This is a genomic window from Streptomyces sp. NPDC005408 (assembly GCF_040606445.1).
Lineage (GTDB): Bacteria > Actinomycetota > Actinomycetes > Streptomycetales > Streptomycetaceae > Streptomyces.
The window spans coordinates 1-55969 of the sequence record NZ_JBEXEX010000004.1 but is presented as its reverse complement, the minus strand read 5'-3'; the positions used below and the strand labels follow the sequence as shown (position 1 = coordinate 55969).

The 55969-nt window shown below is 69.9% G+C and carries 54 protein-coding genes and 1 pseudogene (1 of these 55 cut by a window edge); 31 read left to right on the top strand and 24 right to left on the bottom strand.

Annotation, left to right across the window (positions count from 1 at the left end):
• Positions 1 to 340: the 3' portion of an ABC transporter substrate-binding protein gene (locus tag ABZS64_RS05640; RefSeq protein ID WP_355823561.1), read on the top strand. 1214 nt of this gene lie to the left of the window's left edge; only the last 340 of its 1554 coding nucleotides appear in the window; its start codon lies off the left edge, out of view; it ends in the stop codon at positions 338 to 340.
• Positions 341 to 344: 4 nt separating this feature from the next.
• On the opposite strand, the gene ABZS64_RS05635 is transcribed toward ABZS64_RS05640, so the two are convergent.
• On the bottom strand, positions 345 to 1874 hold the full coding sequence (locus tag ABZS64_RS05635; RefSeq protein WP_355823559.1) for a HAMP domain-containing sensor histidine kinase: 1530 nt from the start codon (positions 1872 to 1874) through the stop codon (positions 345 to 347).
• Positions 1871 to 2557, bottom strand: coding sequence for a response regulator transcription factor (locus tag ABZS64_RS05630; RefSeq protein ID WP_355823556.1), 687 nt, complete (start codon positions 2555 to 2557; stop codon positions 1871 to 1873). Before ABZS64_RS05630 ends, ABZS64_RS05635 begins: the two co-directional genes overlap by 4 nt.
• 160 nt (positions 2558 to 2717) lie before the next feature.
• Here ABZS64_RS05630 and ABZS64_RS05625 point away from each other — a divergent pair, with 160 nt between their 5' ends.
• On the top strand, positions 2718 to 5159 hold the full coding sequence (locus tag ABZS64_RS05625) for an MMPL family transporter (RefSeq protein ID WP_355824105.1): 2442 nt from the start codon (positions 2718 to 2720) through the stop codon (positions 5157 to 5159).
• An 18-nt stretch (positions 5160 to 5177) separates the two neighbouring features.
• Here the strand turns inward: ABZS64_RS05625 and ABZS64_RS05620 are convergent, their stop codons facing one another.
• The 5 genes from ABZS64_RS05620 to ABZS64_RS05600 form a co-directional block, all read right to left on the bottom strand.
• Positions 5178 to 5879, bottom strand: a complete 702-nt coding sequence (locus tag ABZS64_RS05620; protein ID WP_355823554.1) for a TetR family transcriptional regulator — start codon at positions 5877 to 5879, stop codon at positions 5178 to 5180.
• A gap of 11 nt (positions 5880 to 5890) precedes the next feature.
• Positions 5891 to 6298: a DCC1-like thiol-disulfide oxidoreductase family protein gene (locus tag ABZS64_RS05615; RefSeq protein WP_355824103.1), complete on the bottom strand. Its 408-nt coding sequence runs from the start codon at positions 6296 to 6298 to the stop codon at positions 5891 to 5893.
• Between the two features lie 5 nt (positions 6299 to 6303).
• Positions 6304 to 6747, bottom strand: coding sequence for a hypothetical protein (locus tag ABZS64_RS05610; RefSeq protein ID WP_355823552.1), 444 nt, complete (start codon positions 6745 to 6747; stop codon positions 6304 to 6306).
• Positions 6748 to 6861: 114 nt separating this feature from the next.
• Positions 6862 to 9375, bottom strand: a complete 2514-nt coding sequence (locus tag ABZS64_RS05605; RefSeq protein ID WP_355823550.1) for a DUF4132 domain-containing protein — start codon at positions 9373 to 9375, stop codon at positions 6862 to 6864.
• Entirely contained in the window at positions 9372 to 10628 is a 1257-nt protein-coding gene (locus ABZS64_RS05600) for an MFS transporter (protein ID WP_355823548.1), read from the bottom strand. Before ABZS64_RS05600 ends, ABZS64_RS05605 begins: the two co-directional genes overlap by 4 nt.
• Positions 10629 to 10706: 78 nt before the next feature.
• On the opposite strand from ABZS64_RS05600, the gene ABZS64_RS05595 reads away from it, so the two are divergent.
• Positions 10707 to 11261 (top strand): MarR family transcriptional regulator, encoded by a 555-nt coding sequence (locus ABZS64_RS05595; protein WP_355823545.1) that lies wholly within the window; start codon positions 10707 to 10709, stop codon positions 11259 to 11261.
• Here the strand turns inward: ABZS64_RS05595 and ABZS64_RS05590 are convergent.
• A complete protein-coding gene (locus tag ABZS64_RS05590; protein WP_355823542.1) occupies positions 11173 to 12120 on the bottom strand; it encodes an SMP-30/gluconolactonase/LRE family protein in 948 nt (315 codons plus the stop codon). The genes ABZS64_RS05595 and ABZS64_RS05590 overlap by 89 nt on opposite strands.
• A 77-nt stretch (positions 12121 to 12197) precedes the next feature.
• Between ABZS64_RS05590 and ABZS64_RS05585 the strand changes: the two genes are divergently transcribed.
• Positions 12198 to 12641 (top strand): Lrp/AsnC family transcriptional regulator, encoded by a 444-nt coding sequence (locus tag ABZS64_RS05585; RefSeq protein ID WP_355823539.1) that lies wholly within the window; start codon positions 12198 to 12200, stop codon positions 12639 to 12641.
• A 48-nt stretch (positions 12642 to 12689) separates the two neighbouring features.
• Positions 12690 to 12989, top strand: a complete 300-nt coding sequence (locus ABZS64_RS05580; protein ID WP_355823536.1) for a hypothetical protein — start codon at positions 12690 to 12692, stop codon at positions 12987 to 12989.
• A gap of 86 nt (positions 12990 to 13075) precedes the next feature.
• On the opposite strand, the gene ABZS64_RS05575 is transcribed toward ABZS64_RS05580, so the two are convergent.
• The 6 genes from ABZS64_RS05575 to ABZS64_RS05550 form a co-directional block, all read right to left on the bottom strand.
• A complete protein-coding gene (locus ABZS64_RS05575) occupies positions 13076 to 13618 on the bottom strand; it encodes a hypothetical protein (RefSeq protein WP_355823533.1) in 543 nt (180 codons plus the stop codon).
• Between the two features lie 174 nt (positions 13619 to 13792).
• Positions 13793 to 14551 carry a succinate dehydrogenase iron-sulfur subunit gene (locus ABZS64_RS05570; protein WP_355823531.1) on the bottom strand — a complete coding sequence of 253 codons (759 nt, stop codon included), beginning with the start codon at positions 14549 to 14551 and terminating at the stop codon, positions 13793 to 13795.
• On the bottom strand, positions 14551 to 16305 hold the full coding sequence (sdhA, locus tag ABZS64_RS05565; RefSeq protein WP_355823528.1) for a succinate dehydrogenase flavoprotein subunit: 1755 nt from the start codon (positions 16303 to 16305) through the stop codon (positions 14551 to 14553). The genes ABZS64_RS05570 and sdhA overlap by 1 nt, the downstream gene beginning before the upstream one ends.
• Positions 16306 to 16325: 20 nt before the next feature.
• Complete coding sequence (locus ABZS64_RS05560; RefSeq protein WP_355823525.1) at positions 16326 to 16802, bottom strand: succinate dehydrogenase hydrophobic membrane anchor subunit; 477 nt, start codon at positions 16800 to 16802, stop codon at positions 16326 to 16328.
• 8 nt (positions 16803 to 16810) lie between these two features.
• The gene (gene sdhC, locus ABZS64_RS05555; protein WP_355823522.1) at positions 16811 to 17191 is read right to left on the bottom strand and encodes a succinate dehydrogenase, cytochrome b556 subunit; all 381 of its coding nucleotides are present in this window, start codon (positions 17189 to 17191) and stop codon (positions 16811 to 16813) included.
• A gap of 167 nt (positions 17192 to 17358) precedes the next feature.
• On the bottom strand, positions 17359 to 17871 hold the full coding sequence (locus tag ABZS64_RS05550) for a 2-oxo-4-hydroxy-4-carboxy-5-ureidoimidazoline decarboxylase (protein WP_355824101.1): 513 nt from the start codon (positions 17869 to 17871) through the stop codon (positions 17359 to 17361).
• 362 nt (positions 17872 to 18233) lie between these two features.
• Here ABZS64_RS05550 and ABZS64_RS05545 point away from each other — a divergent pair, with 362 nt between their 5' ends.
• From ABZS64_RS05545 to ABZS64_RS05535, 3 genes are all read left to right on the top strand, one after another.
• Positions 18234 to 19775, top strand: a complete 1542-nt coding sequence (locus tag ABZS64_RS05545) for a glycoside hydrolase family 20 protein (protein ID WP_355824099.1) — start codon at positions 18234 to 18236, stop codon at positions 19773 to 19775.
• A gap of 294 nt (positions 19776 to 20069) precedes the next feature.
• A complete protein-coding gene (locus tag ABZS64_RS05540) occupies positions 20070 to 20699 on the top strand; it encodes a DUF4328 domain-containing protein (protein WP_355823520.1) in 630 nt (209 codons plus the stop codon).
• Between the two features lie 358 nt (positions 20700 to 21057).
• Positions 21058 to 21642 carry a hypothetical protein gene (locus tag ABZS64_RS05535; RefSeq protein ID WP_355823518.1) on the top strand — a complete coding sequence of 195 codons (585 nt, stop codon included), beginning with the start codon at positions 21058 to 21060 and terminating at the stop codon, positions 21640 to 21642.
• 27 nt (positions 21643 to 21669) lie between these two features.
• On the opposite strand, the gene ABZS64_RS05530 is transcribed toward ABZS64_RS05535, so the two are convergent.
• The gene (locus ABZS64_RS05530) at positions 21670 to 21864 is read right to left on the bottom strand and encodes a hypothetical protein (protein ID WP_355824136.1); all 195 of its coding nucleotides are present in this window, start codon (positions 21862 to 21864) and stop codon (positions 21670 to 21672) included.
• On the opposite strand from ABZS64_RS05530, the pseudogene ABZS64_RS05525 reads away from it, so the two are divergent.
• From ABZS64_RS05525 to ABZS64_RS05515, 3 genes and pseudogenes are all read left to right on the top strand, one after another.
• A pseudogene (locus ABZS64_RS05525) lies at positions 21802 to 22026 on the top strand (RNA polymerase sigma factor); the annotation flags it as partial. The gene ABZS64_RS05530 and the pseudogene ABZS64_RS05525 overlap by 63 nt on opposite strands.
• A gap of 443 nt (positions 22027 to 22469) precedes the next feature.
• On the top strand, positions 22470 to 23252 hold the full coding sequence (locus tag ABZS64_RS05520; RefSeq protein WP_355823516.1) for an RNA polymerase sigma factor: 783 nt from the start codon (positions 22470 to 22472) through the stop codon (positions 23250 to 23252).
• Complete coding sequence (locus ABZS64_RS05515; RefSeq protein ID WP_355823514.1) at positions 23252 to 24271, top strand: hypothetical protein; 1020 nt, start codon at positions 23252 to 23254, stop codon at positions 24269 to 24271. Before ABZS64_RS05520 ends, ABZS64_RS05515 begins: the two co-directional genes overlap by 1 nt.
• A 230-nt stretch (positions 24272 to 24501) precedes the next feature.
• On the opposite strand, the gene ABZS64_RS05510 is transcribed toward ABZS64_RS05515, so the two are convergent.
• Positions 24502 to 25350 (bottom strand): L,D-transpeptidase family protein, encoded by an 849-nt coding sequence (locus ABZS64_RS05510; protein ID WP_355823512.1) that lies wholly within the window; start codon positions 25348 to 25350, stop codon positions 24502 to 24504.
• 203 nt (positions 25351 to 25553) lie between these two features.
• Here ABZS64_RS05510 and ABZS64_RS05505 point away from each other — a divergent pair, with 203 nt between their 5' ends.
• Positions 25554 to 27134, top strand: coding sequence for a methylmalonyl-CoA mutase family protein (locus tag ABZS64_RS05505; RefSeq protein WP_355823511.1), 1581 nt, complete (start codon positions 25554 to 25556; stop codon positions 27132 to 27134).
• A 100-nt stretch (positions 27135 to 27234) separates the two neighbouring features.
• Positions 27235 to 27888, top strand: a complete 654-nt coding sequence (gene leuE / locus ABZS64_RS05500; protein ID WP_355823510.1) for a leucine efflux protein LeuE — start codon at positions 27235 to 27237, stop codon at positions 27886 to 27888.
• On the opposite strand, the gene ABZS64_RS05495 is transcribed toward leuE, so the two are convergent.
• Complete coding sequence (locus ABZS64_RS05495) at positions 27875 to 29257, bottom strand: FAD-dependent monooxygenase (protein WP_355824097.1); 1383 nt, start codon at positions 29255 to 29257, stop codon at positions 27875 to 27877. The two genes, leuE and ABZS64_RS05495, sit on opposite strands and share 14 nt — an antisense overlap.
• Between ABZS64_RS05495 and ABZS64_RS05490 the strand changes: the two genes are divergently transcribed.
• Positions 29236 to 29430: a hypothetical protein gene (locus ABZS64_RS05490; RefSeq protein WP_355823508.1), complete on the top strand. Its 195-nt coding sequence runs from the start codon at positions 29236 to 29238 to the stop codon at positions 29428 to 29430. The genes ABZS64_RS05495 and ABZS64_RS05490 overlap by 22 nt on opposite strands.
• A 296-nt stretch (positions 29431 to 29726) precedes the next feature.
• On the opposite strand, the gene ABZS64_RS05485 is transcribed toward ABZS64_RS05490, so the two are convergent.
• Together ABZS64_RS05485 and ABZS64_RS05480 are read right to left on the bottom strand one after the other, a co-directional pair.
• Positions 29727 to 31052: a polysialyltransferase family glycosyltransferase gene (locus tag ABZS64_RS05485; RefSeq protein WP_355823506.1), complete on the bottom strand. Its 1326-nt coding sequence runs from the start codon at positions 31050 to 31052 to the stop codon at positions 29727 to 29729.
• Positions 31052 to 32032 (bottom strand): glycosyltransferase family 2 protein, encoded by a 981-nt coding sequence (locus tag ABZS64_RS05480; protein WP_355823503.1) that lies wholly within the window; start codon positions 32030 to 32032, stop codon positions 31052 to 31054. Before ABZS64_RS05480 ends, ABZS64_RS05485 begins: the two co-directional genes overlap by 1 nt.
• A 187-nt stretch (positions 32033 to 32219) precedes the next feature.
• Here ABZS64_RS05480 and ABZS64_RS05475 point away from each other — a divergent pair, with 187 nt between their 5' ends.
• The 11 genes from ABZS64_RS05475 to ABZS64_RS05425 all read left to right on the top strand — a co-directional run bounded on the left by ABZS64_RS05475 (position 32220) and on the right by ABZS64_RS05425 (position 45642).
• Positions 32220 to 33545, top strand: coding sequence for a DUF6716 putative glycosyltransferase (locus tag ABZS64_RS05475; protein ID WP_355823500.1), 1326 nt, complete (start codon positions 32220 to 32222; stop codon positions 33543 to 33545).
• Between the two features lie 50 nt (positions 33546 to 33595).
• Positions 33596 to 34897 carry an N-acylneuraminate cytidylyltransferase gene (locus tag ABZS64_RS05470; protein ID WP_355823498.1) on the top strand — a complete coding sequence of 434 codons (1302 nt, stop codon included), beginning with the start codon at positions 33596 to 33598 and terminating at the stop codon, positions 34895 to 34897.
• 13 nt (positions 34898 to 34910) lie between these two features.
• On the top strand, positions 34911 to 35834 hold the full coding sequence (locus tag ABZS64_RS05465; protein ID WP_355823495.1) for an N-acetylneuraminate synthase family protein: 924 nt from the start codon (positions 34911 to 34913) through the stop codon (positions 35832 to 35834).
• Between the two features lie 57 nt (positions 35835 to 35891).
• The gene (locus ABZS64_RS05460; RefSeq protein ID WP_355823492.1) at positions 35892 to 36974 is read left to right on the top strand and encodes a hypothetical protein; all 1083 of its coding nucleotides are present in this window, start codon (positions 35892 to 35894) and stop codon (positions 36972 to 36974) included.
• 174 nt (positions 36975 to 37148) lie between these two features.
• Positions 37149 to 38372: an amidohydrolase gene (locus tag ABZS64_RS05455; RefSeq protein ID WP_355824094.1), complete on the top strand. Its 1224-nt coding sequence runs from the start codon at positions 37149 to 37151 to the stop codon at positions 38370 to 38372.
• 267 nt (positions 38373 to 38639) lie between these two features.
• Complete coding sequence (locus ABZS64_RS05450; protein ID WP_355823489.1) at positions 38640 to 39686, top strand: BMP family ABC transporter substrate-binding protein; 1047 nt, start codon at positions 38640 to 38642, stop codon at positions 39684 to 39686.
• A gap of 219 nt (positions 39687 to 39905) precedes the next feature.
• On the top strand, positions 39906 to 41477 hold the full coding sequence (locus tag ABZS64_RS05445) for an ABC transporter ATP-binding protein (protein ID WP_355824091.1): 1572 nt from the start codon (positions 39906 to 39908) through the stop codon (positions 41475 to 41477).
• Entirely contained in the window at positions 41474 to 42580 is a 1107-nt protein-coding gene (locus ABZS64_RS05440; RefSeq protein ID WP_355823486.1) for an ABC transporter permease, read from the top strand. The genes ABZS64_RS05445 and ABZS64_RS05440 overlap by 4 nt, the downstream gene beginning before the upstream one ends.
• Entirely contained in the window at positions 42577 to 43848 is a 1272-nt protein-coding gene (locus tag ABZS64_RS05435) for an ABC transporter permease (protein WP_355823484.1), read from the top strand. The genes ABZS64_RS05440 and ABZS64_RS05435 overlap by 4 nt, the downstream gene beginning before the upstream one ends.
• Entirely contained in the window at positions 43845 to 44252 is a 408-nt protein-coding gene (locus ABZS64_RS05430) for a cytidine deaminase (protein WP_355823481.1), read from the top strand. Before ABZS64_RS05435 ends, ABZS64_RS05430 begins: the two co-directional genes overlap by 4 nt.
• A 112-nt stretch (positions 44253 to 44364) precedes the next feature.
• Positions 44365 to 45642: a thymidine phosphorylase gene (locus ABZS64_RS05425; protein ID WP_355823478.1), complete on the top strand. Its 1278-nt coding sequence runs from the start codon at positions 44365 to 44367 to the stop codon at positions 45640 to 45642.
• 76 nt (positions 45643 to 45718) lie between these two features.
• Here the strand turns inward: ABZS64_RS05425 and sigJ are convergent, their stop codons facing one another.
• Positions 45719 to 46606: an RNA polymerase sigma factor SigJ gene (gene sigJ / locus ABZS64_RS05420; protein WP_355823475.1), complete on the bottom strand. Its 888-nt coding sequence runs from the start codon at positions 46604 to 46606 to the stop codon at positions 45719 to 45721.
• Between the two features lie 92 nt (positions 46607 to 46698).
• On the opposite strand from sigJ, the gene ABZS64_RS05415 reads away from it, so the two are divergent.
• The 3 genes from ABZS64_RS05415 to ABZS64_RS05405 all read left to right on the top strand — a co-directional run bounded on the left by ABZS64_RS05415 (position 46699) and on the right by ABZS64_RS05405 (position 49058).
• Positions 46699 to 47157, top strand: coding sequence for a carboxymuconolactone decarboxylase family protein (locus tag ABZS64_RS05415; protein WP_355823472.1), 459 nt, complete (start codon positions 46699 to 46701; stop codon positions 47155 to 47157).
• The gene (locus tag ABZS64_RS05410; protein WP_355823469.1) at positions 47154 to 48617 is read left to right on the top strand and encodes an MFS transporter; all 1464 of its coding nucleotides are present in this window, start codon (positions 47154 to 47156) and stop codon (positions 48615 to 48617) included. Before ABZS64_RS05415 ends, ABZS64_RS05410 begins: the two co-directional genes overlap by 4 nt.
• A 156-nt stretch (positions 48618 to 48773) precedes the next feature.
• Positions 48774 to 49058 (top strand): STAS domain-containing protein, encoded by a 285-nt coding sequence (locus ABZS64_RS05405; RefSeq protein WP_355823466.1) that lies wholly within the window; start codon positions 48774 to 48776, stop codon positions 49056 to 49058.
• Here ABZS64_RS05405 and ABZS64_RS05400 read toward each other — a convergent pair.
• From ABZS64_RS05400 to ABZS64_RS05390, 3 genes are all read right to left on the bottom strand, one after another.
• Positions 49055 to 50053: a sigma-70 family RNA polymerase sigma factor gene (locus ABZS64_RS05400; RefSeq protein WP_355823463.1), complete on the bottom strand. Its 999-nt coding sequence runs from the start codon at positions 50051 to 50053 to the stop codon at positions 49055 to 49057. The genes ABZS64_RS05405 and ABZS64_RS05400 overlap by 4 nt on opposite strands.
• Positions 50054 to 50121: 68 nt before the next feature.
• A complete protein-coding gene (locus ABZS64_RS05395) occupies positions 50122 to 50811 on the bottom strand; it encodes a L,D-transpeptidase family protein (protein ID WP_355824088.1) in 690 nt (229 codons plus the stop codon).
• Between the two features lie 96 nt (positions 50812 to 50907).
• A complete protein-coding gene (locus tag ABZS64_RS05390) occupies positions 50908 to 52176 on the bottom strand; it encodes an MFS transporter (RefSeq protein ID WP_355823460.1) in 1269 nt (422 codons plus the stop codon).
• Between the two features lie 62 nt (positions 52177 to 52238).
• Between ABZS64_RS05390 and ABZS64_RS05385 the strand changes: the two genes are divergently transcribed.
• Entirely contained in the window at positions 52239 to 53192 is a 954-nt protein-coding gene (locus ABZS64_RS05385; protein WP_355823458.1) for a LysR family transcriptional regulator, read from the top strand.
• A gap of 17 nt (positions 53193 to 53209) precedes the next feature.
• Here the strand turns inward: ABZS64_RS05385 and ABZS64_RS05380 are convergent, their stop codons facing one another.
• Positions 53210 to 53890: an alpha/beta hydrolase gene (locus tag ABZS64_RS05380; RefSeq protein WP_355824085.1), complete on the bottom strand. Its 681-nt coding sequence runs from the start codon at positions 53888 to 53890 to the stop codon at positions 53210 to 53212.
• A gap of 262 nt (positions 53891 to 54152) precedes the next feature.
• Between ABZS64_RS05380 and ABZS64_RS05375 the strand changes: the two genes are divergently transcribed.
• Positions 54153 to 55307: an adenosine deaminase gene (locus ABZS64_RS05375; RefSeq protein ID WP_355823455.1), complete on the top strand. Its 1155-nt coding sequence runs from the start codon at positions 54153 to 54155 to the stop codon at positions 55305 to 55307.
• 124 nt (positions 55308 to 55431) lie between these two features.
• Positions 55432 to 55836 (top strand): ATP-binding protein, encoded by a 405-nt coding sequence (locus ABZS64_RS05370; protein WP_355823452.1) that lies wholly within the window; start codon positions 55432 to 55434, stop codon positions 55834 to 55836.
• Positions 55837 to 55969: the final 133 nt, after the last annotated feature.

Sequence of the window (55969 nt, the reverse complement as noted above, 5' to 3'; positions counted from 1 at the left end):
CGGGGCCGGCAAGTACGACGCGTACACCATCGGCTGGATCCCGGACTTCCCGGACCCCGACAACTTCAGCCAGCCGCTCGTCGGCAAGGACTCGACCCTCCACAGCGGCTATGAGAGCGCGACCGTCGACAAGCTGATCGCCTCCACCCAGCAGTACGGCGAACGCCCCCGCGCCACGGACGACTTCAAGTCGCTGCAACGGGAGGTCGCCAAGGATGTGCCGCTCGTGCCGCTGTGGCAGAAGAAGGACTACGTACTGAGCAGCGAGAACGTCAGCGGCGCGCAGTATCTGTCGGACGGCACCGGAGTCTGGAGGCTGTGGGAACTCGGCTGGATCTGAGCGGCTAGGACACCGCCTCGGCCTGTGCTGTACGGGCTGCCGCCGGGAGCGCGACCGTCACCGCGAGGCCCTCGCCCGGCGCGGTCCGGATCGTCACCTCGCCCCCGTGCGAGGCGACCACGGCCTGCACGATCGCCATGCCGAGTCCGCTGCCTGCCGGCCCGCTGCCTTCGCCGCCGGCGCGGAAGAAGCGGTCGAAGATACGGTCGGCGTCCTCGCGGGCCATGCCGGGACCCTCGTCCGCCACCCGCAGCAGTACCGCGCCGGGACCGTGACCGTCGCCGTCCGCACGCTCCAGCTCCACGCGTACCGGCGCGTGAGCCGGAGTGTGGGCGCGGACATTGGCCAGCAGATTGCCGACGACCTGCCGCAGCCCCGACTCGTCGCCCCGCACGATCATCGCGCCCTCGGCCGCGACGGCGACCGGGCGCTGCGGCTGCTGGGCCCGCAGATCGTCCGCCGCGTCGCGCACCAGACGGCTCAGGTCGACCGCGCTCACCCTCAGTTGGGGCTGCTGGTCGAGGCGGGCCAGCGTCAGCAGCTCCTCGACGAGCCGTCCCATCCGGTCGGCCTCAGCCGTCATCCGTGCCAGCGCCCGGGTCCGTTCGGCGGGCTCGCGCAGCATCCCCTTGTCGTACAGCTGGAGATAGCCGCGGATCGCGGACAGCGGTGTACGCAGCTCGTGCGAGGCGTCCGCGACGAACCGGCGCAGCTGGGCGGCGCTGTGCTCGCGGGTCTCGAAGGCCGACTCGACCTGGTGGAGCATGGAGTTGAGGGCGTTTCGCAGCTGCTCGATCTCGGTGACCGGATCACGTCCGGCGGGCACACGCCGGGTCAGATCGCCCTCGGCGATGGCGGACGCCGTCTCCACCATGTCCTCCAGCGGCCGCAGCCGGTGCTGGGCGCCGAGCATGGTGAGCAGGGCCAGCAGCGCCAACAGGACGGTGCCGAAGGCGAGATCGAGTTTTAGGGCCTTCTTCAGCGAGGAGTGCACGGAGCCGGTGTCGGTCGCCAGAACGACCACAGTGCCGTCGCCGAGCCGGGTGGAGACCGTGCGGTACGGATCTCCTCCCACGCTCACGTCCCGGGGCTCGGCGGAGTCGGCCGGCTTGCCCGGATCGCCGACCGCGGCGGCGAGTTCGCGCTGCCGGTCGGTGGGGGCGATGCCCGCGAAGGAGATCGGCTCGCGCTTCGCGTCGACGGCCACCATGATCGTGTCGGAGCGCGGCAGGCCGCCCGCCCCCGATTCACTGAACTGGGCTCCCAGTTCACCGATGGCGCTGATCGTCTCGATCTCCTTCTGCGTGAATCCCGTCCGCTGCAGCGCTGTGCGGCTGCCGATCAGCTCGGTGTCCACGCGGTCCAGCAGATAGTGCCGCATGCCCATCAGGCTGACCGCGGTGGCCGCGACGATGCCGAGGGTCAGCACGCACACGTTGACCAGGGTGAGTTTGGCGCGCAGGGAGTGGATTCCGCGGTGGTGGCGCCGCGCGCGGGCCCGTATCCAGCGCCTCGGACCAGGCGGGCGCCTCATGCGAGTCCGTATCCGAAGCCCCGCCGGGTGGTGATCAGCGGTGGCCCCAGGGGGTCGAGCTTGCGCCGCAGATAGCTGATGTAGGTCTCGACGACGGTCGACTCGGGCTGGTGCTCGTACTGCCAGACGTGGCGCAGCAGTTGCTCCTTGGGGACGATGCGGCCGCCGTTGCGCACGAGAAAGCGCAGCAGCGCGTACTCGGTGGGGGTGAGCTGCACCGAGCGGCCCGCGCGCCGCGCCGCGTAGGTCGCGTCGTCCAGCTCCAGATCGCCGTAGCGCAGCGGCGGGCGTACGGGCAGCACATCGGCGGGCCGGGTGCGGCGCAGTACGGCCCTGATGCGGGCCACCACCTCGTCGACGTTGAACGGCTTGGTGATGTAGTCGTCGCCGAAGCCGAGCGCGCCCACGATCTCGGCGGGCGCATCGCGCGCGGTGAGGAAGACGACGGCCGTCCCGGGGTGCGCGTCCCGCAGTTCACGCCCCAGCACCCGCCCGTCGCCGTCCGGAAGCATCACATCCAGCAGCGCCACATCGGGGCGCGTCTGCCCGGCCAGCTGCCGTCCCTGCCGTACGCTTCCCGCCGTAATCACCTCAAAACGGTGATAGCGCAGTGCGATGGCGAGGACGTCGGCGATGCTCGGCTCGTCCTCGACGACCAGCACGGTCGCTCCCTCGTGGTCCATGTCCTCAGTATCGGCGTGATCCCTGCGCGGAGGGCCGGTCACTGTCTTGGAGTTCCTTGAGAGTCATGGCCGCGCCACGCCACGGACCGCGTCCGCAGCCGATTCTGAAGACCGGCCCGGGGGAGACCGATCGACGAAGGGGGCAGGAATCGTGGCGGCATTGGCACGCTGGTGCTATCGGCATCGGCTGGTGGTCCTGGTGCTGTGGGTGGGGGCGCTGTTCGGCCTGGGGGCCGCGGGCAGTTCGGCGGGCACCAACTACTCGAACAGCTTCAGCCTTCCGGACACCGACTCCACACACGCGTACGACCTGATGCTCAAGGCATTCCCGGAGAGCTCGGGCGACACCGACACAGTGGTGTGGCGGGTCACCGAAGGATCCGCGCGCGATGCGGCGGTACGGGAACGGATCGAGCTCGCGCTCAAGGAGATCGCGGGCATGAAGGGCGTCGGCGACGTCGCGAGCCCGTACGCCCCGGCAGGCGCGGCTCAGATCAGCAAGGACGGGCGGATCGCCTACGCCCAGGTCACCTTTGCCGAACAGGCCAACGGTGTGCCGAAGAAGCTGGTCGAGGACGTCGTCGACACCGCACAGGACGCCGAGCGGGCGGGCCTTGATGTCGAGCTCGGCGGACAGGCGATCACGCGTATCCAGGAACCGCCGACCGGCACCGCCGAGATGGTCGGCATCGCCGCCGCGGCAGTCGTCCTCTTCCTGGCCTTCGGCTCGCTCTTCGCGATGGTGCTGCCGCTGGTGATCGCCATCTTCGGGGTCGGCACCGGAATGCTGTCGACAACGCTGCTCAGCCATGTGACGGACGTGCCCGAAGTGGCCCCGCTGCTCGGCTCGTTGATCGGTCTCGGCGTCGGCATCGACTATGCGCTGTTCATCGTCACGCGCCATCGCAAGGGCATTCTGCGGGGCCTGGCGCCCGAGGACTCGGCGGTCACCGCGCTGAACACCTCCGGGCGCGCGGTGCTCTTCGCGGGTGGCACGGTGTGCATCGCGCTCGCCGGGATGCTCGTGATGAACATGCGGTTCCTCGACGGCGTGGTGATCGCCACCTCGCTCACCGTCGTACTGAGCGTGCTGGCCGCGATCACCCTGCTGCCCGCGCTCCTCGGCGTCCTGGGCAAGCGGGTGCTGAGCAGGCGCCAGCGTCGCAGGCTCGCCGCCCACGGTCCGGAGCCCGTGGAGTCGGGCGGCGCCGCCGCCCGCTGGTCCGCGACCGTGCAGCAGCGGCCCAGGTCGATCGCGCTGGTCGCGGTCGTGGTGATGGCCGCGCTCGCGATCCCCGTGCTGTCCCTGCGGCTCGGCGCGACCGACCAGGGCAACCACAAGAAGGACACGACCACGCGGCAGGCGTACGACCTGCTGGCCGAGGGCTTCGGACCCGGCTTCAACGGGCCGCTGCAACTGGTCGCGAAGGACGCCGAACCGGCCGCCATCCAGGCTCTGGTGGGCAAGGTCCGCGCCACGGAGGGCGTCGCCCAGGCCGTCGCGCTGCCCTCGAGGCCGGGCTCAGGCATCACCGTGATCCAGGTCGTCCCGACGACATCACCACAGTCCGAGGCGACGGACCAGCTGATCGACACCCTGCGCGGCGAGGTCATCCCGCAGTCGGGCGAGGAGGTCCATGTCGGCGGAGTCACGGCGATCTTCAAGGACTTCGCGGCAGTGACCGGCGACCGGCTGCCGTACTTCATCGGAACGATCATTGCGCTCGGCTTCCTGCTGCTCCTGATCGCGTTCCGGTCGCTCGTCGTCCCGCTGACCGCCGCTCTGATGAACCTGATCGCAGCCGCGGCCTCCTTCGGCGTACTGGTCGCGATCTTCCAGTGGGGTTGGGGAGCGGAGGCGCTCGGCCTCGGCAAGGAGGGCCCGATCACGGCCTTCCTGCCCGTCATCATGCTGTCGCTGCTGTTCGGGCTCTCGATGGACTACCAGGTCTTCCTGGTCAGCCGGATGCACGAGGAGTGGGTGCATACGAAGGACAACGCGCGGGCGGTACGGGTCGGCCTCGCCGAGACCAGCCGCGTCATCAACTGCGCCGCCCTGATCATGATCTGCGTCTTCAGCGCCTTTGTGCTGAGCGGCGACATGGAGGGCGCGATGGCGGGCATCGGGCTCGCGGCGGCGGTGGCGCTGGACGCGTTCATCCTGCGTACGGCGCTGGTGCCGGCGGCGATGCATCTGCTGGGGAAGTCCAACTGGTGGCTGCCGGCCGGACTTGAGAAGCGGCTGCCGCATCTGGCGGTGGAGCCGCGGGAGGACGCGCCGGAGCCTGCGGTGTCCGTGCCGACGCCCCGTACTGAGCCGGGAGCCGGGGCCGTCGGGTCCGCCGTCCACGGTTTCGTCCGTACGGAGTCGGGCGAGCCGGTCGGCGACGCGATCCTCACCCTCGTCTCGCCGGGCGGCCGCCAGGTCGACCGGGTGGAGTCCCTGGCCGACGGCTCGTACATCCTGTCCGCGCCCGCCGGCGGCGCGTATCTGCTGGCCGCAACTGCGGGGATCCATGAGCCCTGGGTCCGCCACATCATGATCGGCGGCGATCCGCTGGTCCATGACGTGGTGCTCTCGGACCTGGGAGTGAGCCGCTGACGGCCCGGTCCCGGCGGGCTACTTCTTGCGGGCGGCGGCGGTCTCCGCCATCCCCGGCAGGAAGTCCCTGAACAGCTCGTGCACTTCCCGTACGAGCGGGCGCAGCACCCGGAACCGGGAGAGGGCGACACCTCGGGTGGTGAGCCGGGCTCCGCGTTCGGCCAGCTTCCTGGTGCGCTCGCGGCCCTCCGAGCGGTCGAAGACCCAGTACAGGACGAGTCCCATCTGGGAGAGCCACATCAACTCGGGGAGGACATCGGCGAGTTCGTCGGCGACCTTGGCCTTCGAACCGGCCAGCACCTCACGGTGGATGGAGAGGGCCGCCTCGCGGGCGTGTTCCGACTCCGGGGAGAACGGGCTGAGCGGGCTCTCCGGGTCGGCCGCGTTCTTGAAGAACTGGGAGGCGAACTCGTGGTACGGCTCGGCGATCTCCAGCCAGGACGTCAGCACCCCGGCGAGCCGGGTCTCCAGATCCGTCTCCTGGTCGAGGATCGGCCGGACCGCCGCCTGGTGCTGGGCGCCGATCCGGTCGTAGAAACCCTGGACCAGGTGTTCCTTGGAGGCGAAGTAGTAGTACGCGTTCCCTACCGAGACCCCTGCCTCCTTGGCGATGGCCCGCATGGTCGTCTTGTCGTAACCGCGCTCCTGGAAGAGCCGGAGCGCGGTTTCGAGGATGAGCGTGCGGGTCTGCTCGCTCTTGGGGGCCTTCGCTTCTGTCACGGTGTCCGAGCCTAACCGGGGACGGAGCACCGGTCGTCGCAGGGCGTCCCGACGGCCCCTCCTGAAGCGGTCGCCTCGCGGTACTTGGAGGCCGCGAGCATCGTCACGCGGACGAACGGCAGACCGGCCGGGGTGGCCAGCCAGTGGGCCTTGGGCCGGTAGTCGGCCAGGGCCCAGAGGCAGACGATCCAGGCGGCGGGCCCGGTGTAGATCTGGCCCCGGTCGCCGATGACGGTGATCTCCCGCAGGGTCGCGGTGTGGTCGAGGCGCGGGTATCTGCGCTGCGCCTCGACCGACCCGGCGGGCACCAGGTCCAGCGGCACGAGCTGCCTCTGCCGCAGCAGCCAGCTGCGCAGATGGACGCAGAGGGTGCACTGGGCGTCGTAGAGGACTGTCAGTCTGCGGACCGGGGTGCCCATCGCGCTCACGCCCCGCCGGTCCCGGCGGCGGGTGCGGCCCACGGGCCCTGGCCTGCCGGGGTCGTCCAGCCCTGCGGTCCGACCGGCGGCGTCTGCTGGCGCTCCATCACTCCGCGTCGGCGGATCTTGTTGAGGACCCAGACATTGCCGAGGTGCATGACGCCGAGTACGAGGAGTACGACGCCGAGCTTGACCGAGAGCGCCTCGAAGAGCCCGCGGGCGTCCTCGACCCCTTCCGCCGCCTTGAGGTAGAGGGCGACGAAGCCGAGGTTCACCAGGTAGAAGCCGACCACCAGGAGGTGGTTGACGGCGTCGGCCAGCTTCTCGTCCCCCTGCAGAACGCTGGCGATGAAGATGCGTCCGTTGCGGCTCAGGGTCCGCGCCACCCAGATGGTGAGCGCCACGCTGATCAGCAGGTAGACGACATACGCAACAACAGTGAGGTCCATCCCCACCCTCCCTTGAACGCGTTCAAAAGCTGGCGTCATGGACTGTAGCCCTCCTTTTGAACATGTTCAAGCGGATGGGTGAAGGGGTGGCTGGGCGCGGGTGTCAGGTGCCGCCTACGCGTCGCGCCTCAACTGGGCCGCGATCGTGCGGTCGGTGATCCTCGCGTCGTCCGCCAGTAGAAGTGCCTTCGACATGATCAGCGACAGCAGCCCGCCGTCCTCCTCGAAGGGCAGGAAGAGCCGCTCCCCGCTCGCGCCGGACGCCGAACGGTCCACCACGATGCAGAGATACGCGTCATTGGGCTCCATCAGGATGTTCCCCGAGCCCAGATGGATCTTGTACGTGCGGAGCTCACCGCGCACCGTGAGAAAGCGGTCCGTGAGCTCCACGCGGTCGGCGATCCGGGTGCGCGGCAGCAGACGGGCCAGCGACTGGCGCCGTATTCGGGCCGACTCGGTCAGCTCGCCGAACGCCCAGCTCTCCCAGTACCCGTCGTACGCTCGCTCCTCGCCGCGGTCCCGCCACTGCGGATCCGCCCCGATCGACGCGACTCCCACGAAGAGATCGACGTCCCGCATCGCCTCCGTCAGCACCAGCGGCGGTACGGCGGCGAGGTCGGCGAGCTCCCACGGACCGCGCGCCCCGCGCCGCCGCTCGAAGCGCAGCTGGTCCGTGGAGCACAGGGATGCCAACCCGCCGTCCGACTGCTGCTCGACCAGCTCGATGTAGAACCTGGCCCGCCAGAACTCGCCCTCACTCATGGTCAGTTCACCGGCGCGCGGCAGTTCCCGAAGCATCTCGGCCGCGTATCCGTCGCCGAAGTGCCCCAGATGGCTTCCCGTCCAGCCGCGCTCCACCATGAGCGCCTTCGCCTGGTTGTAGCGCAGGACGTGGCCGGCGAAGCGGTTGGAGTAGGTGCGGGTCTCCTCCTCGGCGGGGGTGAGCGGATAGACCTCCCGGAAGGCCTGCTTGAACGGCTGACGCAGCTCGCGATCGGTGAGCTCCTCGCGCCAGATCCGTATCTCGTCGGCGTCCGCCCGCACCGGATGCCAGAGCCGCAGCACGGCCCCGTCCGTCACCGGGACGGCCGTGCCGTCCGCCCCGGCCAGCGCCCAGCCGCCCGCCGTACGCTCCGGCAGCCCGGCCGACCACATCTCGCCCCCGTCCGCGCTCGCCTCCCAGATCAGGGTGCGGGCCATCGTGCCGGTCACGGGATGGTCGATGTAGTACCGCTCCCAGTCGACGGCCGCCCAGAGGGTGCCCGCCATCAGATGCTCCTCCAGCCGGGCGCGCTCGACCGGCATCAGCGAGCGCAGCTGCTTCAACGCGGAGCGGATGTCGGTCAGTTGCTCGCCGAACTCCTCGCGGACCGCCTTCGGCGCGGACTTCAGCACCCGGCCCTGCGGCCCCCGGAACGAGAGCGCGGGCGACCCGGCCGCCGCAACCGACAGCACCGCTGTGTACGCGCCGAGCGGCTCCTCCCGGATGCCGCGCGCATCGAGGCCCACGGACGGCACGGCCCGCTCCCTGACCATGGACGGGGTGATCCCGCCGCGCTCGGCCACGGCCTGCAGGGCGGCGGTGATCCCCTTGGCCACGGTGCGGTTGCGGATCCTGCGCTGTATGCGGCCGAGCCAGTCGACGGCCTGCTCGCCCTGCGTACCGCCGAAGTCGCCGAGGACCGCGACCGCCGTGGTCGCCATCCGGCCGCTGCGGCAGTAGCCACCCGAACCGCCCGTACCCGTACCGGAGTTGAGCGCGACCGCACCGACAGCGGGCACCACCCAGTCCGCCTCGATGCCTGCGGCGGCCCACAGCAGCCCGCGCATCAGCCGGGTGTTGCCCTCGGCGGCGATCCCCGGCACGGTGTGCCGGCCGACCCAGTCGGGCGCCGCCACCGGATGCTCCCGCTGGCCGGCCATCCCTTCCAACAGTGCCCGCACTGTCTCCTCGCCCCGCTGCATGTCCGCGAGGAGCGCTGTGGTCTGCTTGCGCCACCGCTTGGTCGCCCGCACATTGCCCTGCGCCGCGCAGTGCTCCAGGAGTGCGGCGGCTCCGGGCGCGGCGAGCAGCTCTGGGTGTTCCGTGCGCATCTGCGGCCCGAACTCGTCCTCGTCGTCGAGCAGTACCGGCGGCAGCCCGGTGCCGTCGGACGTCTCCGGCCCGATGAGGGCGTCGAGACGCGCCCGCATCGTGACGTTCTCGGATCCCTCTTCCTGGCCTCCCCAGGCCGACAGGGATGCCTGACGCACATCCCGCAGCAGCCGCCGGTCGTGGCTGCCCGCCTCCTCCGCCGCGGCCAGCGGCAGTCGGGTGAGCGCCCCGAACTGCTGGAGCAGCTGCCCCGGATCGACCAGCGCGTCCGCCCCCACCAGGCGCCGCAGCAGCTCGTCGGCCTCCTCGGTGGTCCAGCCGAGGTTCTGTTGTGAAAGCCAGGGCACTGCCCAGTCGCAGTCGCGGCCGGCGCCGCCGTGGCACAGATTGCGGTGTATCCAGAGCGCGGCGCGTCGGCGCTGGTCGGGCGTCAGGGACTCCAGCAGCTCCCGCACCGGCGCACCGCCGTGGTTGCGCTGACGTACCCCCGCCTCGTACAGCCTGGTCTCCAGGCCGTCCGTGATCACCGTCATCGTGCCGGTCCCCTCCCCGAGCTCAACTCCTCCTGACGGTACGGCCCACCACTGACAATCGGGTCGGTGACCCCGAACCGCCGCACTCCCGGCACCGCGGCCGTACCCAGGCAGGCCACACCCACGACGACCGCCGCGACCGTGAGCGGCACCGCGGGGCCCCAGGCCTCGGCCGCGAGCGGTGCGAGTGCATAGCCGAGCGGCATCGCCGCGAGTGAGAGGAGCCAGTCGTACGAGGAGACCCGGGCCAGCGCGTGCGCCGGGATCGCTTTCTGGACCGAGGTCTCCCAGATGGGGGAGAGGAAGCCGAGCCCGGCCTGGGCGACGCCGTACGCCGCGATGGTCGCCGGGGCGGGCGCGGACAGCGCAAGCAGCCCGAGCGGCAGCACATAGGTCGCGAGCCCCAGATTGGCCATCAGTACAGGCCGCTTGGGCCGCGCCCGCCCCGCCGCGATCGAACCGAGCAGGAGTCCGGCGGCGCCGGTCTGCAACAGCACGACCCAGGTCCCCTTGCCGCCCAATTCCCGTACGGCGATGGCCGGTCCGAGCGTCATCAGCACGGCGGCCGCGCCGTTCCAGGCGGCGTGCGCGACAAGGCTGGTCCAGTACCAGTCGCGGGAACGGACCTCGCTCCAGCCCTCCTTGAGGTCGGCGAGCAGCGAGCGGCGCGGTATGGGCAGATGGCGGACCCGGATCGCCGCAAGGAGCAGGGCGCTGACCGCGAAGCTCGCCCCGTCGAGTACGAAGGCCCAGCCCTGCCCGACGGTGTAGATGAGGACCCCGGCGAGCGCGGGCCCGCCGAGCCGGGTCGCACTCTGTGCAACTCCCATCAGGGCGTTGGCCTTCGCGAGCCCCTCTTCGCGCACCGTGCCGGTGATCAGCGGTGACACGGTCGGCATCGCGAACGCTCCGGCCGCACCGCCGACCGCCTCGGCGGCGGCGATGTGCCACAGCCGCGGCTCGCCACCGAGGAGTTCGGCTCCCACGAGGAGCTGGGTGAGGCACCGTACGACATCGGTGGTGAGCGCGACCGTACGGGCGTTGAAACGGTCGCCGACCACGCCGCCGAGCGGCAGCAGCAGAAGTTTGGGCACCATCGCGCAGCCCAGGACGAGGGCGAGCGCGCTTGTCGAGCCGGTGGCCTCGTACACGGCGAGGGCGAGGGCGGCGGGGATCGCGGAGTCTCCGAGGAGGGAGAGCGTGCGGCCGAGGAAGAGCAGTCGGAAGGCGCGCGTGCGCATGGGGTGAGCCATGCCCGGCAGGGTATTTCGCTACCGAATAGTTTGGCAACGAAATATCTCCTGCCGAAGGATCTGCGTACCATCGTCGCCATGGAGCACCGCGACTGGACCGACGAACATGTGGCGCGCTGGAAGCCCGTGTTGCCCGACCTCGACCCCGACATCGAGGGCGCGGTCACCCGGATGAAGAAGCTCTCCGTCCATCTGCGACGGGTCCGCGAACAGTCCCTGGTCGACTTCGACCTGGACCGCCCCGAGTTCGACACGCTCCACAAACTCGCCGGGCGCGGCGGCACGGCGGCACCCTCCGAACTCGCCGCCGACCTCGACCTCGCCCCCGCCTCAGTCACCGGCCGCCTGGACGCGCTCGAACGCCGTGGCTTCGTCCGCCGCACGCCCTCCGCGTCCGACCGCCGCCGCGTCGACGTCGAGCTCACCGACGCGGGGCGGGCGACCTGGCTGGGCGCCATGGACGTACTGGGCGACGAGGAGTACCGGCTGCTCGCCGTCCTCGACAAGGACGAGCGCCGTCAGCTGAACGACATGCTCCGCCGCATCATGCTGGCCGCGGAAGCTCCGGCCGGCGGATCCGCGGAGCCCCCGTCACCGCCATCACCAACGAGTACAGACTCGTCGTCGCCGTGATGAACAGGCGGTTGTTCTTCGGGCCGCCGAAGGCGATGTTGGAGACCGCCTCGGGAACGCGGAGCCTGCCGATGAGGGTGCCGTCCGAGTCGTAGCAGTGCACCCCGCCGTCCATGGCCGCCGCCCACAGGCGGCCCTCGTCGTCGAAGCGGATGTTGTCGAAACGGCTGACATCGTCCGTCACTTCGGCGAAGACCTTGCCGTCGGACAGGGTGCCGTTCTCGCGTACGTCGAAGACGCGGATCTGGCCGGCGCGGGTGTCGGAGACGTACAACTGCCGCTCGTCGGGCGAGAAGACCAGGCCGTTCGGACCGCCGAATCCGTCCGCGACCAGCCGGACCTCGCCCGTCGCCGGGTCGACGCGGTAGACGTTGCACGCGCCGATCTCGCTCTCGGCGCGAAAGCCCTCGTAGTCGCTCGTGATGCCGAAGTCGGGGTCGGAGAACCAGATGGAGCCGTCGGACCGTACGGCCGCGTCGTTCGGGCTGTTGAGGCGCTTGCCCTCGAAGCGGTCGGCCAGGACGGTGAGCCTGCCGTCCGGCTCGGTGCGGGTGACGCGGCGGTTGCCCTGCTCGCAGGAGATCAGCCGGCCCTCGCGGTCGAGCGTGTTGCCGTTGCTGTGTCCGGCCGGGGAGCGGAAGAGGGTGATCGCGCCGGTGGCCTCGTCCCAGCGCAGCATGCGGTCGTTGGGGATGTCGCTCCAGATCAGCTGTCGCCAGGCGGGCAGATAGAGCGGGCCTTCGGCCCAGCGGCAGTCACCGTGGAGCTGCTCCAGGCGCGCATCGCCGTTGGTGCAGCGTCCGGTGCGGAAGCGGTCGTCCAGGATCTCGTATATCGAGGAGTCATCGACGGTGGACATGGTCAGGCCCTCCAAGCATTCAACTGAATGAGCTTCGGCCTGATATGCATATCCCGGAATGAGGTATGGTCGCAAGCGTGGATGACATTGATCGTGAGCTCGTGGCGCTGCTTCAGCAGGACGCCACCCAGGCTTACGCCGCGCTGGGCAAGGCCGTAGGTCTCTCGGCAGGCGCGGCGCACGAGCGGGTACGCAAGCTGCGCGAGCGCGGAGTCATCCGCCGTACGACGGTCGAGGTGGACGCGGCCGCGCTCGGGCAGGGCGTGCTCGCCTTCGTCATGGTCGAGTCGTCGGCGTGGATGGGGGAGTCGGGCGCGGCCTTCGCCGCCATCCCCGAGATCCAGGAGGCGCACATCATCGCGGGCAGCGCCTCGGTACTGGTCAAGGTGCGCACGGCCACGACCGAGCAACTTCAGGACGTGCTGCGGCGGTTGTACGCCATCGACGGCGTGAGCGGCACGCAGGCCACGGTCTCGCTTGAGACGTTCTTCGAGCGTCCCGTCTCCCCGCGGACGGGCTGACCCCGACCCCCGGCCCGACTGTCAGTGGTGGCTTCTACTGTTCTCGGCATGGCAATGGTGACCTTCGTCGACGAGACGACCTCGGGGGAACGCCGCGATGCCCTGGGCCTGGACATCGCGGAAGAACGCCTCGCGCTGCGCGAGTTGATCCGGCGCAGGGTTCTTGAGGAGGCTCCGGACGGCGATGACACCGACCGCGCCTACGACCGCGCCGTCGAGGCGTTCGGGCGCAACGGCTTCCTGGTGCTGGTCGGGGACCGGCAGATCGAGGAGCTGGACGAGCTCGTCGACCTGGGTCCGCGCACGGAGGTCGTCTTTCTCAGGCTCGTGCCGCTGGTGGGGGGATGACGATGAGCCGGAGCGCATCGTGGCGAAGCCCGCCGCCTCCGCCGCCCCCGGCCTTCTCCCCTTCGAGGGCGACGGGATGCTGGGCACTACATGCTGGCAAGCGAGCGCGCGTAGTTGATCTGTCCCATGACCTGCTGGAACGTCTCAGGGCCACGGGCCTGGATCATCGTCGAGTGGTGCTTGCCGCCGCTCGTCACCGTGACCTGGATGAAGCCGGTGGTCTGCCTCTCCTTCATCAGCAGGAACAGCAGCCCCAGCAGACAGAAGATGAAGAAGACGATCGCGAGCACGATGGCGTGCGTCGGCATCTTCTCCTCGGTGCGCGACATGTCGGTGGCGTTCCACACCGAGCCCCGCAGCGGCAGCGTGCCCGCGGGAGTCACGATCGAGTCGCCCATGACGGTGATGTCGCCGATCGACACCAGGGGCGCCCCGCCCATCGGAGTCGGAGCCCCGGCCGGTACGGGGAGAGCGGGCTGCGTCTGGCTGTAGTCGGGGGCCTGGTTGGGGGGATAGCCGTACCCCGGCGCCTGGTTCGGGTAGCCGTATGCCGGCGTCCCTCCCGGAGGCTGTGTCGGCCCCCACTTGTACTCGGGCTCTCCGTCCGCGTACGGATTCGGCTCGCTCATGCTCTCGTCCCCGCTTTCCTGCTGCTCATGTCAGACGTTCCCCGATCCTGCCAGGTATCGCATCGCCCGGTGAAGTCCGGGCGCCAAAGGGTGCCAAAGGGCCCCGCCTCACGCGAAGGTGAGACGGGGCCCGGTGCCAAGCGTCAGAACCGCCGTCGGTCAGAAGCGAGGTGGTCAGAAGCGACGCGTGATCAGCGCGCGCTTCACTTCCTGGATCGCCTTGGTGACCTCGATACCGCGCGGGCAGGCGTCCGTGCAGTTGAACGTCGTGCGGCAACGCCACACGCCGTCCTTGTCGTTGAGGATCTCCAGGCGCTGCTCCCCGGCCTCGTCACGCGAGTCGAAGATGAAGCGGTGCGCGTTGACGATCGCCGCCGGGCCGAAGTACTGGCCGTCGTTCCAGAACACCGGGCACGAGGACGTGCACGCGGCGCACAGGATGCACTTGGTGGTGTCGTCGAAGCGCTCGCGGTCCTCGGCGGTCTGCAGACGCTCACGCGTCGGCTCGTTGCCGGACGTGATCAGGAAGGGCATCACATCGCGGTACGCCTGGAAGAACGGCTCCATGTCCACGACCAGGTCCTTGAGGACCGTCAGGCCCTTGATGGCCTCGACCGTGATCGGCTTGTCCGGGTTGAGGTCCTTGATCAGCGTCTTGCAGGCGAGCCTGTTCCTGCCGTTGATCCGCATCGCGTCGGAGCCGCAGATGCCGTGCGCGCAGGAGCGCCGGAAGGTGAGCGTGCCGTCGACGTCCCACTTGATCTTGTGGAGACCGTCGAGCACACGCTCCTTCGGGTCGATCTCGATCTGGAAGTCCTGCCACTGGGCCTCGTCGGAGACCTCGGGGTTGAAGCGGCGGATCCGGAAGGTGACCGTGATGTACGGGGAGGCCGCAGCCTCCGCCTCGACCTTGTCCAGAGTCGGGGTAGCCATCAGTACTTACGCTCCATCGGCTGGTAGCGGGTCTGGACGACCGGCTTGTAGTCGAGCCGGATCGACTCGACGCCGTCGTCGCCCACCTCGCGGTACGCCATGGTGTGGCGCATGAAGTTGACGTCGTCGCGGTTCGGGAAGTCCTCGCGGTAGTGACCGCCGCGGGATTCCTTGCGGGCCAGCGCCGAGACGGCCATGACCTCGGCCAGGTCGAGCAGGTTGCCCAGCTCGACGGCCTCGAGCAGGTCCGTGTTGAAGCGCTTGCCCTTGTCCTGGATGGACACGTTCTTGTAGCGGTCGCGCAGCTCGCCGATCTTCTCGACTGCGGTCTTGATCGTCTGCTCGGTGCGGAAGACCATGACATTGGCGTCCATGGTCTCCTGCAGCTCGCGGCGGATGTCCGCGACCCGCTCCTTGCCCGTGGAGCTGCGCAGCCGCTCGACCTGCTCCTCGACCAGCGAGGCCGGGTTCTCGGGAAGCTCGACGTGGTCGTGCTTCGCGGAGTACTCGGCGGCGGCGATACCGGCGCGCTTGCCGAACACGTTGATGTCGAGCAGCGAGTTGGTGCCCAGGCGGTTGGCGCCGTGCACCGAGACGCAGGCGACCTCACCGGCGGCGTACAGACCCGGGACGACGGTGGTGTTGTCCCGAAGGACCTCACCCTGGACGTTGGTCGGGATGCCGCCCATGGCGTAGTGCGCGGTCGGCTGGATCGGGATCGGGTCCGTGTAGGGCTCGATGCCGAGGTACGTACGCGCGAACTCGGTGATGTCCGGGAGCTTCGCGTCCAGCTGCTCCGGCGGCAGGTGGGTGAGGTCCAGGTAGACGTGGTCGCCCTCGGGACCGCAGCCGCGGCCCTCGCGGATCTCCGTGTAGATGGAGCGCGAGACGACGTCACGCGAGGCGAGGTCCTTCATGACTGGCGCGTACTTCTCCATGAAGCGCTCGCCGTCCTTGTTGCGAAGGATGCCGCCCTCGCCGCGGGCGCCCTCGGTGAGGAGGATGCCCATGCGCCAGATGCCCGTCGGGTGGAACTGGAAGAACTCCATGTCCTCCAGCGGCAGCCCGCGCCGGTAGCAGGCGGCCTGCCCGTCACCGGTCAGCGTGTGCGCGTTGGAAGTCACCTTGAAGAACTTGCCGGTGCCGCCAGAGGCGTAGATGACGGCCTTCGCCTGGAAGATGTGGATCTCGCCGGTGGCCAGCTCGAAGGCGACCACGCCCGCCGACTTCTTGACGCCGTCGACCTCGGTGATCAGCTGGTCCAGGACGTAGAACTCGTTGAAGAACTCCACGCCCTCCTTGACGCAGTTCTGGTACAGCGTCTGGAGGATCATGTGGCCGGTGCGGTCCGCGGCGTAGCAGGACCGGCGGACCGGCGCCTCGCCGTGGTTGCGCGAGTGGCCGCCGAAGCGGCGCTGGTCGATGGTGCCGTTCGGGGTGCGGTTGAACGGCAGGCCCATCTTCTCGAGGTCCAGGACCGCGTCGATGGCCTCCTTCGCCAGGATCTCGGCGGCGTCCTGGTCGACCAGGTAGTCACCGCCCTTGACCGTGTCGAAGGTGTGCCACTCCCAGTTGTCCTCCTCCACATTGGCGAGCGCGGCGGCCATGCCGCCCTGCGCGGCGCCCGTGTGGGAGCGAGTGGGGTAGAGCTTCGTCAGTACGGCGGTACGGCTGCGCTTGGTCGACTCGATGGCCGCGCGCATGCCGGCGCCGCCCGCTCCGACGATGACGGTGTCGTACTTGTGGATCTTCATTGGTCTCGTCAGCCCCGGCTTTAGCGGATGTTCGGGTCGAAGGTGAAGATCACCAGCGTGCCCAGAAGGATGGTGAACACCGTGGCGGTGTACAGCAGGCCCTTGAGCCACAGGCGCGTGTTGGCGCGCTCGGCGTAGTCATTGATGACGGTACGCAGGCCATTGGCGCCGTGCAGCATCGCGAGCCACAGCATCAGCAGATCCCAGACCTGCCAGAACGGGGACGCCCAGCGGCCGGCCACGAAGGCGAAGCCGATCTTGGAGACGCCGCCGTCCAGCACCAGCTGGATCAGCAGGTGGCCGAGGACCAGGACGACCAGGACGACGCCGGACAGGCGCATGAAGAGCCATGCGGCCATCTCGAAGTTGCCGCGGGTGGCCTTCGGGGTCTTGCCGGTGCGCTTGCGCGGGGCCTCGATGTACGGGGCCGGGTTGTCGGCGTCGTACAGGCTCGCGCCCTCGACGGGGCCGACGGAGGAGGTGGTGTCAGCGGACATGTCTGGCGTCAGCTCCCGAACAGTTCACGGACGGCGTGGCCGAGCACCGGGTAAAGGGCACCCACCATCAGCACGAACCAGATGGCCACAACGCTCCAGAGCATCTGCTTCTGGTAGCGCGGGCCCTTGGACCAGAAGTCCACGGCGATGACACGCAGGCCGTTGAGCGCGTGGAAGAGAATTGCGGCCACCAGGCCGTATTCGAGCAGCGCGACGATCGGCGTCTTGTACGTGGCAACGACATCGTCATAGGCCTCGGGCGAGACGCGGACGAGAGCGGTGTCCAGCACGTGTACGAACAGGAAGAAGAAGATGAGGACGCCGGTGACTCGATGAGCCACCCAGGACCACATTCCTTCCCGGCCGCGGTACAGCGTTCCAGCCGGCACGGAAGAACCCTCCGGGAGCGGGGATTGGGGCCATGCCGGCTTCTCTGTCGGTCTGGCCCGGCCGGGTACGGTCCACCGGCCCTGGCCATCGTAGCGACGAGTTGTCGGTTCGCTCGCCCGGGGTCCATAGGTGTGATCAAACAGGCAATCAAACAGCCTCGGACGGGCTATCGGGAAGCCCCTGCCACGTCTGATTCCGGATGGTTGGCCACTACATGCGCCAGTCGGGAGCGGGCGAGGCCGCGCAGCTGCTCGGCGGAGACGGCCCGCTCCTCGTCCGGTTCGTGACCGAGCCGGGCGCGGATACCGGCCAGGACCTGGTCCAGGTACTCCTCGGGGCGGTGTCCGTCGAGGCAGATCACGAAGGCGTGGCCGAAGCGGCTCTCGTACGCGGCGTGGGCGGCGGCCAGCGCGGTGTGAGCGGCCTGGGGCGCGCCCGGGTGCAGACCTGCGGAGTACTCATCGGCGAGGGCCTCGGCGAGGTCGGCGGGGCGGAGGTCGTAACTGGCCTCGTCGGCGGCGGCGAGAAGGGCGTCGAGATCGGGGTAGGGGCGGTGGGCGACCAGCCGTTGGGCCCAGCGGATGCTGCCGCAGCAGGCGAGAAGGGTCGTTTCGGCAACGTCGGCGGCTGAGGTGTTGAAGCGCTCCAGACCGGGTTCACCGTCGCGCTGGCCGGGCAGCTGCGGGGAGAGCGTGGCAGGTATGGCCGAAGGGGCGAGTGTGCGCTGAGTGTGGTGGAGTGTCGGCGGTCGCTTCGGGAGGCCGGCGTGGGATTCGCTGGACAGCGTGGGCTCCTCGAAAAGGACAGCGGGACGACTGGGAAGCCTGTGATGGATGAGTCGTAACGCTATCGGCGGCTGCCGGAAGCTGTCCGACGGATGCGCGATTTTCACCCGGACGGGAGAGTTTCGGCTCATGTGATGGACGATGGTGGGGGTGCTTCGCCGTAGTTACGCCACATATGGGAGGTATCCGAGTGATACGGCACTTTGGGCGCGCCCGGTTCACCGGGGCGTTCCTCGCCGCGGCAGCGGCCTTCTCGATGACGCTGACCGGCTGCTCGAGCGACGAACCCGCCACCACGGGTGGCCAGGCGCGCAGCGGCTCCAAGGCCCCCGCCGCCGCGAGCCCGTCACCCACGCCGTCGCCCTCCCGGACGTACCCCCTCTCCAAGGCGCCCGCCACCATCCCCTCCGTACGCACGCACGAGGCGGCCCGGGGGCCGGGCTGGAGGCCCGGGCCCGGTGGTGGAGTCGTCGTCGCCAAGGGAAGCGAAGCGCTCGCCGACGAGGGCAAGCTGCTCGCCGACGAGCTGAAGCTCGGCTACCGCGGCGCGGTGGCCGCCCGTGCGGGCGACGTCGAGCTGGCTCTCGGGGCAGCGGGTGAGCCCGCGTCGTACACCGCCCTCACCACCGGCGGCCGGGTCAGAATCACCGGTCCCGACGAGGCAGGGGTCTTCTACGGGACCCGCACGCTCAAGCAGGCGGTGAAGTCCGGCGGCGCGATGCCCGAGGGCGTCATACGCGACCGGCCCGACCGGCCGCAGCGCGGGCTGATGGTCGACATCGCGCGCAAGCACTTCTCCGCCGCCTGGATCGAGGACCGGCTGCGCGAGATGGCAGACATCAAGCTCAATCAGCTCGGCCTGCACTTCTCCGACGACCAGGGCTTCCGTATCGAGTCCGACTCGCACCCCGAGATCGTCTCGCGCGAGCACCTGACCAAGGCCGAGGTCCGGCGGATCATCGACCTGGCCGCGCGGCTGCACATCACGGTCATCCCCGAGATCGACTCCCCGGGGCATCTGGGCGCCGTGCTGGCCGCGCATCCCCAGCTCCAGCTGCGGGACGCCGCGGGCAGCCCCGTGCGCGGGGCGATCGACATCGGGCAGCCCGCGTCGGCCCAGATCGTGGACGAGCTGCTGAAGGAGTACGCGGAACTGTTCCCCGGCGCGTACTGGCATCTCGGCGGTGACGAGTACCAGGCGCTGACCAGGAAGAACCCGGAGGCGTCCTTCCCGCAGCTGGCGGCGATCGCCCGCCAGGACTTCGGGCCCCAGGCGCGGGTCCAGGACCTCGCGACCGCATGGGTGAACGACCGGGCGGCGGTGGTGCGCCCCCTGGGCAGCAAGCTCAAGGCCTGGAACGACGGCTTCTTCCGGGGCGGTGTGGTCAACGCGGACAAGGACCTCGAAGTCGAGTACTGGACGGGCAAGGAGATCGGGGCGCGGCCGCCGCTGGAGTATCTGCAGGAGGGCCGACGGCTGGTCAACGTCAACGACGAGTACCTGTACTACGTGCTCGGCCAGCCGCAGACCTTCGTCTATCCGACGGGCCGCCGGATCTACGAGCAGTGGACGCCGTTCGTGATCCGTGGCACCCAGCCGGTGCCACGGAAGTACTCGTCCCAGATCCTTGGCGGCCGGTTCGCCGTCTGGTGCGACCTCTCCAACTCTCAGACCCAGGCGCAGGTGGCGCGCGGCATCGCGATGCCGCTGCGGGCGACGGCCCAGAAACTGTGGGACCCGCGCACGCCCGCCAGGAGCTGGCAGCAGTTCGAGCTGCTGGCCGGGAAGCTGAGCTGAACTGCGGGTTCGCTGAACTGCGAGTTCATGGTGGACGGCACCTTCCCCTGAGACATATCTTCCGCGGGCGGCCGCACACTGTGCGGCCCGATCTCCGCGACGCCTCTGGGGAGGGGCGTCTTCGCACCCGTGGGGGGCTGCTCAGCCATGCTCTGCTCGAAATGCCGGACCGATGAGGCGGCGAACGCTGAAGGACTCTGCGCGGCCTGCTCGGTCCCCGCGGTCGACATCACACCGCCCGCCCTGCAGCCACGGGGTGTTCTGTGCTCTCCGGTAGGCAGTTCGTACGCCGTCGTGGCGCTGCTCTGCCTCGTCATCGCGACCGACACCTTCTCCGTCGTGGCCGCGGTCGGTCTGAGGAACCTGGCTAGCACGGCCCACACGGACATGGACCTGGAGCGGGCCACGTCGGTGACGGACGCCGCGGGAACCATTCAGGGGATCGCGCAGCTCGCCACCGTGGTCGCCTTCCTCGTCTGGTTCCAGCGGGTACGGGACAACGCAGGTGTCTTCGCGCCGGATCTCCAGCGGCGCGGCCCGGGCTGGGCGACCGGAGGCTGGTTCGTCCCGTTCGGGAATCTCTACATCCCGCGCGCGATCACCGCCGACATCTGGGCGGCGAGCCGGCTGGACCCGTACGGAACGGGGAAGCAGGAGCCGCAGACTGTCGTCAACGCCTGGTGGATCGCGTGGCTCGCCTCGAATCTGATCAATCCGGTCGCGGGCAGACAGTACGACTCGGCCGACACTCCGGACGCCTACGAGGCGGGGGCGTACGCCTTCGTCCTCGGTGGCCTCGTCGACATCGTGGCCGCGCTGCTGGCGATCGTCGTCGTCCGCAGGCTGACGCGCATGCAGTGCGTCAAGGCGGCGCGCAGGGCGGAACGGATCGCGGAACAGGTTGCGGAACGGATTGCGAAGTAGGTCCCGGGAGCAGGTCACGGTGTGAGCCCGCCCGGGGGTGCGCGGGCTCATACCGCGGGTCTTGAGCCGCGGCGATCCCAACAGGACGCTCTGCAGGCCGAGTTCCAGGTGGCCAGAATGTAACAGAGGTGTGGCGTATATGTGTGCGATCGGCATGCGAAAGGTGTTCCGGATCAGGCCGCCGAGACGCTGGCGGCCGGAGCACCGAAGGGAGTACTTTTCGCCAAGCGGCCCGCGGCCTGACGGGGGACCTTTCTTCCGATTCCTGGAAGGATCTGGATTCCCGGCCGGCGCAGTGACGCATTCGAGCCACGGGGCGCAGTAAGAGGAAGTACTGCGTCCGCGATGGGAGGCGTCCGTGGCGTCGAAGAGCCTGAGGGAATTGATCGCACAGGCGGATGAGCGAGGCCTGGCTGCGAGCGGGCTCGCCTGCCTGGACCGCTGTCTGCCGCTGCTCGCGTCCGAGGCCGACGCGCTGCGTCCGCTGTGGGCCGGTCTGGTGGACGGCGAGGAGGACTGGTCAGGCCGCCTCGCCGAGGCCAGGGCGACCATGGAGGACACCGCCGTCGAGGACGAAGCGGCCGCGCTCGTACGTCAGATGCTCGGCGCCGCTCCCTCGGAGTGGGAGGCGGACCCGCTGCGGGAGTGGGCGGACGACTGCTCCGTCGCCGCGCTCGAACTCCACAACCGACTCGACGCGGGCTCCGGGGACGACGAGCCCGCCGCAGCCGATGTCGTCGACGTGCTCAAGCGCTGCCGCGAGGGCGAGCCGGACGGGGCGGGACCGCTCGTCGCCGGTGAACTGCGCCGTCAGATCCAGATACTGGAGATCCTGGCGGACGCACAGGGCGGCGTCGGGCTGCGCCAGGCGCTGGATGTGTCGACCGAGGGCCAGCGGGTGCTGCGCGCGGTCGTCTCACGCCGGGCACGCGTCAAGCGCTGACGCGTCGGAATCGAGGACGCGCCCGGGTCAGTGCCGGCCGGCGGGCAGTTCGCCGGTGCAGGTGGCGCGTCCGTAGCTGCCGGACGCGGTGGCGAGTTGTACGTGCTTGCCGCGGAAGGCGGGCGAGCAGCTGGCCTGGCCGCCCTTGGTGCCGAGGACGACGGCGATGGTCGGCGCCTTGGCTGGACGGCGACGATCGTCCGGCACCGGGCCCTGGACCATCTGCGCAGGCAGAAGCGTTGTCCGCGCACCTCCTTACTGGAACAGGACGTGCTGGAACTTCCGGACGGACAGGACACGGCTGCCGCCGCGCTGGAGTCGATCTCCACCGGGAGGGCTCTCGAGTTGATCGGCAGTCTGCCGCGCGAGCAGGCGGAGGCTGTACGGGCGTACTGCGAGCGACTGTTGGCGGGTGAGATGCACGACATCCAGCCGAGCCCTTCGGACGCAGAACCCCGCGAACGGGAAGCCCGCGGAGAAGCCCGGGAAGCCGGGGCGGCAGGACGACGGGGCAGCATCCGGCGGGGGCGGTGGGGGGAGATCCCCGCGGCTCGGCCCCGTTGACCGGCGGTTCTGGAGGTGGAAGGACGACCGGGGCCGCCACCCCCCACAGGAGAGGCCCCGGTCGTCGTTCGCCAGGGCCGCAGAGCGGCCCCGTACTTCTCTCAGCGCCGAGCGTGCGTTTTCTGTCACACCCCGCTGTGCCAGCATGTTGTTGCGGGTTGTACAAAATGTGGACGCGGCCCGGTGGGAGGACGTAGCGTGCTCATTCGCGCAGGGTGGCGCGGCAGTGATGACCAGCTGCGATTCAGGACAGGTATGGGGTAGTGCTGGGGGACGACGCGGAGTTGACCGCCGCGGTGCTCGCGGCACAGGACGGGGACGAAGACGCCTTCCGGACTGTGTACCGCGCCGTGCACCCGCGGCTGCTCGGCTATGTACGCACCCTGGTCGGCGATCCTGACGCCGAGGACGTCGCCTCCGAGGCCTGGCTCCAGATAGCCCGCGACCTCGACCGGTTCAGCGGCGACGCCGACCGTTTCCGCGGCTGGGCTGCGCGGATCGCCCGTAACCGCGCCCTCGACCACATACGCATGCGCGGCCGCCGCCCCGCCGTCGGCGGCGACGAGACCGAACTGACGGGCAAGCCCGCCGAGTCGGACACCGCCGACCAGGCCATGGAGGCGCTCGCCACCGGCAGCACCATGGCTCTCATCGCGCAGCTGCCGCAGGACCAGGCCGAGGCCGTCGTACTGCGCGTCGTCGTCGGCCTCGACGCGAAGAGCGCGGCCAAGACACTGGGCAAGCGGCCCGGAGCGGTACGGACCGCGGCGCACCGCGGGCTGAAGCGGCTCGCCGAACTGCTGGGCGCGGACGGCGCGGATTTCGCTGACTTCGTGGACAACCCGGACTATGCGGACAGTTCGGACGGCGCGCCGCGCGGAAACTTCGGCGCGGACGACGACGCGGAGCGCCTGGGCCAGGGCACGGCGGCCGACGAGCAGGGTGCGGATCTGAACGGCGTACCGCCGCAGCGCGGCCCGCGGCCGGGCGTGTCGGCGCCCGCCGGTGTGACGGATTCACGCCTGCGGACGCAGAAGGACATGTGATGGCCGACGAGCGGTACGAGTGGCTTGACAGGGAAGCGGCGGAGCGCTTGCTGCGCGGCGAACCGGTCGAGGCCGCAGACGAACACGCCCGTATCCAGGCCGCACGACTCTCCCGCGCACTGTACGAGGCAGCCGCGGCCGAGCGCCACGACTACGCCCGTGACGGCGAAATGCGCGGTGAGGCGGCCGCCTTGGCTGCCTTCCGCAAAGCCAGGGCGGACGCTGCGGCGCCCGCGGGCGACATCATCGGGACCGTACGGCTGGCTTCCTCGCGACGCCCCGCACGCGCCGATCGGGGCGCGCGCTTCGGCCGCCCCGTGCGCTTCGGGCTGGTCGCCGCGGTGGCCGGCTGCGCGCTCGGCGGCGTCGCCGTCGCCGCGACCACGGGCTTCCTGCCCAGCCCCTTCGGCGGCGATCCGCTGCCCGCGTCCTCCGTCTCGGCGGCCGCGTCCCCGGACCCTCTGCTCTCCGAGTCGCCCACCGGCGGGGGAGCGGTGGCGCCTCCGCACACCTCGGGCTCGCCCAGCACACCGCCGGTCTCGCCCCCGGCGAGCGGCGCGAGCAAGCACCCGGACCCCGCAGCCGGTGGCGCCAACGGCGACCCCGGTAAGAAGGGCGACGACGACAAGTCCCGCAAGCGGCGCGAAGAGTGGTTCCGCAAGACGGTCGATGCCTGCCGCGACTACCGCAGCGGCCACATCGCTCCGGACCGCAAGAAGCGGCTGGAGGCCGCGGCCAAGGGGGCAGGCCGCGTCGAGCGGTTCTGCGACCGCCTGCTGAGCGGCGACACCCAGGGCAGCGGATCCGACAGCGGCGAGAGCGGCAGTGGCAGCGGCGGCGGTGACAGTGACGACAGTGACGGTGGCGGCTCAGGCGGGGCAAGATTCCCCGGCGGTGACCACTTGGGCACGGCCTCTCTGCCGCCCGTCGCGTGGACGCCCCTGCCTGCCGAGCCCGCGCCGCTGCCGTCCGAAAGTGCTCCCCTGCCCTCGGCCAGCAGCACCGTGAACGCGCTCTGACCTGCGGTTTATTGTCCGCATCGAGTTTCGGACCCGCCAGGTGTGACGTTTTTCGAGCCACTGGCGCAGTACAGAGTGAGCCGACTGGTCATCGGCTGCGCCCGAGCCGGGGTTCCCCCCGTACCTACGACTCGGCGCAAATGGCGCGGGCGGGACACGTTCCCCCGGTCCCGCCCGCGCCCCTAACTTCTCGACCACTTCTCGCCACTTCTCGGCCGGCCGTCCACGGCTCACCAGTAGATGACGACCTTGTCGCCGCTGTGGACCTGGTTGAAGAGCGAGGCGATCGCTCCCTTGTCCCGGACGTTGACGCAGCCGTGCGAGGCGCCGTTGTAGCCGCGGGCCGCGAAGTCCGCGGAGTAGTGCACCGCCTGGCCGCCGCTGAAGAACATCGCGTACGGCATGGACGTGTGGTAGATCGTCGAGACGTGGTCCCTGGACTTCTGGAACACGCTGAACGTGCCCTCGCGGGTCGGCGTGTACTGAGAGCCGAAGCGCACGTCCATCGTCGACTGCACCTTGCCGTTGATCACCCAGGAGAGCGTGCGGTTGGTCTTGCTGATGCACATCACCCGGCCCGTCATACAGCGCGGGTCCAGCTTCGCCGACGGCTTGTTGACCGTCCTGCCCGCCAGCTCGTCGCGCGTCGGCTTCTTCGTCATACCGAGCAGCCGCTGCCAGGTCACGGTGTCCGTGTCACCGGATGTCGGCAGCCCCCGCTTGCCCTGGAAGCCCTTGACCGAGGCGACCGTCACCGAACCGTAGGTGCCGGTCGGGGCGTCGTCGAACCAGCCGATCTGGGCCAGCCTGGCCTGCAGTTCGCGCACCTGCTCGCTCTTGGTGCCCCTCGCCATCAGTACCTCGGGCTTCGAGGACGCGGACTCACTCGGCTTCTCGCTCGGCTTGCCCGACGGTGTGGCCGGATCCGACGCGGACGGCGTCCCTGTGGCGTCCGTCGCGGGTGCCGAGCTCCTCCCCCTCGAGTCGGCCGGAGTCGCGGCCTGGGCCGTGCAGCCCGCGGTCACGGCAAGCACCGCGGCTGCGGCGAGTGTTCTGCGTATGACGATTTTCCGAAGCATTTCGCCCCCCGTTGTCTCTTGTGCCTCATGAGACAGATTCCCGCCCTGCCCGGTTGCGCAATCCCGCGCATTATGGGGAAGAGGCTGTGGGGACAGGCTGTGAGCAAGGTCCCAGCGCGTGGCTCTCCACCCGTCGAAGGCCCGCCGCTACAGTCCGTCGCGAGGGTCGGTTACCAACGAGTAGCTTCAGCGGAGGCACAGACATGGCGCGCGAGTCCGAGTCGGGACTGCCCATCGAACCGGTCTACGGACCGGACGCTCTGGAGGGCTGGGATCCTGCCGAGAAGCTGGGCGAGCCCGGCTCGTACCCCTTCACCCGCGGTGTGTATCCGTCGATGTACACCGGCCGTCCGTGGACGATGCGCCAGTACGCGGGCTTCGGCACCGCCGTCGAGTCCAACGCCCGCTACAAGCAGCTGATCGCCAACGGCACGATGGGCCTCTCGGTCGCCTTCGACCTGCCCACCCAGATGGGGCACGACAGCGATGCGCCGATCGCGCACGGCGAGGTCGGCAAGGTCGGTGTCGCCATCGACTCGATCGACGACATGCGTGTCCTGTTCGGCGGGATTCCGCTGGACAAGGTCTCCACCTCGATGACGATCAACGCCCCCGCCGCGCTGCTCCTGCTGCTGTACCAGCTCGTCGGCGAGGAGCAGGGAGTCTCCGCGGACAAGCTCACCGGCACCATCCAGAACGATGTGCTCAAGGAGTACATCGCCCGCGGCACCTACATCTTCCCGCCCAAGCCCTCGCTGCGGCTCATCGCCGACATCTTCAAGTACTGCAGGGCCGAGATCCCGAAGTGGAACACCATCTCGATCTCCGGCTACCACATGGCGGAGGCCGGGGCCTCGCCCGCGCAGGAGATCGCCTTCACGCTCGCGGACGGCATCGAGTACGTCCGTACGGCCGTGGCCGCCGGCATGGACGTCGACGACTTCGCGCCGCGCCTGTCCTTCTTCTTCGTCGCCCGTACGACGATCCTGGAGGAGGTCGCCAAGTTCCGTGCCGCGCGCCGCATCTGGGCCCGCGTGATGCGTGAGGAGTTCGGGGCCAAGAACCCCAAGTCGCTGATGCTGCGCTTCCACACCCAGACGGCCGGGGTGCAGCTGACGGCTCAGCAGCCCGAGGTGAACCTGGTGCGCGTCGCCGTCCAGGGCCTCGCGGCGGTCCTCGGCGGCACCCAGTCGCTGCACACCAACTCCTTCGACGAGGCGATCGCGCTGCCGACGGACAAGTCGGCCAGGCTCGCCCTGCGGACGCAGCAGGTCCTCGCGTACGAGACCGATGTGACCGCGACCGTGGACCCCTTCGCGGGTTCGTACGTCATCGAGGAGATGACGGACGACGTCGAGGAGGCGGCGCTGGCGCTGATGCGGCGGGTGGAGGACCTGGGCGGTGCGGTCACCGCGATCGAGCACGGCTTCCAGAAGAACGAGATCGAGCGAAGCGCCTACCGCATCGCGCAGCAGACCGACAGCGGCGAACGGGTCGTCGTCGGCGTCAACCGCTACACGCTGGACGCGGAGGAGCCGTACGAGCCGCTGCGGGTCGACCCGGCGATCGAGGCGCAGCAGGCGGAGCGCCTGGCGAAGCTGCGGGCCGAGCGCGATCAGGCAGCCGTCGACGCGGCGCTCGCGGAACTGAGGAAGGCCGCCGAGGGCACGGACAATGTGCTGTACCCGATGAAGGACGCGCTCAGGGCGCGGGCAACGGTGGGCGAGGTGTGCGACGCGCTGCGGGCGGTGTGGGGGACGTACGTCCCGACCGACGCCTTCTGACCGGGCCGATCGGGCTGATCAGGTTTCCGCCGGCTGATCGGGTTTCCGCCATACGAAACACAAAGACGGAGTGTCGTACCCATGTGCGACACTCCGTCTCATGCTGGGTGTTACCGATCTTCCGACTTATCTCGCAGGCCTTGTCCTGATCGTTCTGCTGCCGGGGCCGAACTCGCTGTACGTGCTCTCGGTCGCCGCACGCCGTGGTGTGCGTACGGGCTACAAGGCCGCCGCCGGTGTGTGGTGCGGCGACACCGTGCTGATGGTGCTGTCCGCGGCGGGCGTCGCCTCGCTGCTCCAGGGAAATGCCGTGCTCTTCGGGATCGTGAAGTTCGCGGGCGCCGGGTATCTGACCTGGCTGGCGATCGGGATGCTGCGGGCGGCGTGGTCGATGTGGCGCACCCGGCGTGAGCTGACGCTCGAGCAGGCGGCTCCCTCGGACTCGCCCGCCGCCGAGCGGCCGTTCCGCCGGGCGTTCGTGATCAGCCTGTTCAACCCGAAGGCGATCCTCTTCTTCATCGCCTTCTTCGTGCAGTTCGTCGATCCCGGATACGCCTATCCGGCGCTGTCCTTCGTGGTGCTCGGCGTCTTCGCGCAGCTGGCCAGCTTCCTCTATCTGACCCTGCTGATCTTCACCGGCACCCATCTGGCGGCCGCCTTCCACCGCCGCAAGCGCCTGTCGGCGGGGGCGACGTCGGCGGCCGGTGCGCTGTTCCTCGGCTTCGCGGTGAAGCTCTCGCTCAGCAGCACCTGAGCAGATACTCGGCCAGGCCGCCGGCGTCCTCGCCCGCCCAGCCGACATAGCCGTCGGGCCTGATCAGGAAGAGGCCCTTGCCGTACGGCTCGTACGCCTCGATCCGGTGCACGTGCACCTGTGAGGGCACCAACTCACCCTCCAGCGGCGGCAGTCCGGCGTCCGTGCCGACCGCGAGCAGGGTGAAGTGCGGGCCGCGGAAGAGATCGAAGAGCCGTCGCCCGCCGGGCAGCGGGCCGTCCGGGGCACGGTCGCCCGCCTCCAGTTCGCCCGCTGCGCCCAAGGCGAGCGGGCCGCCGCGGTAGCCGAGGCCCAGCTGCATGGTGGCCGCGCCGCGCTGTTCCTCGCCGCGGTGGATACGGGTCGAGAGGCCGAGCATCTGCGCGGCGACCGGCAGCCGTTCCTGCTCATAGGTGTCGAGCAGTGACTCGGGCGCGCCGTGGCGCAGTACCTGGCCGAGCTTCCAGCCGAGGTTGTACGCGTCCTGGACGCTGGTGTTGAGGCCCTGTCCGCCCGCGGGGGAGTGGATGTGGGCCGCGTCGCCCGCCAGGAACACCCGCCCTTCGCGGAAGCGCTCGGCCATGGCCGCGCGCGGCCGGAAGTCCGATGCCCACAGCACCTCGGTGACCTCGTCGGCGGTCAGATGGGTGCGGGCGGTGACCAGGGCTCGTACGCCGCCGGGTGAGATGTCCGGCTCGCCCTCGGTGAACTGGCCGACGAGCTGGAAGTCGTCCGTGCCGGGCAGCGGGCAGATGGCGAGACAGCCGGCGCCCTCACCGGGGAAGACGTGCCAGTTGAGCCGGTCCAGCGAGGGAATGCGGACATCGGCGACCAGCATCGGCGCCGGGTCGACGTCCTCGCCGGTCATCGCGATGCCGAGCGCCCGGCGTACCGCGCTGCGGCCGCCGTCGGCCGCGACCGCGTAGGCGGCGCGGACCGTCCCGGTCGACAGTTCGGCGCTCACGCCGTCGGCGTCCTGGGTGATTCCCGTCAGGGCGGTACCGAAGGCGCCGCTGCCGCCGAGCTCCGTCAGGCGAGTGTGGAGGATCTTCTGGGTGCGCCACTGCGGGAGCAGCCACGGCTCGCCGTACGGCTCGGTGTCCGTGGGCCCGGGGCGCTCGAACATGTCGCGCTCGCCCTGCCGGGTGCCGTTCTGCCAGACCGTCCCGACCGGGGCGGTTCCGCCCGCGGCGAGCACCGCGTCCACCACGCCCAGGTCGTCGAGGACCTCCATGGTGCGCGGCTGGATGCCCTTGCCGCGCGAGCCGGGGAAGAGGGCGTCCGACTGCTCGGCGACGAGGGTGTGCACGCCGCGGCGCGCCAGATCACAGGCGAGGGCGAGTCCGGTTGGCCCGGCCCCGACGATCAGTACGCCTGGCGACGGGCGCGGAAGGGTACGACCTGGCGGCCCGCGCCGAGCGGCTGTCGGAGTATCCGCTCGCGACGGCGGCGGGCGAGGAAATGTTCCGCGGCCACGACGAGGGCTTCGAGGCGGGGCTGGCCGCGGTGGTGGCGGGGGTGGGGGCGGTGCTGCGGGGCTGACGGGTGGCGCCTGGGGCGGGCTTTGTCCCCGTCCCTTCCCGAACCGGGGCTCCGCCCCGGGCCCCGGTACGACCGGCCGCTGCGGTTCGCCCGCGAAGCCACCTACCGGGCAGAAACCACCAACGCCCCCTGGCCCACGCTCACCACGACCCCGGTGACTGGCCCCGCCGGCGATTGAGGCGCTGGGGTCCGGGGCAGAGCCCCGGCGGAAGGCCCGCGGTCATCCGCGACCCCGGTGACTGGCCCCGCCGGCGATTGAGGCGCTGGGGTCCGGGGGCGGAGCCCCCGGGGGAACCTCAGCCCAGCGCAACCCGCTTCAGGCGGCGCGCCCTTCGCACCACCCGCCGCACCGCCGCGTTCCGCGGCACCGGGATACCGCCCGGCAGCCCCAGCACCGTCAGCCTGCGCCGCTTGAAGTAGCGCAGGGTGCGCGAGTCCAGGTGGCGGCCGAGGTACGCCACCGCCGCCGCCCGCAGATCCGGCCGCACCTGCGGCTGCATCGCGAAGCCGACCGCGCTGAGCAGGCCCGTCAACGTCTCGTCCGCCTCCTTGGGCGCCCCCGACTCGCCCTGCGCCAGGTCCGGGAGCAGCGCGTCGACGATCGTCACCGGGATCCGGTTGCTGTTCTGGTACGGCGTGAGCCGGTCGAGCAGCGGCTCCGTGCCGATCCTGGCGACGGGGATGCCGTAGAAGGTGCTCGCCGTGAAGAGCGCGGTCGAGAAACAGCCCGCCACCAGGGCGGGCCGCAGCTGACGGTAGAGCGCCTCGGCGATCAGCGGCCTGTCCAGGATGGTCAGTTCCGCCTCGAGCGCCTCCGCCTCGCGCTCCAGCGCGCGCGTCCAGGACGCGGGTGCGGTGGGGTGCGGTTTGAATACGATCCGCCGGTGGCCGAGAGCGACCGCGCCCCGCACCATCCGCACATGCAGGGCCTCTTCCTCCTCGTGCGTGATGATGCCGAGCGCCGCGAGATACTGGCCGAGCAGCAGGGCCGGACCGTCGCCCGCGTCCTCGACGGACGGCAGGTCCGTGACGGTGTCGGCGAGTTCGGCGACGACCTTGACGAAGGCCTCCGTGGGCACGACCTGCGGCTTCGCCCCGAACTCCGCGAGCAGCAGCGGCTTCAGGCCCGGTACGAGGTCCAGATGGAAGAGCGTGCGCACCCGCTCACCGACCAGCGGGTCGATCTTGTTGCGGGTGGGGCCGTAGCTCATCAGGCCGTCCGCGTACACGTCCAGCTTGGCGTCCGGGAAGAGCTGCGCGATCGCCAGCGCCGGGGTGACCTGGATGGACTCGACCGTCAGCTCGATCCGGTCGTCGCCGAGGTCCCACAGCATCCGCAGATACCGCTCCCACAGCGGGATGTCGTCCGGGCGCGGTGACCACCCGCCCGGATGGAAGGGGGCGATGGCATCGTTCCAGGACAGCACCCCGTCGAAGCGGCCGCGCAGCTGCTCGAAGCCGGGCATCGCATCGAGCGGGGGCGAAGTCTCCGGCGTCGTCGCGTTGTTGGCGACCAGGAGCAGGCGCCGGTCCGCGGTTGCGAAGCAGCCGCTGTCGATCGCAGCGGCCAGCGTGGCGGCCCCGTACAACGAGGACGCGTAGAAGATCTGGGTCGTACGCATCAGGCCGCGGCCTCCGTGGAGAGAGAGGGGCGGCGCCGCAGCCTGCGCAGCCTTGACGCACGTTCGGAGTCCATCGAGTCGAGGGCTTCCTTCAGAATGTCTTGCGGCATCCGCTTCAGCGCCGCCGCGCTCATCGCACGCAATTTCCGCGCCACTGCGGGTTCGAACCTCTCTACTGATCCCAGGTGGTGGGAAATAACGGCACAGTACGTTCGTACGGCTTTCGGGAGCAGCTGAGCGGAATCGGGATCCTTCGCCGTTTCTTCGAGCACCTGGTCGAATGCGCGGATGAAATCCAGCTGCCTAATGTCACCGATTTGTGTCAGGGATGATGCAACGCCGCGTCGGTAGAAGATCCCCAAGTGGCTGATCGCGGCGAAGGATTCCGCCTCGCGGTGCAGCCGCCAGATCCACGGCCGGTCCTCCGCGGTGCGCAGCCCGTCCGTGAAGTGCAGCAGACCGCGCTCCGCGAGCCGACGGTGGTACATCCCCGCCCATGCCATCGGGTAGTCGACGCCGGTGGACCGGTCCGCCGGCAGGATCGCGTCACGCGGCCGCAGTACCTCGCCGCGCCGGCCGACCGGGACGCGATGGACCGTGCGGGCCCTTGCCGTGCACTGGACGTGGTCGGTGCGGACGAAGTCGCAGCCGAGCTCCTCGATGGCCGTGAGCAGCGTCTCGTAGTGGCCGGGCGCCAGCCAGTCGTCGCCGTCCAGGAAGGTGAGGTACTCCCCGCTCGCGGCGTCGAGGCCGGTGTTCCGTGCGGTGGCGAGCCCGCCGTTCTGTTCATGTCTGAGCAGCCGGGCCCCCGGAACCTCGCGCTCCGCGCGCTCGAGGATCTCCGGCGTCCCGTCCGTCGAGCAGTCGTCGACAAGCAGGAATTCGAAGTCCTCGCGGGCGTTCGCCTGGAGGCTTCTGAGGGTGTCGGGCGCGTATGTCTGCACGTTGTAGAACGGCACGATGACGGAGAGCTTAACCACCCGCGTGAGGCTAGGTCGCCACCCGGCATTCGCCCTGACCCTGGGAGAGATGATGGGTGAACGAAGAATGGCGGAATGGTTAACCAGCTTGATTCCCGGGCTTTTTCGCCATCCGTCGACACGCTGTTAACCATCTGTTGCGGTCGAGTTGGGCCGTCAAACGGAATGCCTTTCTAACGTCCTCGGCGTGCCATCAAGTACCAGTGAGGCCGTACGGGTCGCCGTGCTCGCCGACTCCGACACCCGGTGGAAGTGGGGCGCGCTCACAGCGCGCCGTATCGCGCCGGAGGACGCAACAAACTCCGTCGAGCTGAGCGGCTTTCTGCTGCGCGGCCGGGCCACTCCCACGGCCCGCCAGCTCGCCGAGGTCAAAGTGAGCGCCGACGAGCTGCGCGAGGTCACCGGGAACGAGTTTCTGCAGGCGATACGGGACGGGCAGTACGACGTGGTCGTGCTCGCCCTCGTCGGCGGCGCGGTCCAGGCGATGCTCCACGGACTCGCCGCGCTGGACCTGACCGAGCGGCCCGTCGTCGTCACCGGCTATGTCGGCGTCGTATACGAAAAGCTCGCCGACGGCCTGCTGCTGCGGCACGGCGCGGATGTCGTCCTCGCCAACTCCCGGCACGACGCCGACCGTTTCCGCGCGGTGTACGAGGGCGTGGGCGCCGATGCCTCGTCCGTCACCGAGGCCGCGCTGCCCTTCCTCGGCGGCGCGCCCTACGAGGCACAGGACGGCCGCGACACTGTCGTCTTCGCAGCCCAGCCCTCCGTGCCCGAGTCCCGCGCCGACCGCACCTATCTTCTGCGCAGGCTCGTCGAGCACGCGAGGCTCCACCCGCACCGCGAGGTGCTGCTGAAGCTGCGCTCCAGGCCGGGCGAGCACACCACGCACCTCGAAGAGCTGCCGTACCAGAAACTCGCCGACAGGCTGCCCGGCGGGCTGCCGCCCAACTTCCGCCTGGTGTACGGGCACATGGGCGAGGTACTCGACCGCACCGACCTGCTGGTGACGGTGTCATCGACGGCCGCGCTGGAGTCCCTGCACCGGAGCGTCCCCACCGCGGTCCTCAGCGACCTGGGCGTGCGCGAGGCGCTCGGCAACCACCACTTCCTCGGCTCCGGGCTGCTGACCTCCTGGGACCAGCTCGACGGCGGCCACCGTCCGGCCCCCGACCAGGACTGGCTGGCGCGGCAGGGCGTCGCCGCCGACGGTGCGTACGACACGGCCTTCGACGCAGCCCGCAAGCGCGTAGCCGAGCTGCTCGAGCAGCCCGAACTCCCGCCGATCGCGCCGTACTACACCCCCGCCACCGCGCCCGGCTACCTGCCCGGCATCCTCGCCCGCCACCACCTGGCCCCCGACGGCACCCCGCTGCCGGGCGCGGCCCCCAGGGCAGAGATCAGCGGCGTACGGCGCGTGGTGCGCGACGCCGTACGGAACGCGGCGCGCGGCGCGTACCGCCACGGCGTGCAGCGCGTCGCCCCCGTCATCCGCCGGATGGGCGAGCTGTGACGGCCGCCCGCGCGAGCGCCACCTCTCAACTCCCGTACCCAGGAGCTCAGATGACCGTTCTTGCCGTCATTCCCGCCCGGGGCGGCTCCAAGGGCGTACCGGCCAAGAACCTGGCCCCCGTCGCCGGCGTGCCGCTCGTCGCCCGCGCGGTGCGCGAGAGCCTTGCCTCCCGCCTGGTCACCGATGTGGTGGTCTCCACGGACGACGCGGACATCGCGGCCGCAGCCCGCAACGCGGGCGCCGACGTGGTCCTGCGTCCCGCCGCGATCGCCGGGGACACCGCCACCAGCGAAGCCGCCGTGCTGCACGCCATGGACGCCCACGAGGCGATGCACGGCAGGCCGGTGGACGTGGTCCTGCTCGTCCAGTGCACCAGCCCCTTCCTCACCCGCGATGACGTCGAGGGCGTCGCGTCCGCGGTCATCGAGGGCGGCGCGGACAGCGCGGTCACCGTGGCCCCCTTCCACGGCTTCGTCTGGCGCGAGGACGAGAGCGACGTCGGCTCGGCAGCCATCGGCGCCCAGCGCGTCGGCGGCTCCACCGCGCTGCTCGTCGACACCTCCCGCGCCTCCGGATACGGCGTCAACCACGACGCGTCCTTCCGGCCGCGCCGCCAGGACCGGCCGCAGGACTTCCTGGAGACGGGGGCCGCGTACGCGATGTCCGCCACCGGCTTCCGGGATGCCGGGCACCGCTTCTTCGGCCGCACCGCGCTCGTACGCACCGACCCCGCGCGCGTCCTCGAAGTCGACGACCCGCACGACCTGGCCCGGGCCCGCGCGCTCGCACCGCTCCTCGACACCCCCGTGCAGCCCACGCGCGAGGATGTCGACGCCGTCGTCCTGGACTTCGACGGCACCCAGACCGACGACCGCGTCTGGATCGACGCGGACGGCCACGAGACGGTCGCCGTGCACCGCGGCGACGGCCTCGGTATCGCGCATCTGCGCAAGGCGGGTCTGCAACTGCTCATCCTGTCCACCGAGCAGAACCCGGTCGTCGCCGCCCGCGCCCGCAAGCTCGGGATCCCGGTCCTGCACGGCATCGACCGCAAGGACCTCGCACTCAAGCAGTGGTGCGAGGAGCACGGGATCGCCCCCGACCGAGTGCTCTACGCCGGCAACGACGTCAACGACCTTCCGTGCTTCAACCTCGTCGGCTGGCCCGTGGCCGTCGCGAGTGCGCACGGCTCCGTACGTGCCGCGGCGCGCGCCGTCACTTCCACGCGTGGCGGCGAGGGGGCGATCCGTGAGATCGCCTCCTGGCTCCTCGGCCCGACGCTCAACACCCCTGAGAGCACCCCCGACACCTCCCACACCCCTGCCACCTCCCACAACTCCCCCGAGAAGTAAGGAACGACCCCTCATGAGCACGTCCCGTCTGCGCACCCTCGGCACCAAGACCGCGGGCCCCGGTCACCCCGTCTACATCACGGGTGAGATCGGCATCAACCACAACGGCGACCTGCACAACGCCTTCGCGCTCATCGACGCCGCCGCCGACGCAGGCTGCGACGCGGTCAAGTTCCAGAAGCGCACCCCGGAGATCTGCACCCCGCGCGACCAGTGGGACATCGAGCGCGACACCCCCTGGGGCCGCATGACCTACATCGACTACCGCCACCGGGTGGAGTTCGGTGAGGACGAGTACCGCCAGATCGACGAGCACTGCAAGAAGCGCGGCATCGACTGGTTCGCATCCCCGTGGGACACCGAGGCCGTCGCCTTCCTGGAGAAGTTCGGCGTCCCCGCCCACAAGGTCGCCTCCGCCTCGCTCACCGACGACGAGCTGCTGCGCGCCCTGCGCGCCACCGGCAAGACGGTCATCCTCTCCACGGGCATGTCGACGCCGAAGCAGATCCGGCACGCGGTGGAGGTGCTCGGCAGCGACAACATCCTGCTCTGCCACGCCACTTCGACGTACCCGGCGAAGGCCGAGGAGCTCAACCTCCGCGTCATCAACACCCTGCAGGGCCAGTACCCGAACGTCCCGATCGGCTACTCCGGCCACGAGACCGGCCTGCAGACCACGCTCGCCGCGGTCGCCCTCGGCGCCGCGTTCGTCGAGCGCCACATCACCCTCGACCGCGCGATGTGGGGCTCCGACCAGGCGGCCTCCGTCGAGCCGGGCGGCCTGCAGCGCCTGGTCCGCGACATCCGCACCATCGAGACCGCGCTCGGCGACGGCGTCAAGAAGGTCTACGAGTCCGAGCTCGCCCCGATGAAGAAGCTGCGCCGGGTTGCGGGCGTCGTCGCCGAGACGGGCGACCGTGAGCCGGCCGCGGTCTGACGTGTCCGCCGCCATGCCGTGTCTTCCGGCCGACCAGGTATCACGAGGTGATCGTCCGTGAATCTCGCTTTCGTCGAGAGTCCGGTCCAGCTCCTGAACGTCCTGGAGTGGGCCCACACCCGGCCCGGCGCGCGGCTGGACGGGGTCCCGGCGCAGCCGACGGGCCCGGCCCCGGCGGCACGCATGCCCGTCGCCGATCTCACGGTGGTCGTCCTGTCGCCCACCGACCCCATGTCGCGGGGCCAGCTGCGCCGGATGGCGGAGCTGGCCCGCGACGAGGGGTTCACGGTGCGCTGGCAGGAGGCGCGCGGCGGGACGAAGGCCCCGCTGAAGACGCTGCGGGAGCTGGCCCCGATGCTCCACAGGGCCGAGCGCATCGTCATAGGTGACCCGTTCTCGCGCTACGTACAGCTGCTGCTGACCATGGTCGGCAGCCGGGATCTGACCGTCGTCGACGACGGCACCGCCACGATGGAGTTCGTGGCACAGCTCGCCCGCGGCGAGAAGCTGGTGCGCTGGCACCGGCGCGGCAGGCGGGGACCCCGCGAACTCGTCCTCGCGCCGGTCACGTTTCTGGCCCGCCGCAGGCTCAAGCCCTCCCGCAGCCGCCAGGTCGAGGTCTTCACCTCGATGCCGGTCGAGCCACCGCCGGGGATCACGGTCACGGCCAACCGCTTCGCCTGGACCCGCTCCCGCTTCGGCCCGCCCAAGATCACCCGGGGCGCGGACCTCGTGGGCACGTCCCTGGTGGAGACGGGGGTCGTGGACCCGGACCAGTACGTGGAAGCGGTTGCCGCCCTGGCCCGTACGCACGGTGCAACCCGCTACTTCGCCCATCGCCGGGAGAGCACGGACAAGCTCCACCGCCTCGCCGTCGAAACCGGCCTGGAGATCGTCCGCCCGGACCTGCCGCTGGAGCTGATCGCCCGCCGTGGCCCGATCGGCCGTACGGTACTCAGCTTCCCGTCCACCGTCGTGCACACCCTGCCGCTCGCCCTCGTGGGTACGGGTATCAAGGTCGCGGTCTGTGACATCGCCCCGGAGTGGCTCAGAGACACCGCGTCCCCGCGGGCCCAGGGCTTTCTGGCGGGGGTGACGGGCACGGCCCGCGATGTCCAGCGGCTGCCGGCCCCGGCATGAGCGGCCGTCTCGGGCCGGTCGAGCTACGGTAGAGAAGAGGAGTGAGCTTACCCACACGAGAGTGCAACTATGCACCTCGTGGCCATCTTTCCTTCCCCTATCGGGCTGAACTTTTGTTGATCAGTGGTCAGTTGACCCCTGCCTGGGCCTACTCTTCAACAGGTGAACCAACTGATGTCCCGCGAGTCCGAAGCCGATCTGCCCGGGGAAGCCGTACTGCCAGGCACGCTCTCCGAGCCGCTGCGCGACGAGCTCATCGCGTTCCGCCGCGACCTGCACATGCACCCCGAGCTCGGCAATCAGGAGTTCCGTACGACCGCCGCGCTCAAGGCGCGCCTGGAGCAGGCGGGCCTCAAGCCGCGCGTGCTCTCCATCGGCACCGGGCTCATCTGTGACATCGGGAACTGGGACGGCGTACGTCCCCTTTTCGCGATCCGTGCGGACATCGACGCGCTTCCCATCCCCGACACCAAGACCGGGGTGCCCTACCGCTCCACCGTCCCCGACCGGGCGCACGCCTGCGGGCACGATGTACACACCACCACGGTCCTGGGCGCCGGGCTCGTCCTCGCCGAGCTCGACCGGCAGGGGCTCCTGCCCCAGCCGGTCCGGCTGATCTTCCAGCCCGCCGAGGAGGTCCTGCCCGGCGGCGCGCCCGACGCCATGGAGTCCGGCGTGCTGGACGGAGTCGGCAAGATCATCGCGGTTCACTGCGACCCCCGGGTCGACGCCGGCCTCATCGGGCTGCGGCCCGGGCCCATCACCTCCGCCTGCGATCGCCTCGAGGTCACGCTCGACGGCCCCGGCGGCCACACCGCCCGCCCGCATCTGACCACCGACCTGGTCAACGCCGCCGCGAAGATCGTCACCGATGTCCCCGCCCTGCTCGCCCGCCGCGTCGACGCCCGCTCGGGGCTCGCCGTCACCTGGGGCCGTATCGAGGCGGGCCACGCCTGCAACGTCATCCCGCAACACGCCGAACTGTCCGGAACCGTGCGCTGCCTGGATCTGCCGGGCTGGCGCGCGGCCCCCGACCTGGTGCACGCGGCCATCGACGAGATCGCCACGCTGCACCGGGCCAAGTCGCAGATCAACTACATCCGCGGGGTCCCGCCCGTGGTCAATGACCCGGTCGTGACCGAGCTGCTGCGCGATGCGCAGACGGCGCGCCGCGGATCGTACGCAATCGAGGACACCGAACAGAGCCTGGGCGGCGAGGACTTCTCCTGGTACCTGGAGCACGTCCCGGGCGCGATGGCGCGACTGGGCGTGCGTACGCCCGGCGACACGACGCGCCGTGATCTGCACCGCGGTGACTTCGACGCCGACGAGCGCGCGATCGAGGTCGGTGTGGAGCTCTTCACCGCCGCCGCGCTGCTGGACGCACAGCGGGGTTAGAAGCGCACACGGGCGCGCACAGCAGCCGCGCACACGGGTGCCTTTCGAGGAATCCGTTGCCCGGCCCCGTGTAACTGGGCCGGGCGGCGGCTCGACGGGTGTAGCTTGCGTTCTCGAGCCGCTACCGCGCGCGGAGCTCGTGGCCTGTTCGCGACGATCCGATAACGACTCATGAACAGGGCTTTAACTGACATCTACGCGCGTTACGATCGCCGCGAAACCAGCGCCGGAACTGGCGCTTTCGGTCAGGTTTTAAGGAGCCCCTCAGTGCGCCGGATCACCAGGATCGCCACCGTGGGCATCGCGTCCGCGGCTCTCGCGCTGTCCGCCACCGCGTGTGGCGGCAAATCGTCTTCCGACTCCAGCTCGGACAACGGCGGCAAGGCCGCCCTCGCGTACGACATCGGCGGCCGTGGCGACCAGTCGTTCAACGACGCCGCCTACGCCGGCCTGGTGAAGGCCGAGAAGGACCTCAAGATCAAGGGCACCGAGGCGGAGCCCACCGAGGGAGAGGGCGACCCGGACAAGGTCCAGCGCCTCACCTCGCTGGCCCGCGCCGGCAACAACCCGGTCATCGGTGTCGGCTTCGCGTACGCCCCGGCCATCGCCCAGGTCGCGCCGAAGTTCCCGGACACCACCTTCGGCCTCATCGACGACACCTCCAAGACCGGCAAGAACATCGCCAACCTGGTCTTCAACGAGGAGCAGGGTTCCTACCTGGCCGGCGTCGCCGCCGCCAAGGTGACCAAGACGAACACCGTCGGCTTCATCGGCGGCGTCGAGACCCCGCTGATCAAGAAGTTCGAGGCGGGCTACGTCCAGGGCGTCAAGGACACCAACAAGAACGTCAACGTCAAGGTCCAGTACCTGACGCAGCCGCCGGACTTCGGTGGCTTCTCCAAGCCCGACCTGGGCAAGGCCGCCGCTCAGGGCCAGCTCGACGCGGGCGCCGACGTGATCTACGCCGCCGCCGGTCTGGCGGGCTCCGGCGCGATCGAGGCGACCTCCAAGGCCGGGAAGTGGGCCATCGGCGTCGACTCGGACCAGTACAACCAGAAGGGTCTCGCGGCCTACAAGAACTCCATCCTCACCTCGGTGACGAAGGATGTCTCGGACGCAGTGTTCAACGTGATCAAGTCGGTCAAGGACGGCAAGCCGCAGTCCGGTGAAGTCCGCTACGGCCTCGACAAGGACGGCGTGGGCCTGGCCGCCTCCAACCCGGCCTACACCAAGATGACCGACGTGACCGCTGCGGTGGAGAAGGCCAAGGCCGCCATCATCGCCGGCACCATCAAGGTCAAGACCGCTCCGTAATCGGGCGCGCCAGGACCGAAGGCCCACGGGTCCGGAGAGGGCGGCACACCGCCGCCTCTCCGGACCCCGGCCGGGTTCTGGCCACCGGTTTTTGTTATTCGCCTGTGCTACGCGCGTAGAGCTCGCTGTGACGCGATAACTTCGCCCCGCCCCTGCCCGCATTCCCACAGCCCGTCCCGCCTGCCCTCCAGGCACCTTTCCCGCCAAGGAGAGTGCGTCATCAACGCGTCCAGCCCTCCTGCCGCCGTAGAACTGCGCGGCATCACCAAGCGCTTCCCCGGCGTCGTCGCCAACTACGACATCGACATCACCGTCCAAAAGGGCACCGTGCACGCCCTCGTCGGTGAGAACGGTGCCGGCAAGTCGACCCTGATGAAGATCCTTTACGGCATGCAGAAGCCGGACGAGGGCACCATCACCGTCGACGGCGACCAGGTCACCTTCTCCAGCCCGGCCGACGCCATCGCGCGTGGCATCGGCATGGTCCACCAGCACTTCATGCTGGCCGACAACCTCACCGTGCTGGAGAACGTCGTTCTCGGCGGCGAGAAGCTGTACGGCATCGGCGCCCGGGCCCGTAAGAAGATCCAGGAGATCTCGGAGGCGTACGGCCTGAACGTGCGCCCCGACACCCTGGTCGAGAACCTCGGCGTTGCCGACCGCCAGCGCGTGGAGATCCTCAAGGTCCTCTACCGCGGCGTCCACACGCTGATCCTCGACGAGCCGACCGCCGTGCTCGTCCCGCAAGAGGTCGACGCGCTCTTCGACAATCTGCGCGACCTCAAGGCCGAGGGTCTCACCGTCATCTTCATCTCGCACAAGCTGGGCGAGGTCCTGAAGGTCGCCGACGAGATCACGGTCATCCGCCGCGGCACGACGGTCGGTACCGCCGACCCGCACACCACCACGACGAAGCAGCTCGCCGAGCTGATGGTCGGCAGCGAACTGCCCTCGCCGGAGACCCGTGAGTCGACGGTGACGGATGTGCCGATGCTGCAGGTCTCCGACCTGAAGCTGACCGTGACCGACCCGGACGGTGTCGTCCGCGAGGTCCTCGCGGGCATCAACTTCACCATTCACAAGGGTGAGGTGCTGGGTGTCGCCGGTGTCGAGGGCAACGGCCAGACCGAGCTCATCGAGACCCTGATCGGGATGCGCATCCCGGACGGGGGTGTCATCGCGCTCGACTCCGACGACATCTCGCACGCGCCGACCCGCAAGCGCCGCGAGGGCGGCATCGGTTACATCCCCGAGGACCGCCACCGGCACGGTCTGCTCCTTGAGTCCTCGCTCTGGGAGAACCGCATCCTCGGCCATGTCACCGAGGAGCCCAACAGCAAGCGGGGCCTGCTCGACCTCAAGGCGGCCCGCAAGGACACCGAGCGGATCGTGCGCGAGTACGACGTCCGCACCCCCGGCATCGAGGTCACCGCGGGCTCCCTCTCCGGCGGCAACCAGCAGAAGCTGATCGTCGGCCGCGAGATGAGCCACAGTCCCAAGCTGCTGATCGCCGCCCACCCCACCCGTGGTGTGGACGTCGGCGCGCAGGCCGCGATCTGGGACCAGATCCGCGAGGCGCGCCGCGAGGGTCTCGCGGTGCTGCTGATCTCAGCCGACCTGGACGAGCTCATCGGGCTCTCCGACACCCTGCGGGTGATGTACCGGGGCCGGCTGGTCGCGGACGCCGACCCCGCCACGATCACCCCGGAGGAGCTGGGCTCGGCCATGACCGGAGCTGCCACCGGCCACCTCGAAGCACACGAGCAGCCTGAGAACGGTGAGGGCCGATGAAGAAGTTCGACAAGGACCGGCTCCTGCTGGGCATCGCCGGCCCGGCGCTCGCGCTGGTCGTGGCCTTCGCGCTCACCTCGGTGGTGCTGCTCGTCTCGGACCGTGATCCGATCGAGCCGTACAAAATCATGTACGACACGGCCCAGTTCACCGACGTACAGGTCAACATCGTCAACACGACCGGTACGTACTACCTGGCCGCACTCGCCGTCGCCATCGGCTTCCGGATGAATCTGTTCAACATCGGTGTGGACGGTCAGTACCGCCTCGCGGTGATGCTCGCCGCCGTCGTCGGTGCCAGCGTCGACCTGCCCGGCCCGATCCACATCCTGCTGATCGTGCTCGTCGCGATGGCCGTCGGAGCCGTCTGGGCCGGTATCGCGGGCGTTCTGAAGACCACCCGCGGCGTCAGCGAGGTCGTCTCCACGATCATGCTCAACGCGATCGCCACCAGCCTGATCGCCTGGATGATCCTGCCCGCCAACCTCGGTGTGCAGCTGCCCGGCTCCAACGACCTGACCACGGGTGAGATCCCCGAGTCCGGCTGGTTCCCGGGCCTGGACGTCGACGGCGGAACCATCTACGGATTCACGTTCGTCGCCTTCGCGCTGGGCATCGTCTACTGGTTCGTACTCAACCGCACCCGCTTCGGCTTCGACCTGCGCGCCACCGGCGCCAGCGAGTCCGCCGCCCAGGCGAGCGGCGTCGACGCCAAGAAGATGATCCTCACCGCCATGCTGATCTCCGGCGCGGTCGCTGGACTGGCCGGTCTGCCGCTGCTGCTGGGCGACACGCACACGTACAGCCTGAGCTTCCCGGTCGGTGTCGGCTTCACGGGCATCACCATCGCCCTGCTCGGCCGCAACAACCCGATCGGCATCTTCTTCGCCGCACTGCTCCTCTCGTTCCTGGACAAGGCCTCGTCCGAGCTGGACCAGCACGGCTACGAGAAGGAGATCGCCACGATCATGCAGGGCCTGATCGTGATCGCGGTCGTCGTGTCCTACGAGCTCGTGCGCCAGTACGGGCTTCGCCGACAGCAGCAGAAGGTCGGCGAGGAGCTTGCCGCGCAGGCCAAGAAGAGTGAGGAGGTCGCGGCATGAGCGAGTCCACGAGCACCGTCTCGATGGTGTCCACCGCGCCCAAGAAGGGCGGCGGACGCCGCAAGCTGTCCCTGCCCGTGATCCTTCTGATCATCGCGGGCGGCCTCGCGTTGTTCTCGCTGGTCCGTGAGGTCAGCGGCGCGAACGACCTCACCTCCGTCGGTCAGGTCGCGGGCGCCCTCCAGCTGGCCGTGCCGATCGGCCTCGCCGGACTCGGCGGCCTGTGGGCCGAGCGGGCCGGTGTGGTCAACATCGGCCTCGAAGGCATGATGATCCTCGGCACCTGGTTCGGTGCCTGGGCGGGCTACCAGTGGGGCCCGTGGACCGGTGTCCTGGTGGGCATCGTCGGCGGCGCGCTCGGCGGTCTGCTGCACGCGGTCATGACGGTCACGTTCAACGTCAACCACATCGTCTCCGGTGTGGCCGTGAACATCCTGGCCGTCGGTGCCACCCGCTACATGTCGAACTTCACGTTCGCCGAGGCCGAGGGCGGCTCCTCCAGGCAGTCCCCGCGCATCGACCAGATCTACGACATCACCATTCCGGGACTCTCGGACTGGCTGGCGGACCTGCAGGCCAGGCACTGGTTCTTCATCTCCGACCTGGCCGGTGCGCTCGGCGGCTTGGTGACCAACCTGTCGCTGCTGACCATCGTGGCGGTGCTGCTGATCCCGGGTACCTGGTGGGTGCTGTGGCGTACGGCCTTCGGTCTTCGGCTGCGGTCCTGCGGTGAGAACCCCGTCGCCGCCGAATCCCTCGGCGTCAACGTCTACAAGTACAAGTACATCGCCGTTCTCGTCTCCGGTGGCCTGGCGGGACTCGGCGGCGCCTTCCTCGTCATCGTCTCCACCGGCATCTACCAGGAAGGCCAGACCGGCGGCCGTGGTTACATCGGTCTCGCCGCGATGATCTTCGGCAACTGGATGCCCGGCGGCACGGCGCTGGGCGCCGGACTCTTCGGCTTCACCGACAGCCTCAAGCTGCGCGGCGGCGCCGAGAACGTCCACGCCATGCTTCTGCTGCTGGCGATCCTGCTGGTGCTGGCCTTCGCCTGGCAGCTGTACAAGAAGAAGCACTGGCAGGCCGCGATCTGCCTGGCCGTGGCCGGCGGCCTGTACGCCTGGTACGCGCTGACCGACCTGCTGCCCAGCCAGTTCGTGGACGCCGCGCCGTACGTCACCACGCTGCTGGTCCTGGCGCTGTCCGCGCAACGGCTCCGGATGCCCAAGGCCGACGGCATGCCGTACAAGAGGGGGCAGGGCAAGTGACCACCGCCGCCCGGGAGTTCGACTGGGACGCTCTGCGCGAGCTGGCGCGCGAGGCCATGTCCCGTGCGTACGCTCCCTACTCGGGCTTCCCGGTCGGCGTGGCCGCGATCGTCGACGACGGCCGCACAGTGATCGGCTGCAATGTCGAGAACGCCTCGTACGGGCTCAGCCTGTGCGCGGAGTGCGGTCTGGTCTCCCAGCTCCAGGCCACCGGCGGCGGCCGGCTGACCCACTTCACCTGTGTGAACGGCCGGGGCGAGATCCTGGTCCCGTGCGGCAGGTGCCGTCAGCTGCTGTACGAATTCGGCGGCCCCGAGCTGCTGTTGCAGACCCCGGAAGGGGTGCTCCCGCTCTCCGAGATGCTGCCGCAGGCCTTCGGGCCGGGGCATCTGCGCCAGGCCTGATCCGAACGACAGGCCCTGGCACTTCGCGGCCCTTCCGCTCCGGCGGAAGGGCCGTACCCCTACCCTTTCTCTATGCGCGTAGAGCGACTCTGAGCCACTCTGGAGGAATTCCATGGACGTCATCTCCGTCATCCGCACCAAGCGGGACCGGGGCGAGCTGAGCCCCGAGCAGATCGACTGGGTCATTGACGCCTACACGCGTGGTGAGGTCGCCGACGAGCAGATGTCGGCGCTGGCGATGGCGATCCTGCTGAACGGCATGAACCGCACGGAGATCGCCCGCTGGACCGCCGCGATGATCGCCTCCGGCGAGCGCATGAACTTCGACGCGCTGTCCCGCCCCACCGCCGACAAGCACTCCACCGGCGGCGTCGGCGACAAGATCACACTGCCGCTCGCGCCCCTGGTGGCCGCATGCGGTGCCGCCGTACCGCAGCTGTCCGGACGCGGACTCGGCCACACCGGCGGCACCCTCGACAAGCTGGAGTCCATCCCCGGCTGGCGCGCGCTGCTCTCCAACGAGGAGATGCTGCACGTCCTGGACACCACCGGCGCCGTGATCTGCGCGGCGGGCGACGGCCTGGCCCCCGCGGACAAGAAGCTCTACGCGCTGCGCGATGTCACCGGCACCGTCGAGGCCATCCCGCTGATCGCCTCCTCGATCATGTCGAAGAAGATCGCCGAGGGCACCGGCTCGCTGGTCCTGGACGTCAAGGTCGGCACCGGCGCCTTCATGAAGACCATCGAGGACGCCCGCGAACTGGCCTCCACCATGGTCGCGCTGGGCACCGACAGCGGAGTGAAGACCGTCGCGCTGCTCACCGACATGTCCACCCCGCTCGGCCTCACCGCGGGCAACGCCCTCGAGGTCCGCGAGTCCGTCGAGGTACTGGCGGGCGGCGGCCCCGCCGATGTCGTCGAGCTGACCCTGGCGCTGGCCCGCGAAATGCTGGACGCGGCCGGAATCAAGGACGCCGACCCCGCGAAGGCCCTCGCCGACGGCTCCGCGATGGACGTCTGGCGCCGCATGATCGCTGCCCAGGGCGGCGACCCCGACGCCACGCTCCCGGTCGCCCGTGAGCAGCATGTGGTGACAGCTCCCGCCTCCGGTGTGCTCACCCGCCTCGACGCGTACGACGTCGGCATCGCCGCCTGGCGCCTGGGTGCGGGCCGCGCCCGCAAGGAGGACCCGGTGCAGGCGGGCGCGGGCGTCGAGCTGCACGCCAAGCCGGGCGAGCAGGTGACGGCGGGTCAGCCGCTGATGACCCTGCACACGGACACCCCTGCGAAGTTCGACTACGCGCTGGACTCGCTGAAGGCGGCGTACGACATCGCTCCGGCGGGCACGGAGTTCACCGCGAACCCGATCGTGCTGGACCGTATCGCCTGACGCAATCTTCCGTACAGAACGGGACCGGTGGCTCGCCACCGGTCCCGTTTTCGCTGTGCGGGCGGTCAGCCGGTGGTCAGTCGCCGAGAACCGTCAGATCGAGCCGGGCCAGACGCTCGGGGTCGGCGAGGATATTGATCTCGACGATCTTTCCGTGCGCGATGGTGAACGCCATGACCGAGACCGGCCGCCCCTGCGAAGCCGCGACGACTCCCAAAGTGCCGTTGACGAGCGCGGGCCGGGCGACCGCGGCCAGCCGCGCGAACGTGAGAGCCTGCCCGGCCACGGCCCGAGCACCACGGACCACCGCCCCCGGGCGCAGATCACCGGCGTCGGACCGTGCCACGACATCGGGGTCGAGGACCGCGACGAGCGCCTCGAGGTCGCCGCCGCGCGCCGCGGTCAGGAACGCGTCGACCACTTCGCGCTGACGCGCGGGATCGGTGTCGACGGCCGGGGCCGCCCCCTGCACCCGGCGCCGGGCGCGGCTGGCCAGCTGCCGGGCGGCCGTCGGGGTACGCCCGACGATGGGCGCGATCTCGTCGAAGGGCACCGAGAACAGGTCGTGCAGGACGAACGCGAGCCGCTCGGCCGGGCTCAGGGTCTCCAGTACGACGAGCAGCGCGAGGCCGACCGAATCCGCGAGCAGCACCTGGTGCTCCGGCGTGACACTGTCCGCGCTGCTGACGATCGGATCGGGCAGGTGCACGGCCGGCGGCTCCAGCGGCTCCTCACGCCGCGACATGCGCGTCCGCAGCATGTCCAGACAGACCCGGCCGACCACCGTCGTCAGCCAGCCGCCCAGATTCTCGATCTCGCTGGTGTCGGAGCGGCTGAGCCTCAGCCAGCCCTCTTGTACGGCGTCGTCCGCCTCGCTCAGCGAGCCGAGCATCCGGTACGCCACCGCCCGCAGATGGGTGCGGTGGGCCTCGAATCGCTCCGCCAGAAATTCGTTGCCGTCCATCGGTCACATCCCTTTGTCGCTGTCCGTCAGTGCGGTGACGTAACAGACCGGGCCGATGTGACAAGCACGGCCCCAGGACTCTGGAGACGACCATGCATGCACGTATGACCAACCCGGCGACGGCAGTACCCGACGCCCTTCCGGCCCTGATCGCGCTGGGTGCGTCGGTAACGAGGACGGGCGTGCCGGAGGCCACGCTCAACCTCGTCCATCTGCGCGCGAGCCAGATCAACGGCTCCGCCTGGAACGTGAGCAAGCATGCCGCCGACCTCAAGCAGTCCGGCGAGAGCGACGAGCGGGTCTTCGCGGTGGCGGCCTGGCGGGAGGCCCCGTACTTCACCGATGCCGAGCGGGCCGCCCTCGCCCTGGCCGAGGCCGCGACCCGGCTCGGCGACCGGGCCGACGCGGTCCCGGACACGATCTGGGACGAGGCCGCCCGGCACTACGACGAGCAGCAACTCGCCGGTCTGCTGCTGGCGATCGGCCTGGGAAACCTGTGGCACCGCCTGATGACCACCACCCGCCAGCCCGCGGCCCCGGTGACGTCATGAACGCACCCGACTCGACCTCAACGATCAGCCCGCCCCGGACCAGCGCGTCCGCCGCGCCAGGGGTGATCCTGGCCTTCGTCTGCATAGCCCAGTTCATGGTCTTTCTCGATGTGTCGATCGTGAACCTCGCACTGCCGTCCATCCAGGACGGTCTCGGCATGTCCGACGTCAGCCTGGAGTACATCGTCACGGCCTACTCGACCGTGCTCGGCGGATTCCTGCTGCTCGGCGGGCGCCTGGCCGATACGTTCGGACGCCGCAGCGTGCTCCGCGCCGGTCTGATCGTGTTCGCCTTGGCATCCCTGGCGTCTGGCCTCGCCACAAGCGGCGCCATGCTGATCACCGCCCGAGGGTTCCAGGGCCTCGGTTCCTCGCTCATCGCCCCGGCCGCGCTCTCGATGCTGACCAGCACCTACGCCGAAGGCCCCGCACGCAACAAGGCGCTCGGCATCTGGGGCTCACTCTCGGGCATCGCGTCGATCGCCGGCGTCATCCTCGGCGGAGTGCTCGCCGACGGGCCAGGATGGGAGTGGATCTTCTGGATCAATGTGCCGATCGGCCTGGGTGCCGCGCTGCTGGCGCCGCGTATGGTCCCCGAGAGTCGGGCGGAGGAACGCCGCCGCCCGTTCGACACGGCCGGAGCGGTGACCCTCACGGCCGGTCTGCTCCTGCTGATCTTCACCCTCGGCGAGGCCACCACGGTCGGCTGGGGCACGCTTCGTACGATCGGCAGCCTGACCGGTGTGGCCGTACTGCTGGCGGTCTTCCTGGTGATCGAGGCCCGCGTCGCGTCCCCGATGATGCCGCTCAGGATCTTCCGGCTGACGACGATGCGCACCGCGAATCTCTCCGCCGTGTTGGTCTTCGGCACCTTCGGCGCGCTGTTCTTCTTCGCCAGCCTCTTCATGCAGCAGGTCTACGGCTACTCCCCGATGCAGGCCGGGTTCGCCTATGTGCCGCTCGCCGTCTCGGTCGCCGTTGGCGCGGGCATCGCCTCGGCCCTGATCACCAAGGTGGCGGCGCGGCCCGTGCTGATCAGCGGCCTGGTGGTGACGGTGTCAGGTCTGCTGCTGCTCTGGCGCGCACCGGCCGACGGTCGCTATGCGCTCGACATCCTGCCCGCGTTCCTGGCCCTCGGACTGGGCTGCGGCATGGTCTTCGTAACGCTCCAGATCGCCGCGTTCGTCGGGATCAGCGACGAGGAGGCGGGCGTGGGCGCCGGGCTCATCAACACCAGCCAGGAGGCGGGTGGAGCGCTCGGTCTCGCCGTCGTCGCGACCATCGCCTACAGCGGGCTCGGCTCGGATCTGGCCTCGGCGGGCGGCGACCCGATCCTGCTGCGGGACGCCCAGGCGGCGGCCAACCATGACGCATTCCTCGCGGCCGCGTGCCTTGGCTCCGCGGCGCTGCTTCTGGTGATGGCGCTGATGCCGCGCGGCAGGAAGGCGTCGAGCCGATGAGCCGCGAGCCGACGAAGTGTGCGCCGATGAGATTCGCCCCGCCGGACGGTCCACAGAGCAGGGCATATCCGCCCCTACGAAGGGACGGGAAGGTGGGTCATGGGCCGAAGGCCGGGTATCGCGATGAGTTCTGCCCGCAGGGGCAGTCTCTCCCGTGTGGACGCCACAGAGCCGATTCTTGTGCGCATCGCCGGGCGAGTGTCGCCGGCCGATGTGCCGCGCCTGTGCGAGGAGTTGGGCGCGCGGCTCAGCTGCAGCGAGGCCACCGAGGTGATCTGTGATGTCGGTGAGCTCACCCATGCCAACCTGGCCGCCGTGAACGCTCTCGCACGTCTGCAGCTCACCGCCCGGCGGCTGGGGTGCCGGATCCGGCTGCGCAATGCCGGGCCGGAGCTGCGGGCGCTGCTCGATCTGGTGGGCTTCGGCGAGGTCGTCGCCTAGTCCGCGGCCGCGCCCTCCCCGTCCAGCCGCGCCGGCAGCTCGAACAGCGGGAACCACCGCTTGGTGTCCAGGAAGAAGTCCATCCCGCCGATCATGCCGTTCCTGATCTCCAGGACGATGAGCGCCCACGGCTCGTACCCCTCGCCCGTCTGGCTGGGGTGGTAGTGCGCGAACGCCGGCGAGCCGTTGGCCACGGTCGGGACCAGCTTCGAGCCCCGGCAGACTTCGCCGACGCCGAGCATCCAGCCCACGATGTCGTCGTGGCCGCGCAGCCACAGGTCGTAGGGCGGCATGGACATGGTCGCGTCTTCGCGGAGCAGCGCCGTCAGCGCCTGCATGTCGTACCCCTCGAAGGCGGCGACATAGCGGTCGAGGAGCTTGTGCTGCTCGTCGTCGAGCGGGTCGGCCGAGTCTGCCGAGGACGGCTCCGATTCGGCGAGCGTCGCCCGCGCCCGCTGCAGCGCGCTGTTGACCGAGGCGACCGAGGTGGTCAGCAGTTCGGCCACCTCGCTCGCCTTCCAGGCCAGCACCTCGCGCAAGATCAGCACCGCCCGCTGCTTGGGCGGCAGATGCTGCAGCGCTGCGACGAACGCCAGCCGGATCGTCTCGCGCTCCACCGCAGTCTCGGCCGGGTCGGCGACCGAGGGCAGCACCCGCCCGTCGGGCACCGGCTCCAGCCAGGTGATCTCCGGGCGGGAGTTGAGCTGTGCCTGGGCCACCGGGGTGGGAGCGGTGAGATCCATCGGGCGGGCGCGGCGATTGCCTGCGTTCAGCATGTCCAGACAGACGTTCGTCGCGATGCGGTAGAGCCAGGAGCGCAGGGACGAGCGCCCCTCGAACTTCTCGAAATTCCGCCAGGCGCGGACCATCGTGTCCTGGACGGCGTCCTCCGCCTCGAAGGCGGAGCCCAGCATGCGGTAGCAGTAGCCGGTCAGCTCCCGCCGGTACTGCTCCAGCTGGGAATCGAGATCCTTCGTCGTTGCCAGATCACTCATCGGGTCCACCCCTGTCGCCCATCGGCACCAGCCCTTCGGAACCTACAGGAGCGGACTGACAATGGGGGTCAGGTTCCGGGCTTGCGCCCGTAGACGTAGACGTCGTCGCCGTTCTTCAGCAGATTCCAGTATGCCTTTGCGTCCGCGGGCCGCATGTTCACACAACCGCCCGAGCCCGGAGGGTTGTACATCGACTTCGTGGTCGAGTGGAATGCCTGTCCGCCGTCGAAGAACTGCGAGTACGGCATCCGTACGTTGTAGAGCGTCGACCAGTGGTTGATGCTCCGCCAGTAGATCTTCTTCGCGCCGGTCCGCGTCTCGGTGCCGTTCTTGCCCGTACGCACCGGCACCGGGCCGTACTTCAGCTTCGCGCCGTCCTGGATCCAGGTCAGCTGGCGCGTGAGGTCCACGCAGGCGATACGGCCTTTGTTGGTCGGGCACCTGCCCGCCTTGTTGGGTGTCTTTCCGGCCGCACGCTGCTGGAGGATCGTGTTCATCGTGCGCCAGGTGATCTCGCCCGCATATCCGATGGTCGGCTTGATGCCGTGCCAGCCCTGGAAGGTCCGTATCGCCTGGCAGTCGGCCGGCGACTGCCTGCCGTCCACCGGGCGGCCCAGGAACTTCTCCACCTGCCGCTGGTACGGGCCCGTGGACGTCGTGCACGACGCCGCCGCCGCGGGCGCACTGCCCAGTGCCGCCGTCAGCGGAACCACCAGACCGGTCAGGCCGAGCACGACGCCTGCTCGTCTCCCGTTCATCGCTTTCACAGCCACCAACTCCCCTTCGTGTCTGCCGGTTTGACACACGTCGGGGAGTTGGAGTTGTACTGATTTCAGTGTTTGTTTCAGGAGTTTTCAGCGCTGGGCCGTGGCGAGAACCAGCCGGTGCTCGGCGCGGGCCACCCGGGTCCCGTACAGCGTGATCGACACGACGCCGAGAACCGCGAGCAGACCCAGCAGAACCGTGCCCGCCCAGCCGCCGGAGTGGAACGCGATCGCGCCGAGCGTGCCGCCCGCGCTGCTGCCCAGGTAGTACGCGGACTGGTAGAGCGCGGAGGCCTGGGCGCGGCCCGTCTTCGCCGTACGGCTGACCGAGGACGAGGCGACCGCGTGGCCCGCGAAGAAGCCCGCGGTGATCAGGACCAGGCCGAGCAGTACGGCGGGCAGCGAGTCCGCCAGCGACAGGAGCACACCCGCGGCGGTGGTGGTGACCGCGAGATACAGCGCGCCGCGGCGGCCCAGACGGGCGACCAGCTTGCCCGCGGCGGCGGACGACACCGTGCCGACGAGGTAGACCAGGAAGATCGAGCCGATGATGCCCTGCGGGAGGTTGAAGGGCGCCTCGACCAGCCGGTAGCCGATCACCGTGTAGACCGCGCCGAAGACGGTCATGAACAGCGCGCCGATCGCGTAGAGGCGCAGCAGCAGCGGGTCGGCGAGATGGCCGCGGACAGTCTGGGCAAGAGCCTTCGGGTTGAGCGAACCGGGCGTGAAATGGCGGGCCTTGGGGAGCAGTGCGCGGAAGACCAGCGCGCACACCACCGCCATCACGCCGACCGCGGCGAGCGCCGCGCGCCAGCCCCAGAGCTGGGCCACCCAGCCGGTGACGATCCGGCCGCTCATGCCGCCGATGCTGTTGCCCGCGACGAACAGGCCGATCGCGGCGACCAGCGCCTTGGGGCGTACTTCCTCCGCCAGATACGCCATGGCCGAGGCCGGCAGACCGGCGAGCGCCGCACCCTGCACTGCGCGCAGCGCCACCAGCCACTCGAGGCTCGGCGCGAACGGCACCAGCAGCCCGACGACGACGGCGACCGCGAGCGATGCGGTCATCACGGAGCGCCGCCCGAAGCGCTCGGAGAGTGCGCTCATCGGCAGCACGCACAGGGCGAGCGCGCCGGTGGCTGCGGAGACCGTCCAGCTGGCGGCGCTCGCGCTCACGCCGAAGGAGGCGGAGACGGCGGGCAGCAGCGCCTGCGTGGAGTAGAGAAGGGCGAAGGTGGCCACTCCGGCGGCGAAGAGCGCGAAGCTCATGCGGCGGTAGCCGGGGGAGGAGGGCGTCAGACGGTCGTCGGTGCGGGCGTCCACGGTGGTGGTGGACGCCTTGGTACTGGCAGGAGGCATGTATCGAACGTAGGCCGCCATATTTCATGCGTCCAATGCATGGAATGGCGATAATCGTTCCCATGGTGCATCAACACAGCTCACGGGCGCGGCTGTCACCGAGTAGTTACGAAGAAGACATCGCGCTGCTGCTCGCTCCGCGGCTCGCGTACTTCGCGGGGGTGGCCCGGCACGAGCACGTGACGCGTGCCGCGCAGGAGATGGGCGTGCCCCAGTCCACGCTGTCGCGGGCGATCGTCCGCCTCGAAGAGGACCTGGGCGTCACGCTCTTCGCCCGCAAGGGCCGTACGGTCTCGCTGACCCCGGCGGGCCGGACCTTCCTCACGTCCGTGGAGCGCGCGCTCGCGGAGGTGGAGCGGGCGGCGGAGTCGGTCCAGGCGGACGCGGATCCGGCGTCCGGCAAGGTGGCCTTCGGCTTCCTCCACACGATGGGCTCCGAGACGGTGCCGGGCCTGATCCGGGCCTTCCGGGCGGATCACCCCCGTATCCGCTTCACCCTCGTCCAGAACTACGGCGAGGCGATGATCGAACGCCTTCGCGCCGGAGACCTCGACCTGTGCCTGACCTCACCGGTCCCGGACGCCCCGGACCTGGTCGCGCGCCGCCTGGACGAACAGCGGCTGCGACTTGTGGTCCCGGACGACCACCGGCTGGCGGGCCGCAAGCGCATCCGCCTGGCGGAGGCGGCGGACGAAACCTTCGTGACCCTCGAACCCGGTTACGGCCTGCGGCGCATCACGGACGACCTGTGCGCTGAGGCGGGCTTCACGCCGAGGGTGGCCTTCGAGGGCGAGGAGGCGGAGACCCTGCGCGGCCTGGTGGCGGCGGGCCTCGGGGTGGCCCTTCTCCCACCCCCCGCGGTGGCCCGCCCGGGCGTCGTCGAACTGACGGTGACGGCGCCGAGGGCGGTGCGGGAGATCGGGGTGGCGTGGCTGGACGGGCACCCGGACACGGCGCCGGTGGCGGCGTTCAAGAGGTTCCTGCTGTCGCGGCGGGGGCATCTGCTGCCGGACTGACGCCCCGGGGGCCGTTCTCAGGGGCGCAGGGAGCGGCCGAAGCCCGCCGCCAGGGGCATGCGGAGGCCCAGTGGGGGCGGTGCCGCGAGGGCGTCGGCGACCGGGCGGGCGTAGGAGCGGGTGAAGAGCGCGCCCAGGACGAAATCCGCCGCCAGTGCCTGGACTTCCTCATGGTGCTGGCGCAGCGCGTGGCCGTCCGAGTGGACCTCGAAGCGGCACGTGTCGCGGTTCGTCTTCTTCGCGCGTTCCGCGAGGCGGTACGACAGCTCCGGGTCCGTGCGCGCGTCGTTCGTGCCGTGCACGATCAGTACCTGGCGTCCCACCAGCTGTTTCACCGGCTCCGGTGTGGCCGCCATGTCGTCCTCCGGCAGCCAAGGCGCCATCGCTAGGACCGAGTTGACGGCCGGGTGGCCCGCGGCGTGGAGGGCCGCCCGGCCGCCCATGCCATGGCCCGTGAGGCAGACCGGGACGTCGCCGTAGCGGCGTACCACCTCGTCCACCGCCCATGTCGCGTCCGCCGCCAGATGCGCGTCCGGTCCGTTCCAGCCGCGGCAGCGGTAGTGGACCGCGTGCACCGCCAGGCCGTCCGTGCGGCCCGCGCGGGCCAGCGTGCGGCCTAGCGGCAGTGCGGCCGCGTACGACAGCGGTGAGGGTCTGCGTACCGACTCGGGCTCTCCGTCCGGCAGGACCAGCACCACCCCGCCCACCGCCGAGTCCGCGGCGAATGCGCGTCCGCCCGCCGCCCGGCCCAGCCGTGCGCTCGCCGGAGTCCGGTTCCCTCGTGCTTCCCTTGCCACCGTCGCTGCCGCCGCGCCTTCCGGACGCCCCCACCACAGGGGGAGTGCGTGGTCTGCCATGGCAGAACAGTCTCAGAAGGACAGGTGTACTCCACCCGTACGCACGGTCACTGTTACGTATCGACACAGCGCCCTCTACGCGCGTAGGGGCTAGAGTGCGCAGATGACGAGCCAGACCCTCAACACGCCCACCGCGGACCAGATCCGCCGCGCTCCGAAGGTGCTCCTCCACGATCACCTCGACGGCGGGCTGCGTCCGGGCACGATCATCGAACTCGCCCGCGAGACGGGCTATGAGGCGCTTCCCGAGACCGAGCCCGACAAGCTCGGCATCTGGTTCCGTGAGGCTGCCGACTCCGGCTCCCTGGAGCGTTATCTGGAGACGTTCGCACACACCTGCGCCGTCATGCAGACCCGCGACGCCCTGGTCCGCGTCGCCGCCGAGTGCGCGCAGGACCTCGCCGAGGACGGCGTCGTGTACGCGGAGGTGCGGTACGCGCCCGAGCAGCATCTGGAGGCCGGGCTCTCCCTGGAAGAGGTCGTCGAGGCCGTCAACGCGGGCTTCCGCGAAGGCGAGCGACGGGCCCGCGAGAGCGGTCACCGCATCCGCGTCGGCGCCCTGCTGACCGCGATGCGGCACGCCGCCCGCGCCCTGGAGATCGCCGAACTCGCCAACCGCTACCGCGACTTGGGCGTCGTCGGCTTCGACATCGCGGGCGCGGAGGCGGGCTTCCCGCCCACCCGCCACCTCGACGCCTTCGAGTATCTGAAGCGGGAGAACAACCACTTCACCATCCACGCCGGGGAAGCCTTCGGGCTGCCGTCGATCTGGCAGGCACTCCAGTGGTGTGGCGCCGACCGGCTCGGGCACGGGGTGCGGATCATCGACGACATCGAGGTCTCCGACGACGGCGCTGTGAAGCTTGGGCGCCTCGCCGCGTACGTACGGGACAAGCGCATCCCGCTCGAGCTCTGCCCGACCTCCAATCTGCAGACCGGAGCGGCCGCTTCATATGCAGAGCACCCCATCGGACTGCTGCGCAGACTGCACTTCAGGGCGACGGTCAACACCGACAACCGGCTGATGAGCGGCACCAGCATGACCCGCGAATTCGAGCTGCTGACCGAGACTTTCGGATACACGCTCGACGACATGCAGTGGTTCACCGTCAATGCGATGAAGTCGGCATTCATTCCTTTCGACGAACGGCTGGCGATGATCAATGACGTCATCAAGCCCGGTTACGCCGAGTTGAAATCCGAATGGTTGTTCCGGCAAACCGCCACGACCAGCGATTCTTCCCTCGGTGAGGGCTGAGGGCGGGTACACCGAAGCGGCCGGGAACGTCAACACTCGGCCGCTTCCAGGTGTTTGCAGCCGCAGAGCGGGGCTGGCTAGCTTGCATAGCCGCTCATATCCCCGTCCCAAGGACTCATCCCTGATGAAGCAGTCTGCTGCCAAGACTCTCGGTGTCGCCGCTCTCGGTGCCGCCTTCGCCGCTGCCGCCGCGGGCACCGCATCCGCCGCGCCCGCCAACCTCCCCGACTCCGCCACCTCGCTGGACACCGTCACCAGTGTCGCGCCGGTCCAGGAGGCCCTCACGAAGCTCCCGGCGGGCGTGCCGGAGTCGCTCGCGGGCGGTCAGACTGCCCTCACGAGCAGTCTCGCCGACAGCCCCGCCACGCTGCCGGCCACCGTCCAGGCTGCGGCCACCAAGGTGCTGCCCGGCGCCGACGGGGCCGACCCGGTCTCCGGCCTGCTCGGCGGTCTGCCGGTCGGCGCCGGCAGCCTGCCGGTCGGCGGCGGTGTGCCCGGTCTGCCCGGTCTGCCCGGTCTCGGGGGCTGACGGCTGCTGCTGACGTACTCCGTACGTCAGGAAGTGGGGTCCACGTCGAGCCAGGCGTTCCGCTCAATGCAGTCCAGCGCGCGCGATCGTTCCCTGCCAACAACGCGCCCCACGAAGGGGTATTCGTGCCATT

What these genes read in the sequence shown, in the direction of transcription:
- ABZS64_RS05595 (WP_355823545.1), top strand. Translation starts at nt 10,707, where the DNA reads ATGGAGCACCGCGACTGGACCGACGAACATGTGGCGCGCTGGAAGCCC.
- ABZS64_RS05600 (WP_355823548.1), bottom strand. Translation starts at nt 10,628, where the DNA reads ATGGCTCACCCCATGCGCACGCGCGCCTTCCGACTGCTCTTCCTCGGC.
- ABZS64_RS05390 (WP_355823460.1), bottom strand. Translation starts at nt 52,176, where the DNA reads ATGCCTCCTGCCAGTACCAAGGCGTCCACCACCACCGTGGACGCCCGC.
- ABZS64_RS05605 (WP_355823550.1), bottom strand. Translation starts at nt 9,375, where the DNA reads ATGACGGTGATCACGGACGGCCTGGAGACCAGGCTGTACGAGGCGGGG.
- ABZS64_RS05545 (WP_355824099.1), top strand. Translation starts at nt 18,234, where the DNA reads ATGACGCTGACCGGCTGCTCGAGCGACGAACCCGCCACCACGGGTGGC.
- ABZS64_RS05530 (WP_355824136.1), bottom strand. Translation starts at nt 21,864, where the DNA reads ATGGTCCAGGGCCCGGTGCCGGACGATCGTCGCCGTCCAGCCAAGGCG.
- ABZS64_RS05455 (WP_355824094.1), top strand. Translation starts at nt 37,149, where the DNA reads ATGTCCCGCGAGTCCGAAGCCGATCTGCCCGGGGAAGCCGTACTGCCA.
- ABZS64_RS05425 (WP_355823478.1), top strand. Translation starts at nt 44,365, where the DNA reads ATGGACGTCATCTCCGTCATCCGCACCAAGCGGGACCGGGGCGAGCTG.
- ABZS64_RS05395 (WP_355824088.1), bottom strand. Translation starts at nt 50,811, where the DNA reads ATGAACGGGAGACGAGCAGGCGTCGTGCTCGGCCTGACCGGTCTGGTG.
- ABZS64_RS05370 (WP_355823452.1), top strand. Translation starts at nt 55,432, where the DNA reads ATGAAGCAGTCTGCTGCCAAGACTCTCGGTGTCGCCGCTCTCGGTGCC.
- ABZS64_RS05465 (WP_355823495.1), top strand. Translation starts at nt 34,911, where the DNA reads ATGAGCACGTCCCGTCTGCGCACCCTCGGCACCAAGACCGCGGGCCCC.
- ABZS64_RS05435 (WP_355823484.1), top strand. Translation starts at nt 42,577, where the DNA reads ATGAGCGAGTCCACGAGCACCGTCTCGATGGTGTCCACCGCGCCCAAG.
- sdhA (WP_355823528.1), bottom strand. Translation starts at nt 16,305, where the DNA reads ATGAAGATCCACAAGTACGACACCGTCATCGTCGGAGCGGGCGGCGCC.
- ABZS64_RS05410 (WP_355823469.1), top strand. Translation starts at nt 47,154, where the DNA reads ATGAACGCACCCGACTCGACCTCAACGATCAGCCCGCCCCGGACCAGC.
- ABZS64_RS05575 (WP_355823533.1), bottom strand. Translation starts at nt 13,618, where the DNA reads ATGAGCGAGCCGAATCCGTACGCGGACGGAGAGCCCGAGTACAAGTGG.
- ABZS64_RS05610 (WP_355823552.1), bottom strand. Translation starts at nt 6,747, where the DNA reads ATGGACCTCACTGTTGTTGCGTATGTCGTCTACCTGCTGATCAGCGTG.
- ABZS64_RS05635 (WP_355823559.1), bottom strand. Translation starts at nt 1,874, where the DNA reads ATGAGGCGCCCGCCTGGTCCGAGGCGCTGGATACGGGCCCGCGCGCGG.
- ABZS64_RS05615 (WP_355824103.1), bottom strand. Translation starts at nt 6,298, where the DNA reads ATGGGCACCCCGGTCCGCAGACTGACAGTCCTCTACGACGCCCAGTGC.
- ABZS64_RS05590 (WP_355823542.1), bottom strand. Translation starts at nt 12,120, where the DNA reads ATGTCCACCGTCGATGACTCCTCGATATACGAGATCCTGGACGACCGC.
- ABZS64_RS05440 (WP_355823486.1), top strand. Translation starts at nt 41,474, where the DNA reads ATGAAGAAGTTCGACAAGGACCGGCTCCTGCTGGGCATCGCCGGCCCG.
- ABZS64_RS05375 (WP_355823455.1), top strand. Translation starts at nt 54,153, where the DNA reads ATGACGAGCCAGACCCTCAACACGCCCACCGCGGACCAGATCCGCCGC.
- ABZS64_RS05580 (WP_355823536.1), top strand. Translation starts at nt 12,690, where the DNA reads ATGGCAATGGTGACCTTCGTCGACGAGACGACCTCGGGGGAACGCCGC.
- ABZS64_RS05570 (WP_355823531.1), bottom strand. Translation starts at nt 14,551, where the DNA reads ATGGCTACCCCGACTCTGGACAAGGTCGAGGCGGAGGCTGCGGCCTCC.
- ABZS64_RS05505 (WP_355823511.1), top strand. Translation starts at nt 25,554, where the DNA reads ATGGCGCGCGAGTCCGAGTCGGGACTGCCCATCGAACCGGTCTACGGA.
- sigJ (WP_355823475.1), bottom strand. Translation starts at nt 46,606, where the DNA reads ATGGACGGCAACGAATTTCTGGCGGAGCGATTCGAGGCCCACCGCACC.
- leuE (WP_355823510.1), top strand. Translation starts at nt 27,235, where the DNA reads ATGCTGGGTGTTACCGATCTTCCGACTTATCTCGCAGGCCTTGTCCTG.
- ABZS64_RS05630 (WP_355823556.1), bottom strand. Translation starts at nt 2,557, where the DNA reads ATGGACCACGAGGGAGCGACCGTGCTGGTCGTCGAGGACGAGCCGAGC.
- ABZS64_RS05385 (WP_355823458.1), top strand. Translation starts at nt 52,239, where the DNA reads ATGGTGCATCAACACAGCTCACGGGCGCGGCTGTCACCGAGTAGTTAC.
- ABZS64_RS05485 (WP_355823506.1), bottom strand. Translation starts at nt 31,052, where the DNA reads ATGCGTACGACCCAGATCTTCTACGCGTCCTCGTTGTACGGGGCCGCC.
- ABZS64_RS05515 (WP_355823514.1), top strand. Translation starts at nt 23,252, where the DNA reads ATGGCCGACGAGCGGTACGAGTGGCTTGACAGGGAAGCGGCGGAGCGC.
- ABZS64_RS05415 (WP_355823472.1), top strand. Translation starts at nt 46,699, where the DNA reads ATGCATGCACGTATGACCAACCCGGCGACGGCAGTACCCGACGCCCTT.
- ABZS64_RS05510 (WP_355823512.1), bottom strand. Translation starts at nt 25,350, where the DNA reads ATGCTTCGGAAAATCGTCATACGCAGAACACTCGCCGCAGCCGCGGTG.
- ABZS64_RS05470 (WP_355823498.1), top strand. Translation starts at nt 33,596, where the DNA reads ATGACCGTTCTTGCCGTCATTCCCGCCCGGGGCGGCTCCAAGGGCGTA.
- ABZS64_RS05400 (WP_355823463.1), bottom strand. Translation starts at nt 50,053, where the DNA reads ATGAGTGATCTGGCAACGACGAAGGATCTCGATTCCCAGCTGGAGCAG.
- ABZS64_RS05560 (WP_355823525.1), bottom strand. Translation starts at nt 16,802, where the DNA reads ATGTCCGCTGACACCACCTCCTCCGTCGGCCCCGTCGAGGGCGCGAGC.